We start from the raw sequence: 53,364 nt of genomic DNA on the forward strand, positions 1-53,364 counted from the left end.
GCAACGGCGTTCTCACGCCGTCCCATGACGATGCGCCACCCCTACCGGCTTGTCGAGCTGCATCCGCCCTCGGTGGGGCGCAGCAGGTGCAGGATGACGGCTGCGGTTCCGCCGAGCAGTTCGATGATGCCGAACACGGGCAGGCCGGCGACGGTGAGGACGGTCGCGAGGATCATGATGATGACGACGATGAGGATTTCTCCGCCGGTGAGCGGGCGGCTGCCGGGTTGCGGGTATCCAGCCGGGGGGATGTTGCGCATGAGGACTTCCCTTGGTTGTCGATCAGCACCAGTCGCGCCTCTGCGGAGGGATGCGCGACTGATGGGCTGCACCAAACAGGTCCGGCAGGGCTTCCAGACCCTGACCTCCAGACCGGTCGGATCTTCTCACCAGTAATCCCGCGATCACAATCCGTTCCCCTTCTGCGGGGAGAGTTGATTCGTGATCGAACTGGCGAGGAGACCCCCAGGGGGGCGAACTCATGGCCGGACGAAACGGAAGCGGAACCAAACACGCTGCTCAGGCTCTGTAAAGCCGAAGTGTTGATTCAATTTCGGCCAGGTCGGCGTTGCATAGGCGGTAGTCGCGATGCCACCCTCTGAGGGCGCCGGTTCCGGACACACTCCGGGGCCTCCCTGGCGTTGTGGCTGCACCACGAAACAGGGACCGGGCATCCCGCGTCTTCCAGCGCGGAGCCCACCACGAGGGTGGCGCATCCCCCACGGGATGCGGCCACCCTCCGCCACGCGATGCCCGGTTGCGGCGAAATGCCTGCCCGGCTTGAGATCCGGCCCTGGGAAGGACACCGCGAAGGGCGAATGCGCGACGGCCACCGACCACACCCCGGGGAATGACGTTCTGTCACGAGACGGCAGTAGCGGGCACAGCACGAGGGCGTCGACCTGGTCCTCGCCGACGACGGCGACGACATGGTCCCCGGACAGCTTGCCGTCCCGATAGAGGACTGACCCGCCCCGGAGGTGAGGAGCAGCACCTCGCCGGCGCGCGTGCTGCCGGTCACCTGCGCCGTGTCCGCTCCGCCCGCATGCCGTCGGTGCGGCCGGGCCTACCCGCTTCCCGGCCGCCAACGCCACCCTCGGGTGGAGCCGCTCAGATGTTGGCGTCGATGAACTCCGTCATCTGGTCCTTGGAGAGGCTGCCGACCTTGGTCTCCTCGACCATCCCGTTCTTCTCGGCGCGGAGAGCCCGCTGTCGATATTGACCTGGCTCTACACCCGCAAAGGGCAACCAGGCTCACCCGAGGACCTGATGCGGCAGCTCGGCCGAGGGCAGATCGAGCTGACACACGAGGCGTTCCACGCCCTGGAGCCCTGGCGGGCCGCCTCCCACCTGCGCGAACTGCTTATGTCCTGCGGGGTCCTGCCTGCAATCGACAAGCAGATCTGCCTCTTCGAGCGGTGGCTCGTGGGCCACCTCGCCGCGATCAGCGACCCCGAGCATGCCCAGATCGTGCGCCGCTTCACCACCTGGGAGGTCCTGCCCAAGCTCCGCAGGAACGCGGACTCCGGCCCGCTCACCACCTCCAGCCGCAAGTACGCAGGCGACCAGGTCAAGCACGCCACATCCTTCCTCCAGTGGCTCACCGAGCATGGCCTGGACCTGGGCACCTGCCGCCAGAGCGACATCGACCTCTGGCACGTCGAGCACACCAGCCACAACCGGAACACCATCCGGCCCTTCCTGCTGTGGTGCGCGACCACCAAGCTCACCCGGCGCTTCGCGCCCCCCGCGGCCAAGATCAGCCAAGCCGCGCCGATCTCCCAGGACCAGCGCCTGGAACTGCTCGGTCGCCTCCTCACCGGCCACGACCTGCCGCTACGAACCCGAGTGGCCGCGGGCATCGTCCTGCTCTACGCCCAGCCGCTCACCCGAGTCGTGCGACTCACCATCGACGACGTCATCCACGGCGACCACGTGCTCCTCCAACTCGGCGACCCACCCTCCCCGGTCCCCGGGCCCTTCGCGGACCTGCTGCTGGAATGGGTCAGCAGCCGCGACAACATGAACACAGCCACGAACCGCGGCTCCCGCTGGCTCTTCCCCGGCCGCCGGGCCGCACAGCCGATGAACCCCTACTCGCTCGCCGCCTCGATCAACGATCTCGGCATCCCGACAACCGCCGGCCGTGCAGCGGCCATCCGCCAGCACGTCTTGGAGATGCCCGCACCTGTCGTTGCCGACGCCCTCGGCTACCACCAGGTCACCACCGCCAAGCTCGCCTCGCAGACCGGTGCCACCTGGAGCCGGTGCGCCGCCGGTGACCACCTACGGTCACCATCCGGCTGGACACCACAGCGAACTGACGACCGTTGAATGCGCGAGCTCACCAGTAGAAGGCCATGCTCTAGCGGAGGCGGGCCAGCAAGTGGGCGTCGAGGAAGCCCCGCTCAGAGGCCGGGTCGTGGAGCAGCCGGGCGAACGTGACGAGCCCGGCCCGGGCCAGCAACTCGGCGAACCGGTCCGCCGGCCAGCTATAGGCAGGCGTCACCTTGTGGTCGAAGCGGACCGGCTCGGGCCCGTCGGTCGCGAAGAACGAGGCCAGGAGCAGGCCCCCTGGTGCCAAGACACGCGCCTGCTCGGCGAGCAGCGCGGGTAGTTCCCCAGGAGGGGTGTGGATCATCGAGTAGTGGGCCAGCACGCCGCCGAGCGCGCCGTCCTCGACTGGCAGGGCCTCCATCCGCGCCTCGTCGAACTGCAGCGCCGGATGGGCCCGTCGGGCGTGGTCGACCATGGCTGGGGAGAGGTCGAGCCCGAAGGCGTCCAGCCCCAGGTCATGCAGCATGGCCGTCAGATGTCCGGGCCCGCAGCCGACATCGGCTGCCCGCAGGTTCCCCGTCCCGCGCACCAGCTCGGCAAAGGTGCCGATCATGTTCCGCGAGAACGGCTGCGTCTCCAGCCGATCAGCGAACATCGACGCATACAGCTCGACGACCCCGTCGTAGGCCGCCCTGGTCTCGTCCTGGTGCTCCACCACGGGAAGGAAGCTAACACCCGCCGTTCGCAGCTGTTCTCCCGCCCCGTGCCGAATCCCGCGCCCATCGCCGCGGACGCTCTCGGCTACCACTACATGGCCGCCACCCAGCTCCGCAACGAGGCCGGTGGGAACTTGAGCCGATTCGCAGCTGGCGACCACAGGCGGTCACCAGCTGGCTGGGTTCCTCGGGGAACCGGCGACAGTTGATTAGGCGATCACACCAGTACCGAGGCCGTTACTGCAGACCCCCACCCCGGGGTGAACCTGATCGACGGGGAACGTCGGGGCGACCGAGGACGTCACGGAATTGGACACGCTTTAAAGGGCACTGAGCGTGTACCGGTCGGGCGAGCTCGTCTGAAATCTTCCGCATCGGGCGTCGTGACGGGCCCTCAGCGCGGGGCAGCGACCGAGTCGGTCCCGGGCCTGCGGCTCGTATCTCTTCTGGTTGGGCCGGATATAGCGCCCTGTTTCCGGATAGCCTGCCGCTTGTCTCAAAAGCCCTCACTGGTCGCATGAACCGATCCCTACAGTGAGTAATGGATCAACCACGCAATGTAGGGAGTTACATGCTCAAGCACTGCCGTGTCCTGGGTGCGTTGGCTATTCCGGCAGCCCTCACCCTGGCGATGACGTCTCCGGCCGCGCACGCGGATGCGAAGGCGGAGACGACCACGACGGTCACCTTCGACACTGCCGGGAAGCAGGAATGGACGGTTCCTGAGGGGGTCACCAGCGTCACCCTGGAGATGTGGGGCGGTGGTGGTGCGGCGTCGGGCGGCACCGGCGGCGCGGGCGGCGGGGGCGGTGGCGGCGCGTCCGGCCCGAAGGGGCTCGTGGGTGCGGGCGGCATGGGCGGTGGCGGGGCCGGCGGCAACGGCGGCGGTGGCGGCTCCACCGGCTGGCACTCGGTGTGCACGGTGCCGGTCTATCCCGGCTATCCGCTCAAGGTGAAGGTCGGCGCCGGCGGGCGCGGCGCCCAGGGCACCGCGGGATCGGCGGCGGTCGGCAAGCGAGGCGCGTACGGCGCCATCAAGGCGAGCGGGGGCACCAACGCGCCCGCCGCCGCCCAGAGCGAGGCATCGCGCGGGAACAACATGGGCGACGACACCACCATCGAACAGTTCGACCGGGCGCTCGCGACCAGCTTCGGATCCGGCGCCATGATCAAGAAGGGCCCGGTGGGAGCTCCCGGCGGCGGCGGTGGCGGCTGGGGCGCCGCCAGCGCCGTCCCCGGCATCCAGGGCTACGGCGGTACCGCCAACGGAACCGGTGGCGCCGGTGCCTCCATGAGCGTCCCTAGCAACTACTGCAGCAGTAATCAGCGGGTGGACATCGACGGCAAGGAAGCCTTCCAGTTTGCGGCGCCGGGCCAGGAAGGAATGGTTGGCGCGAACGGCGGCCGCGGCAACAGCGACGGCGACCTGAACGGCGGCGCCGGAGGCGCGGGCGGCAAGGGCGGCAGCATCGACCCCCGCGGCTACGGTGACGGGGGCACCGGCGGCAAGGGCGGCGACGGCGGCACCGGCGGCCTGGGCGGCGAAACCGCGGGCGCGGACGGCGCGGACGGCAGCGTGGGCCAGGACGGCGCGAGGGGCGGCGACGGCCACTCCGGCGCCGCGATCATCACCTACCGCACCACCTCCTGACCCACACACCACACAACGGTGCCCTCCCCGACAGCAAGCACGAGGAGGGCACCACCGACCTCCGGCCCGGGTGAGCCTCAAATCCGCCGCCGACGCCGAGAAAGCCCACTTCCGGCGAGATGCCAGACACCTTCTGACTGCCATTCGTACCGCACGGTCAGCACCGCCGCGTTCAACGACCCAGCGCCTCCAGCTCGACCGTCGCCAGCGGGCCGCGCTCATCGAACCGTGGAAAACTCATCGCCACTCCCCACCCCAGGTCTGGATCAGTCCCCGGCGCGTCACCCGCCGCAGCGGCGGGTGACGACTGCAAGCGGAGACGCGTTGCCACCCGACTGGCTACTGGTGGATACGGTCGTGGCTACGATGCGCAAACGCCCCGCGCACTCACAGTGCGCCAAGGGCGAGGGTCCAGGGGCCAGAACCTCGTTCTCGTGAACAAAGCCACCCCGCCCACGCCCGTGTTCCAGTGCCTGAACGAGGAGCGCTGGTAGCCGGCCCGGCCGCCCGGCCCGAACCCACTCATGTCGGTGATGAGCAGCGCCCCGTCCGCGCGCTCTTGCGTGCTCCGGCTCGTGACGTCGAGCAACTGTCCGTCCAGGGGTCCGCCGACGAGTTCGACGTAGACGTGCCCGGTCCGGGGCGGGGTCGCCGCCGTGCACCCGCGGATCGTCACTGGCTCTCCCGGTGGGCGCGTACCGCGTCGGTGTACAGCCCCCGGGTCAGGTCCGCCTGATCGATGCCGAGGTCGGTGAGGACCTGGCGGACGTCCGCGAGGGCGTCGCCCAGGTGCGTCTCCTCGACCAGGGTCTCCACCTCGATGAAGGTGCCGTCGATCTCGGGGACCTGGACCACGGTGGCGAGTATCCGGCGACCCCGTTGTGAGAGCAGGCCCAACGCCACCGACTGTGCCGACGCACGCCCACAGCTACCAGCACACCCGTTCACACGGGTGGGGCTTCGCCCGAACGGCCCGCACACCGGGCCCAGACCTTCAGTTTCGGCCCGGGCCGCTCCGGGTCCGCTGCGCTCTCCCGCCCTGAACACGCCTCACAACATCCAGGGGTTCAGCCCGTCGAGCAGGCCCCTCCCCCGCCGGCCGGGAAGGCCGTGGCTATCGCGCGGGCTGATTCGCCTTCCAGACAGCCAACTCCCTGTCGTACCTGGCCTTGTCCTCCTGGGCCTTGGCCTCGTACGGAGCCTTCTCCTCATCCGTCATCTTCAGCCACGCATCGGACACAGTCCTCGCCTCGTGGATGATGTCAGGGTGCGGATTCCCTTCCAACATCCGCAGCCGCTCCTTCTGCCCGAACAAGATGTACGCGGACGCCGGCGTCTTGGGGGCCGTCGGGTCCTTCTTCCTCTTCTTCGCCGTCAACCGTGCCTTACTCATTCCCGGCTCCCTCCAGCACATCCCACACAGGACGACACTCGCCCCCAAGAAGATCATTCCCAACCCCCGCCCCCACCGCAGCCCCATCATGGGCACCGGTCGGGGTCAGGTGGTGATGCGCTGGTAGGTGGTGGTGGCGGTGATGCCGTCCGTGCTGACGGTTTCGGTGAGGTCGTCGCCGTCGAACTTCCAGATGGCCGTGATCTCGCGGACGCCCCTCATCTGCTGGATCAGCCGGGCACCGTCCTGGCGGGCCATACCGATGCCCTGCGCGCCGTCGGGCATCTGGAACCGGAACTGCCGGCCGAGCTCGAACTCCTGGGTGTAGGTGCGGCTGGGGTAGACCTTGGCGAGAGTGACGGCCGGGTCCTGGAAGGTCACATCGAGGCGGAAATCACCGAGTTCCTCTTCCGCCTGGTCGAAGCCCACACCGATTGCCTTGAGGTAGACGTCCCAGTCCTTGCGGGACACGGCCTGGTAACTGCCACTGCTCAACGTCATGAATCCTGCTCCCGTTGTGTCGTATCCGGCCGGAGACGGTCACCGTGAGCGTAGGCATGGGCGCGGGCCGGCCGAGTGGGATCCGGACAGTCCCCGAGGTCCTCCGGAGCCGGCTCCAGGCCACCACGGTTCGGAGCCCGGCCCACGACGGACAACGCCCCGGAGGGGGCGTGTACTGCCCGGTCGAACACTCTCCCCGGTTCGGATCGATTCTTCGCCCACCGCACCCTGACCAGCACCCCTCGGGAGGCACGTTCACGCGTCAGAGGAGGGAGCGGTCACCACCGGGATACGCGCGGACCGGGAGATTGGCCGGAAGTGGATCTTCGCCACACCCGTCCGGACGCCGCGGGTACACAGTCATACCCCGGGTGCACAGACCCCCGCGATCTCCTCGAATTCCTGCGGCGTGCCGGCCTCGACCCCGATGACGTCGACATCGACGGGGTGGGGCTGATCGAGTGGCACGGCGGTGGCCCGGCGGCCAAGGAAAGGCGCACCGGCGCCCGGTAGGGTCGCCGTACCCGCGCCGACAGGGAGTGCGCAGGGCAGGGCCGTGCATGGACAGGCTCACCCCTCGAAGATGCGGTACAGCGGCCCGAAACGGCCCATGCAGTCCCTCACGGACCGCCGGGGCTTTCCGCCGCCCGCCCGTGCGCGGGAGCAGATGCCCGAAACGCGCCGCTCGCCGTCAGGTCGTCCCTACCCTGACCCCATGGACGACCTGACGGACACCGACGTGCGCGAGATCCTGCGGCCCCACCGGGACGGCGGCCCCATCAGCCGGCTGTACGCGACCGGAGAGATCACGGACGACACCGTTCCCGCCCTCGGAATGCTTTCGGTCGAGCTGGACGAGCAGGAACTGCACGAGAGCGGGGAACGGGTCGGGGACGTGATCGCCTACGCGCGCGGTGCGGGCGAGCGCCCACCCGTGAACGGCTGGACGAGCAAAATCTGACCCTGCCGGCCGCAATTCGAACGACTATCGGTAAAAGATCGAACCACTACGCAAGGTGTGATCCCATGACTTTCTGAGCCGCCTGAACAAATCCGCGGTGATATTCACCCCACCTGTTGACCGCATCGCTCTCGTCGCGAAGTTGAGAAACTAACTGCGAATATTCTTCGCTCGGCTCTCCACCCCCACCCGATTCCATTCGGCGGAGCATGTGAAGCTGTGCTATTCGAACACCGAGGGCTGTGGCTATTTTGAACCGCACGGAACGAAACTTCCAGCGGTCCGAGGATATCAATGCGGGAACTGCAGCGCGCCAAGTCTCGGATCAGATCTGGCGTCGAGGAAATGTCTCCCTCTATTCGATGGACAAGTCGAGAGAGTTGAGAGTACGTGTCATCGAACCTTTCATACGCTTCCAACCGTTGTTGACGAAGCCAGTGTGCATGTTCGGCAGCAGCCTGATCTTTCACCTGTTGCTTGACGGCTTGGGCCGACCTCTCGGCTCCGGTCCTTGCGCCCCACACAGCCGCAGCTCCGCCAACCACTGTTCCCAACACCCCGAAGCCTGCCGCGATCAGCGCGGCCACACCCTGGTCCATGGGTGGCATTCTGCCGGACACCCTCCTTCGGGGAGGGGAAGTTGAAAGATTCTTTGGATCTTTCCCCGCACCCGCCGCCTTCCGTGCGTGTGAGTGCGCGGGGGTTCGCCTGAGTTCGTGGGTACCGCTTCCTGACGGTGCGTAGCGGATATCGCTAATGCGTGATGAAACCCGGTCACCAACAGGTCTATTACCTATGCAGGAACCCTCCGGGGAACCTGCTGCACACTCCCGCACGCCGTGAAGGCGTTCGGGGCCGAGGGATGGTCACCTTCATGCGGTGCCGGGGCGAGTCTGGCGCGGCCACTCCAGCCGGGGGCCGCGCCTTTCTCATACCAGACTGTGAGGCGTGACCTTTCCTTCCGAAAGGAATCACTTACTATCGAATTGACCTGCTGGCGATGCGCTGAAGTCTTCACCCGTGGCCTCGGGGTCCCTCGGGATCGACCGGGGCTGTTCCGCTGCCCGCAGCACCCGTACCGGGTCGCTACGCGGCGTCGATCGCCGGTCGGCGTCAGAGGGCTTAGTAGTCATCTCATTTGGCCCTCGCGGGTAGGCTGTCGGTCATGGTGGGGATCGTTGAGCGGCTGGTGCCGGATGAGTTGTGGGAGTTGTTTCAGCGGGTGGTTCCGGAGGCGCCGTCGCGGCCTCAAGGTGGAGGGCGGCGCAGACACGGTGACCGGGAGGTGCTTGCCGCGATCGTGTTCGTGGCCACGTCGGGTTGTACCTGGCAGCAGCTGCCAGCGGCCTCCTTCGGACCGTCCGGGGCGACAGCCCACCGCCGCTTCTCGGAGTGGAGCAAGGCCCGGGTGTGGGCGAAGCTTCACCGCCTGGTCCTCGACGAACTCGGCGTCCGCGGCGAGCTGGACTGGTCCCGCTGCGCGATCGACTCGGTGAACATGAGGGCCTTGAAAAGGGGGGCCTGACAGGTCCGAATCCTGTCGACAGGGGCAAGTTCGGGTCGAAGATCCATTTGCTCACTGAGCGGACCGGTCTGCCCCTTTCCGTCGGAATCTCGGGCGCGAATCTGCACGACAGTCAGGCCCTCGAACCCCTCGTCCGCGGCCTACCGCCCATCCGATCCCGCCGCGGCCGCCGACGGCGCAAGCCCGCCGAGCTCCACCGCGGACAAGGGCTACGACTACGCCCACCTGCGGAAATGGTTACGCGAACGCGGCATCAAGCACCGCATCGCCCGCCGAGGCTTCGAGTCCTCACAGCGGCTCGGTCGCCACAGATGGGTCGTCGAAAGGACCATGTCCTGGCTCGCCGGCTGCCGCCGCCTCCACCGCCGCTACGAACGCAAGGCCGAACACTTCCTCGCCTTCACCAGCATCGCCTGCACCCTCATCTGCTACCGCAGACTCGCCAAATGAGATGACTTCTTAGGGGCTGTCCGATGGGTCGTGTGACGCTCCTGCCGGGAACCCGTTCCGTGGGACATGGGGCGAGGAGATCTTTCGGATGAGGAGTGGGCTCGGCTGGAGCCGCACTCACCGACGAATCATGGGCGGGGTGGACGCTGGAAGTGCCACCGTCGTGTGATCAACGGGATTCTGTTCCGGCAGCGGACTGGCCTTCCCTGGCGGGACCTGCCTCCCTGCTTCGGTAGTTGGAAGACGGTTCACGACCGTCATCGCAGGTGGTCGGCGGACGGCACGTGGGAGAGGATCCTGCGGGCCGTCCAGGCCGACGCCGATGCCGAGGGCCGGATCGACTGGAGCATGGTCAGCGTCGATTCCACGACCTGCCGCGCTCATCAGCACGCGGCCGGCGCCTCCACCCGTGCCCCGAAGATCCCGGGTCGGCGCAGGAGCCCGGCACGTCACCGTCCCGATGAGGCCCTGAGACGCTCGCGAGGCGGGCTCACAAGCAAGATCCACCTTGCCGGGGAAGGCGGGTGCCGCCCGCTTGGGTTTGTCATCACGCCCGGTCAGTGGGGTGACGCACCGCAGATGATTCCCGTCCTGGAAAGAGATCCGCGTGCCCCGGCGGACTGGTGGACGACCGCGCACCCGGCCCGACCATGTCGGTGGCGATAAGGCGTACTCGTCACGCCGCAACCGGCGTCACCTGCGCAGACGCCAGATCAAGCACACGATCCCCGAGCCGAGAGACCAGCGGGCCAACCGCCAGCGCCGCGGCAGCCAAGGAGGCCGACCTACGGGGTTCGACAAGGCGATCTACCGCCGCCGCCGCAACGAAGTCGAGCGGACCATCAACCGGCTCAAGAACTTCCGCGCCGTCGCCACGCGCTTCGACAAACGGGCGTACGTCTTCCACGGAACGGTCACTGTGGCGGCGATCCGCCTATGGCTCCGTCCAGAGTGAAGTGCCCCGACTCAGAGGGCCTTGGCACCCGGGTAGTGGTGGCGAAGTTCGCTGAGTACGCGCTCGTCGACAGCCTTGACGTCCCACACGGAGCTGTCGAATTCGGTCAGGACGAGCACCAGCTCGTCCCCGGCGAACCCACGTGCTTTGGCATCGATCAGTTGGAGGAAGGGGGTCGTCAGCGACAACAGTGTCAATGTGTCCATGCCGGCGGCGGCGGACCGTCGCTCCATCTCGACACAGCGAGGATCGACGATCTCGTCGAACTCGACGCGCCACGTCAGGTCCAGGCCGAAGCTGCCGAGGCGAACCAGTAGCTCAGCCAGGGTCACGTAGTGCTTTCCGTGCCAGGCAGGAAACGTGATCCCCTTCATCCCCGCCTCTGCTTCGGCTGTATCGCGCGCCATGCGCCCCCCTTCGTTCCAGCGAACAGTAGGCCACGTCCCTGATCAGCTCATACGACCCATCGGACAGGCCCTAGCGCCATGAGGGCGAAATCAGCCGCCTGTCACACGAGAACTCCCCAACCGAAACGGGGGAAGTGGCCCGTTCCGGTTGGGGAGTCCGTAAGACGCTCAATCCGTAATTGAGACGTCAGACATCTCGATCAACAGCCCGGGGGCCTCGTTCGTTTCGCTTCACGGACCGTCACCCGATCGGTGGCCACATCGTAGAAGCTCAGTGCACCGAGAGCAGCACCAACCCGTTCATCCAGACTGCACAGCCCCAGGTCAGGGCCTGACGACTGCTCAGATTCGCTGACCAGCGACAGGGCCCTCTGGCGTACTGGCGGCTCCGACACCAGGCTCAAGAATGCAGAATCTCTTGAGCCCAGATGACGGACGGGTAGGTGGCCGCGAATGCGAAGACGAAACTATTGAGCCCCATCAAGAAGGCCACGCACACATGAAACGACATCGCTACACCCAGAAAGGCCATCGTAGATCCCGAGGGCAGAACGAAGATCAGCGGAAAGGTCACCTCGAACAGCAGGGTGCCATAAGTGGCAAGGATGAACGGTGCCGGTCGCCTCCGTGCGATCCGCGCGATCCATTGTGCACCGTAGGTTCGGGTGGAAATGATCTCGGCGACAGCGATCCCAGAGCGCCATGACGGGCCGAAGAGTTTGGCCACGCCAGCAGCGAAGTACGCCAACGTCAGCTGGCCGGCGATGAAGAACAGGCAAGCATGCTGCGCCAGCGAACCTGAGGGAGACAGGCGTGCCAGGAGCAGGGCGGCCGCGGCGATGAGTGTGATCTGGTCTGAGCCATCGTTCCCCTGCGGGGTCGCATGGTGGGAGAGAAGGATCAGCCCGACCAGTGCTCCGCAAACGAGCGCCGAGGTCGAAGGCCTGACTGTAAGCATCAAAGCGCAGCCGAGCAAGGCCCTGGACAGGAACGTGATCCAGACCCTGTGTCCGCCGAAGAAGAGTCCAAGGACGCGCCCCGATACTCCGGTCGCAGTATCGACTCGGCGGAGCCTCGAGATATTCCAGGAAAGCAGGCCCTGTTGCGGCAGCAGAGATCGGGCAGCAGCAGCCTCCACGGCTGTGATGCAGGCGGTAAAACCGATGAGACGCTGCGTCAGATCAAGGGCGAGCTCGGCCGTCACCGCACGTCACCTTCTTCGTTGACCGTACGTGCAGATTCGACAAAAGTGTGACAGTGGAAGGGACATCGGAATTATATCCGCCCACACCGACCACCATGAACTGCAGATGCGTGGAATCGACTTGGCTGTCGATCGAAGATACCAACGACAACAGTTGCAGGTATGAGTTGTGCAGAACGCACTGAACATCCGACTTCGGCGGCGCCGTCAACAGGTTGTTGATAATGTCGGAGAAGGCTTTGCCTTGGCGCTTGGCAGGGTTCCAGACGCAGTGGAACCATCGCCATGGCGAGTCCACCTGAATCTCACGCCACGGCCCTAGATCACCGTCACTCCACGTTCGGACAAGGAGGTAGTAGTCACGAGAAGCCGGGCGAGGAGCGAAGAACGTGAAGACAGGAAGGAGCGGGCTGGCCCAAGATTTATCCCACCACGACAGCAGCACGTTCCGTGCCTTCTTGTGCTGAGCGGCGGCGGAAGCCGCCAACCAGATCGCCAAGACGGCGCACACGGTGCATTCCCAGATCTCCGCCACGTCCAACGCCTTCCCCGCCGCAGCCCCGCCCCGGTGGGGCTCTTACTGAAGGAGGTCTACTTCTCATCCGGAGAGGGATTCGCCGAGTGAGCGGAAATAATCTTCTGCTTGATCTCGGCGAGAGTCTCGGCGCTCGCACCGCGACCCACCTCGTCGACCAGATGCGCCAGTGCCACCAGGTCGGGCGCATCGGATTCAGCTGGGACGGTCTTTCCCACTCCGAAGATGTCTCCGACGAAGTCAGCGACGTCGTTCGCCGCTTCAGTAAGGAAGTCACCGAATGCGGCGAGGTCAGCGGCGGAATCCGCGCTCGCCTCTCCTGGGCCTGCGGCGGGGTAGGCGAAAAGGCCTGCTGAACCTCCCAGACGCAGGTTTTCACCCATCGGCTGCAGATCACCGATGATCCTGTCCAGCTCGGTGCTCACGAGCCCGGCCCTGCGCCCTTGCATGCGCCCGAGAGTATCCGCCATCTGAATGCGCGCTGCCGCCAGTGTGATGATCCGAGCGTAACTATTAGCATTAGGGCGGCTGGGGTTCTTGTCAGGCAAGGATTCTCCCTAGGAGTACGGAGGCTGCGCCGTCACAAATATATAGAGACCGGCAACTCAAATCAATTACCGCGCCGCGTTTGAACCCTGGAATAGTGCCGCAGTGCCCGAGGGCCACCACGCAAGACGCAGTCGTCAATGCCGGGCGCCTCGGCACGCGTGAACGTCAGCTTCGCCGGGAAACTGGGTCCACGAGAGCTTTCCAACGGATCCCGGCACTGAGGGCCCCAGCGACGCCGAGTGGCGGGTACCAGGAAGCCTGCCACAGCGCTACTCCTCGACGGCCTCCTGGCGACGGACCACGGCCGTGCCAAGCGCCAGGTGGGTGCTGAAAGCACCAGGGCCACCCACGAAGGTGCCCACAGGCGTATCCGTCGCAGTAAACCAATGAACGCTCGTAGCGACGACTCCGAACGCGCTGAGGAATCGAAGCTTCTGGCCGACAAGGGTCTCAATGGGGGCATCGAGCTCGACCATTCCCGAGCTGTTGAACAACGGTTCAAGGTCACCAACCCGCACCAAGCAATCCCCCCGGATCTCAAAGGCCACCCCTTCGTGCTCAATTCTCGTGTCAATGACAGTGACCGCCAGGGTCAACGGGTCACCTTCGACCGTGAACGATGTCACTGCCGAATAGGAATGGGTCCCGGCCACACTCGGCAAAACGAACGCGCGCCCCGCCACCCGCCTCTTCTTCTGTCGCTCGAGATCCCACCGAGCCAGGTGGGCGTACACATCAGATGGTTCCATCTCCGTCCTCTCTCTCCAGCGACGCCCATGCCTACCCAGAACACGACGCGTCGTGGCTCCGCCGATCGGTTACTTCAGATGCCCTTTCAGTGCGTCCGCGCCCGCAGCCTCATTCGGGGTGGAGGTGAACGACCTGATCGCGGGACGCAGGGGCGTTTCAAAGTCCTGGTGATCACGTGAGTCCGCAGGCCAGGGGCGCTTGACGGGGGCCGTCACTCACGCAACGAAGCTCCGGTTGAACGGGGTGACCTTCCCAAGTCGCCCTGAACCACCGGAGCTGCGATGTGCCGTGCCGAGAACGGCGACGAACTCCAGACGAACAAGTCAAACCGTCACGCACTGGGTTCGCTACGGTGTCAAGCCGTGCGGCAGCGCCGGGAGGTACCTCGCCGAAGCACTGTCGCGACGCCTGGGACGCACCGTCACCCTGGGGGAGATCGGCCTCATCGAGCCCACCCGTGATCTGCTGGACTGGCGCACGGATACTCTGAGCGCCCTGGCCGATCTCGGGAGGATCGACACCGTGGACATGGACCGCAGACGGGCCCTGGGGACTGCGGCTTACTCGCTCGCTGGCCTGGCCCTGCCAGGCAGCTCCTGGTGGGACCGCATGGCCGAACAGGGCAACCGACGGCGCGCCGGCCGCGCCGTCGTAGGCCGCGGCGACCTCGACGCCGTCCGCGACATGGCAGCCCTGTTTTCCACGATGGACCAGCGCCACGGTGGCGGCCACGCCCGCACCGCCGTCGTGCAGTACCTCGTTGGCGAAGTCTCCACCTACCTCAACGGCACCTTCACCGACGACCAGGTACGGCGGGGTATGTACTCCACCGCCAGCGAACTCGCCTACCTCTCCGGGTGGATGGCCTTCGACAACGGAGACCACCCGGCCGCACAAAAGCAGTTCACTGTGGCGGTGAAGCTCGCCGCCGAGGCCGACGACGCCGCGATGGCCGCGCACGTCATCCGCGCCATGGCCCACCAGGCAAACGACCTCGGGCATTCCCGGCCCGCCCTGGCCCTCGCCGCCGCCTCGGTCGACGGCAAGCAGTACAGGCCAGCCCCCGCGAACGCGCCCTCCTCGGGGTCGTCCACGCCCGCACCCTCGCCGCGACCGGGCAGCCGAAGGCCGCCACCCACGCCCTCCTCCACGCCGAAAACGACCTCGCCGCTCTGCCCGCGAAGGGGACGAAGAACCGAGCCGCGTGTCCTTCTTCCAGGAAGCCCTCGCCCACGAGACCGCCCTCGCCCTGCGCGACATAGGCGACCTCCCCGGTGCCGAGCAGCAGCTCCAGCGCAGCGTCCGCACCCGCAAGGCGACGTCCTTCAAAACGGACCCACGCTGTGACCCTCGGCTATCTCGGCGGCATCCAGGCCCGCCAGCACCGCATCGAAGAAGCCTGCGCAACGTGGGCCGCCGCCCTCAACGCCATGGACGGAGTCCGCTCTGGCCGCACCCGTCAGGCCGCCACCGACATGCGCACCGCCCTGTCCCCGCTCCGGCAGCGCGGCATCCCCCAGATTGCCGACATCGACCGCCGGGCCGCCGCGTACCTCGCCGCAACCGCCTGACCCTGACCCTGACCCGCAGGAAGGAACCCCTGTGCCAGACCGCGAAGCATTCGAAGTGGAAGTCCTCGGTCACGTTATCGGAGGCCGGATAGAGCCCACCGATGACTACTGGGGCGGCGCCCAGGCCATCATCCGCCTCGACGGCAGCCGCTTCACCCCGGACGCGACTCAGGGCATGGAGGAGTTCTCCCCACTTGGAGGTGGTCTTTCCGCTTCCACCTCAGCGATCCCAACGACATGCCCCTGCAGCCGCGCCGCCACCGCAACATGCGGCGACCGAACTGGCTCGGCATTTCCCGCTGTCGTCTGGTCAAGGTCGACGGCCTGGACCTTCACGTCGAAGACCTCGACGCCGTGGACGGAACCCCCGTCTTGGAAGTAAAGCCCTGGTTCGAGGAGATGGGCCCGCGCGGCAAGGTCCGTCAGGCGCAGTGGACCACCGACATGCTCGGCGAACTACTACGCCCCCACCAAGGACTGACCACCGGCTTCGGGGCCGCCCCCAGAGCGCGGAGACAGTAGATCGCCTCCACCGGGACAGGTTGCCGGTGGAGGCGCTGCCTTTCATCGAGCTTTACGCAATCGCCCCCGTGACGTCAGGCCGGCGCCGCCGGGGGTCACCGTGGCCGGGGTGAACGCCATCCTGGCGTTCCGAGAATGTCGAACGCATGACGGCCCACACCTACCCACGCGCATCCCGATCCTGACTCTCCGCCAGCCCTGGGCCTCTGCCAACGTCGAGGACGGGAAGGACTGGAAGGACGTGGCGAACCGATCCCAGCCGACCTCGTACCAGGGGCCTCTCTACATTCACGCGGGCGTCGGCTGGGACGGCAGGGAGTGGGAGCGTCGCCCGACCGGGGTGGCCCATCGGGGGATCCTCGGCCGCGTTACCGTGACCGGCTGCGCGCGCACCAGCAGCAGCACCCGGGCGGAGTCGGGAGCCTGGCACTGGGAGCTGTCCGATCCGGTCCGCTTCAAGACCCCGGTACCCGGCCCTCAGGGGGAAGCTCTTCGTTCTGGTACCCGGACCCTGATCTTTCCGCCCGGCTCACTGAGGCGGAATCAGCACACCGACCCTGACCTGGGAAAACAACCGTAAGTAGTTGACAGGTTGCGCCTTGAACTCGGCGGGGTAATGCTTCATCCCCACGGGGACTCCGTTCTCCTGGACACTCAAGATCCAAGTGTCTCCGGTGTCCAAAACCCGGGGTCAAGGCCCGCGCCCGCTTGGCCCCCGACCTATTCCCCCAGGTCGGGGCCCAGACACGTTTCACCGTCGAGTACGAAGCCCGTCCTCGAAGCCCACCGCCCCGACGCCCTCAACCAGAGCCACGGCTATGCCCGGAAGGCTGGCGGGCCATCCGGCACACGGTCACCACGGCCCCGGCCGACGCCCGTTCACAGACGGCAGGCCGAGAGCCGGGTCAGCGGCGGCGGCCCCAGGACTCGGCGTCGACGGTCCGGTTGCGGTCGTCGCGCAGGGTTGCGGTGTCGGAGCGGTCGTCCCAGACGTGGTCTTGACGCCCGCATACACCTGGTCCGGCTCCGCCACGCGGCCGGCGACCTGGAAGGGGCACTGCGCCATGCCCGCCACCTCGCCGACTCCGGCCACGCCACATCCCTCACAGAACACCCGATCTCGGTCAACGAACTGTGGCCGCACGGACTGGACCCCGACGGGACACCCACACCACCGTGGCAACCCTGCCAAGTGACCTTCGACGGATGACACGAGCACCGGCCCACGAGCTGCCACTCCGGTCGGACGGAACAGTTCAGGAGTCGGAGACCCGGAACGGCATCGCCGAACCCCGGCCCGACCAGGTCCCATCTCCAACAGCTTCAGAAGGCGACCACGGCGGTCGCGGGAGAATCCACCCACACCGTGGTGTCCTGCCCTGTGAGGGTGAGGCCGTAGCGGTCGATGCTCGGCCGGCCCAGCTGTTCCCACTGCTGGTGTGCCGTGGTGATCTCGTCCCACAGGTGACGGGGTCCTGTCTGGCTGACGGCGAACGCGGCCGAAGTGCGCCCGTCGTAGTCGACGGTCGCCCAGGAGCCGGTGGTGTCGGTGACCTGGAGGCGGGTAGCGGCGTGTTCACCGCTGGTGTCCCAGGCGAACGAAGCCCCGGGGACCGTGAGACCCACGTGGAACTCGGCGTCGAGATCACCGCCCGCGACCGTCCACGGCGACAACGTCGTCGACGACCGCACGACTCCGCCTTCATGCGTGGCCGAGGCAGGCGACGCGTCGTCCCGGCGAGCCTCGGGGCGTGCCATCGGCATGAAGGAGGCGAAGGAGTGGAACCTGCCCTCGCCGTGGCCGTGCTGTGGGACCGTCAAGGCGAGAGTGCCGTAGGTGCACCAGGCCGAGGTCCACGGGGTCACGATCCGGCCGCCGGGTCGGATCTGGGTGAGCCAGGCGGGCGGGACGTGGTCGACAGAGAACGTGGCGAGCACCACGTCCCAGGGGCCGCCGGGTGGTCGGGAGTCGGCGGCGTCCCCGACGACGACTGTTGGCGTGTACCCGGCCGCCTTCAGGTTCTCCTGGGCTTCGGCGGCGAGCACCGGGTCGAGTTCGACGGTGGTCACCCGCCGGTCCCCGACGAGCGCACACAGCAGACCCGCGTTGTAACCGGTCCCCGCACCCAGCTCCAACACGCGTGCGCCTGGATGCTCGTGGGCCGGGGAGGGTTCGCCGAGGCCGGTCAGGAGCAGGATGCGCGCGACCATCGAGGGCATCGACGCCGAGGAGGACGGCAGACCGTCGGTGAAGCGGGTGACGAGCGGTTGATCCGTGTAGGCCGCGGCCATCCACCGGTCGGGGTCGGTGGCGCGGTCGACGGGTGCGTAGCCGCCGGACCCGTTCCGCAGCCCAGATGCGCTCCGGTAGGAAGCGGTGCCGATCTACACAGCGAAACGCCTGTTCGAGGCTGGCGGGCAGGGCTTGGTCGAGCTGCTTTGTGATCGCGGTGAGCAGTGTGTCGATCGGCGTGTCGTGGGCAGCGGGATCCCGGCTCGGGAGGGTGGCCACGGGCCTACTTCTTCTTGTCGGGGTCCGGTGGGCGGCGGCGGTGGAGGGGGTGGTGGCAGCGGCCGGTTCGGCTGATGCCCGTCGTCACCGATCGGCGACCGGTGCTTGCCCTCCACGATCCTCGCCACAGCAACCTCCCCGTGAGTCCGAAACCCCAACGGTAGGACCGGTGGGGCGGATACGGCAGGGCGCACACAGGGCGCGTTGTCGACGCGATCAAGCCGAGACCCGTCGTGATCATCCACGCGCCCGACGGCCGCAGTAGCCGGTGCCGTTCAGGGAGTACCGCCCGCCGGGCCGGGCCCTCCGGTCCCTCGACATCAGCCGCGCCGGGAGCGTGGAACACCTGGCCGCCTTGAAGACCGGCGCTGGGCATGGGTGTGTGCCGGGCGGCTGGCGGACTGCCCGGCACACAACCATCACAGGTTCGGCTACCGCCCGTTCACGGGCGGCGGGCCATGGCCTGGGTTAGCGGCGGCGGGCCCCAGGTCTCGGTGTCGACGGTGCGGTTGCGGTCGTCGCGCAGGGTGGCGGTGTCGGCACGGTTGTCCCACACGTGATCGCGCTTGCCCTGGAAGAGGTCGGTGCGGGTGTCGCGGCCGGACCCGGTGTGGATGCGGATCGTGGCGCGGCCGCCGATGCGGGTGTCGTTGAAGCGGTAGCGGTTGCCGTCCGCGTCCCGCAGCGTCCAGCCGCGCAGGTTCACGGGCTGGCGGGTGGTGTTGCGGATCTCCACCCACTCGCCGTTCAGGGAACGGTTGGAGCGGTCGTCACGACCAGGAGCGTCGGCCTGGACCCGGGAGGTCTCCACCCGCGGGTGCCGGTCGTGACCCCGGTCCGCCGCGGTGGCGGGGAGCGCGGCGGCCGAGACGATGGCGCCGGCGGCGAGGACGGTCGCGGCGACACGACGGGCGGTCGACGAAGCAGACATGTGTTGGCCCCTCAAGAACTGTGCTGCACCCGCCGATACGAAGCACGTAGCGGTGCGGGTGCCCGGCCCGTGGTGGGCCGAGGACCCAAACTCTCGACCCGACACACGGCCGACCGCAGCCCCTGACGAGGCCGGTTACCCACCCGGACATTCCCGTCACACACGCTTGGGTACTACACGCGGTCCGGGTGAGCGTGGCCCTGACATTCACTGACCGCTACACCCACCCAAAGCACACACCGCCCGGTCGATCAACGCGCCCGGAGCGCACCACCAGGCGCACCCAACCGCCCGTCACCCAACCGGAGCAGCAAGTTCCGTAACAGCCGTTCCGCACGATTCTTCGCACGGACGCACGGAAACCGTGCCTCAGAACGAATCCGTCCGCCCGCCACGGTGACCGCCCCGCCGAATCGACGGCGAGCCGGCCCGGTACACGCCGGGGTGCACGGCTCGACCGGTGAGCGACCTCCGAAGCCGACAGGCCTGCGGAGCGACCGAGAGGGCGCCGGGGCGACATCGCGCCCGGGTGAGGGGCCACAGCGAGGACGTCGAGCAGCGCGAGCACCTGGCCGGCCTCGGCATCGACTGGGCGCGCCAATGGGAAATATCAGTCCCTAAAGTCCCTGACAAACCCGGGTAATTGATGACCAATCACCCGGATATTCGACGGTCAGGGGTAGAACGTCACCGCTGGTGTCCGGCGCCCAGGCGAGGACCGGGCGCGGCCAGGGGCGAGCACCGGCCCTGGATCAGGGGTTGTCACCGCCCCAGATCCACGGCCCGAACGGATCATCCTCGCTGGGGCCGTAGTCCGCCCGGCCACCCGGCCCGTACATCCCCAGTGGCGTGATCAACAGAGCGCCCGTGAAGAGCTCCTCGGGCATCCAGTCCGTGACGTCGAGCACCTGGCCGTCGAGGGGCCCGCCGAGCAACTCCCGATAGGTGCGTCCCGGGACGCGGGTAGGGGTGCGGGTCGTCGTGGTCCGTGCCGTACACCCGGCGCCCCGCCGTCTGAATCGTGGGTCATGACCCCAGACTCCCCCACCGGCGCGCGCCCGTAGGGTCGATCGCGCGCCGGCTACCGGGGAAGGACGTCACGGCGCCCGATAGGCTCGCCGCACCCGCGCCGACATGGGTGCGCCGGGCAGGGCCGTGCACGGACAGGCTCACCCCTCGAAGATGCGGTACAGCGGCCCGAACAGCCCCGGCAGCCCTCACGGTCCGCCGGGGCTCTCCGACGCCCACCCGTGCGCCGTCCGTACCCGGTCGCTACGCAGCGTCGATCACCGGCCGGCGCCGGACGGCCAGGAGCGGCGGGCCGGAGTCGGAGGGCTTAGAAACGGGCCGGCGGGCGACCCTCAGACCCGGCGCGGCCACGCGTACAACCCGCGACACGACCGACGTCGAGCCGTCCAGATCGATCGCCACCTGATAGACGGACCCAGGCGCCGAACAAGGAGCCCTGCGGGACGCGGTCCAGGTCGAGGCCGGGCCAGCGACCTAGTACGGCAACGGTGCTTGCCGTGACGGTTGGGCAGGTCGGTCGTTGTGCTGTTCATGGGTGGGAAACTTGCTGAGGCCCGGTCCTGGGCTGGTGAACTGAAAGCCTTGCATGAGCGGTTCGTGCATCGGTTCTCCAGGTCGGAGCCGCGGGAGTCGGCTCTTGCCTATACGCGGGGGCTGATAGCTCCTCTAGAGCGGAAGAACGGATGGACACTTGCCGAGGAGGCCGGGCATGCAGGTCCGGACCGGATCCATCGGCTGCTGAACCGGATCGACTGGGACGCCGATGAGGTTCTGGACGACGTCCGGGACTACGTGGTTGAGCATTCTCGGCGATCCGGATGCGGTGCTGATCGTGGACGACACCGGCTTCCTCAAGAAGGGTGTCCGCTCCGCCGGGGTCCAGCGCCAGTACTCCGGAACCGCCGGCCGAACGGAAAACTCCCAGATCGGCGTGTTCCTCGCTTATGCCGGCGGCCGGGGCCGCACGTTGATCGACCGCCGCCTGTATCTGCCCACCTCGTGGACGGAAGACCGGGAACGGTGCCAGGCCGCCGGCATTGAGGACACGATCCGGCTTCGAGACGAAGGTGGTGATGGCCAAGGCCATGGTCCGCCGGGCGATCACGGACCGTATCCCGTTCCGGTGGGTGACCGCGGACGCCGCTTACGGCTTCTCCAAGGGCTGGCGGTCCGAGCTCGAGCAGGCCGACGTCTTCCACGTCATGGCCACCACCCGGCACGACACCGTCGTCACCCGCTGGGCCATCGACCACCCCGTCCACGACCTGTTCCCCGGGCTGCCCCGGCAGAAGTGGAAGCGCCGTTCCTGCGGAAACGGCGCCCACGGGCCACGCGTCTACGACTGGGCGAGGGTCGAGGCCCGGCCTTGGCACCGCGAGGACCGCCGGCACTGGGTGATCGCCCGCCGAAGTGTCCCGCAGGCCCGACGAGATCTCCTACTACATCGCCTACTGCCCCGCCGAAACCACACTGGACGAGCTGATCCGCATCGCGGGAAGCCGGTGGGCGGTCGAGGAGTGCTTCCAGACCGCTAAACAGGAGTGCGGCCTGGACGACTACCAGGTCCGCCGTTACGACGGCTGGCACCGTCACATGACCCTGGCCATGGCCGCCCACGCCTGCCTCAACGTCCTGCGGGCCCGCGAAATCAACACCGGGAAAGCAGAAACGGATCCTCCCAGCTCATCCCCCTCACCCTCCCCGAACTCCGACGCCTGATCAGCGGGCTCATCCGGCCCCGCTCGAGCATCGACCACGTCCTGCACTGGTCCCACTGGCGCCGACGACGACAGTTCCAGGCACGGGTCAGCCACTACAACACGCCGTGGCCACACGCCACCAGAAGCTGCCCAACCATCACAGCAAGCACCGTTGCCAGTACTAGGAGTTGTCTTCAAATGTCACGCCCACATCAGGAGCGAGGCGAGGGTGACGGCTGCCTGGTAGGACTCGGCGGTCTTGTCGTAAGCGGGTCGCGATGCCGCGCCACTGCCTTGAGGCGGTTGAAGCACCGTTCTACGACGTTGCGCCGCTTGTAGAGCTGTTTGTTCGAAACGTCGGCGGGCGGCCCGCCCCGGCTTGCCGCGCCGGAGCCGGTTGCGGACCTGGTCGGCTCGCTCGGGAAATCGTGGTGGCCGATGCCGCGGCGCCGCAGCCAGGTGCGGATGGCCCGGGAGCTGTAGGCCTTGTCGCCCAGCACGTGGACGGGCCGCACTCGGGGGCGGCCCGGGCCGATGCGGGGCACCCGGATCGCCTCCATCACGGTGGTGAACTGGGTTGCAGTCGTTGATGTTGCCGCCCGTGACCACGGAGGCGAGCGGACGACCGTAGGCATCGCAGGCCAGGTGAATCTTGCTGGTCAGACCACCTCGGGAGCGTCCGAGGCCGGGACTGCGGAGCCCCCTTTTCGGGCCCCGGCGGCATGCTGGTGGGCTCGCACGACGGTCGAGTCGACCGACACCAGCCAGTCGATGTCGCCGGCCGCATCCGCCCGGGCCTGCGCGGCCCGGAGCATCCGCTCGAAGGTGCCCGTCCAGAGCCCCACCGGCGAAACCGGGTATGCAGCGTGGCCCACGGGCCATACCGCTCAGGCACATCCCGCCAGGCCGTGCCCGTCCGGAACTTCCACACGATCCCGTTCAGCACGGTCCGGTCGTCCAAACCGCTTCCGCCCGAGCAAGGGACTCAGGCAGCAGCGGCCGGACGAACTCCCACTCCTCATTCAGACAGTTCATGGCGACGTATCACCCAACCATGATCCACCACTCCAAGATCTTTTGAAGACACGACCTAGTGCCGGCTGACCGCTCCGGGCACGGGGCCGTTGGGGTACTGGGCCAAGGTGCGGGTGATCGAGCGGTTCCGGTCGGGGGCGGGTTGGTCTGCGGGTGTTGCCGGCCTGGCCGGCCCGGTTGCGGGGGCGGCGTCCCCGGAGTGGGCGCATGGCACTCAACAGGACTCGGACCAGCCGATGCGCACGGCTGTTAGGACATAGCCAGGACCTGCGGTGGATCGGCCGGGTGTCAGGCACCAGACGGCTTCGGTGCCGGTGGCGGCCCATCGCACTTCAGCTGTACCCGTCCGGTAACGCGGGCGTTGAACGACAGAGAAGTTGCGTTGGGGATGGTCCAGTGGCTGGTACCAGAAGGTAGGTTGCCCGTAAGTGCCCACCTTGGCTTGCGCCGTGTTCGGGTTGATTGCCGTTGTAGACGCACACGTAAGCCTGCGGGGGCATCGAGGAGGCGGCGTGGACTGGTGTACGGGCTGAGCAACGCCAGCATCGTTCCGGCGGCTGCGCATCCCCGAGACGGACATGCGTTTGGGTGACCATGTGCCCTCCATCGAGGGAGTGCCCGGTGCGGGGAAGAGAGCCACGCAACGGGCCGAACGGGTCTCCATAGCAGGCTAGGTAGAACAGCGTCGCCCTGCATTTCTGGCGAGCCACCTCGGATCAAGCTGGGATCGCGGTCGCCCGCAGGGCCAGGGACAGGGATGGCATCGGCACCTCCAGACGGGGCAGGGGGCGGACCATCGTGAGCAGGCCCGTCGCTGCGGTCCTCACTGGCGTTCGCTGCCGAGCGTCCACGTGCGGAGGGGCCCGCGGTGGCCGGTCGACCACGCCGCCGGCCCGGACGGGACGCGCGTTCTTTGGCACCGGTGACCACCCCCTGACGCCCAGACGTCGCTGCCGGCTGTCGTGGGGCCTGTCCGCGCGGGTCCGGGCTGTCGGCGCGACAAGGGGGCCGTTGACCTGGGCTGGGGAGGTTGGATCCCCGGGGTGCGGGGCGGCGGCGACCAGGCGTGCGGGCCCCCCGCGGCGGCCGCGGTCGGCCTCCGGGCAGTGCTGGAAACCTCGTTACTGGCTGTCGCAGAAGTAGGTGTCGCCGCCGCCTGCCGCGGCTTGGCCCAGGGCCTGACCTGCCCCCTCCGAAGGGTGTCCCTGGCCCTGGGGGGCCGCCCACCGCCGATCACACCTGCGGTGCACGCGCGGTGGCCCCCGCCTCAGCCCCTGTCCGTGCGACGCTGCGTGCAACCCGGTCCCTAGCCTGCTATGGAGACCCGTTCGGCCCGTTGCGTGGCTCTCTCCCCGCACCGGGCACTCCCTCGATGGAGGGCACATGGTCACCCAAACCGCATGTCCGTCTCGGGGATGCGCAGGCCGCCGGAACGATGCTGGCGTTGCTCAGCCCGTACACCAGTCCACGCCGCGTCCTCGATGCCCCCGCAGGCTACGTGTGCGTCTACAACGGCAATCAACCCCGAAACACGGGCGCAAGCCAAGGTGGGCACTGTACGGGCAACCTACCTTCTGGGTACCAGCCACTGGACCATCCCCAACGCAACTTCTCTGTCGTCAACGCCCCGCGTTACCGGACGGGTACAGCTGGAAGTTGCGATGGGCCGCCACCGGCACCGAAGCCGTCTTGGTGCCTGGACACCCGGCCGATCCACCGCAGGTCCTGGCTCATGTCCTAACAGCCGTGCGCATCGGCTGGTCCGAGTCCTGTTGAGTGCCATTGCGCCCACTCCGGGGACGCTGCCCCCGCAACCGGGCCGGCCAGGCCGGCAACACCCGCAGACCAACCCGCCCCCGACCGGAACCGCTCGATCACCCGCACCTTGGGCCCAGTACCCCAACGGCCCCGTCGCCCGGAGCGGTCAGCCGGCACTAGGTCCGTGTCCTTCAAAAAGATCTTGTGAGTGGTGGATCATGGTTGGGGTGATACGTCGCCATGAAACTGTCTGATGAGGAGTGGGAGTTCGTCCGGCCGCTGCTGCCTGAGTCCTTGCTCGGGCGGAAGCGGTTTGGACGACCGGACCGTGCTGAACGGGATCGTGTGGAAGTTCCGGACGGGCACGGCCTGGCGGGATGTGCCTGAGCGGTATGGCCCGTGGGCCACGCTGCATACCCGGTTTCGCCGGTGGGGCTCTGGACGGGCACCTTCGAGCGGATGCTCCGGGCCGCGCAGGCCCGGGCGGATGCGGCCGGCGACATCGACTGGCTGGTGTCGGTCGACTCGACCGTCGTGCGAGCCCACCAGCATGCCGCCGGGGCCCGAAAAGGGGGCTCCGCAGTCCCGGCCTCGGACGCTCCCGAGGTGGGTCTGACCAGCAAGATTCACCTGGCCTGCGATTGCCTACGGTCGTCCGCTCGCCTCCGTGGTCACGGGCGGCAACATCAACGACCTGCACCCAGTTCACCACCGTGATGGAGGCGATCCGGGTGCCCCGCATCGGCCCGGGCCGCCCCCGAGTGCGGCCCGTTCCACGTGCTGGGCGACAAGGCCTACAGCTCCCGGGCCATCCGCACCTGGCTGCGGCGCCGCGGCATCGGCACACGATTTCCCGAGCGAGCCGACCAGGTCCGCAACCGGCTCCGGCGCGGCAAGCCGGGGCGGGGCGCCCGCCGACGTTCGACAAACAGCTCTTACAAGCGGCGCAACGTCGTAGAACGGTGCTTCAACCGCCTCAAAGCAGTGGCGCGGCATCGCGACCCGCTTACGACCAAGACCGCCGAGTCCTACCAGGCAGCCGTCACCCTCGCCTCGCTCCTGATGTGGGCGTGAACATTTGAAGACCAACTCCTAGTACTGCAACGGTGCTTGCTTGTGATGGTTGGGCAGCTTCTGGTGGGCGTGTGGCCACGGCGTTTGTAGTGGCTGACCCGTGCCTGGAACTGTCGTCGTCGGCGCCAGTGGGGACCAGTGCAGGACGTGGTCGATGCTCGAGCGGGGCCGGATGAGCCCGCTGATCAGTGCGTCGGAGTTCGGGGAGGGTGAGGGGGATGAGCTGGGAGGATCCGTTTCTGCTTTCCCGGTGTTGATTTCGCGGGCCCGCAGGACGTTGAGGGCAGGCGTGGGCGGCCATGGCCAGGGTCATGTGGACGGTGCCAGCGCGTCCGTAAACGGCGGACCTGGTAGTCGTCCAGGCCGCACTCCTGTTTAGCGGTCTGGAAGCACTCCTCGACCAGCCCACCGGCTTCCCGCGCATGCGGATCAGCTCGTCCAGTGTGGTTTCGGCGGGGCAGTAGGCGATGTAGTAGGAGATCTCGTCGGGCCCTGCGGGACACTTCGGCGGGCGATCACCCAGTGCCGGCGGTCCTCGCGGTGCCAAGGCCGGGCCTCGACCCTCGCCCAGTCGTAGACGCGGTGGCCCGTGGGCGCCGTTTCCGCAGGAACGGCGCTTCCACTTCTGCCGGGGCAGCCCGGGGAACAGGTCGTGGACGGGGTGGTCGATGGCCCAGCGGGTGACGACGGTGTCGTGCCGGGTGGTGGCCATGACGTGGAAGACGTCGGCCTGCTCGAGCTCGGGACCGCCAGCCCTTGGAGAAGCCGTAAGCGGCGTCCGCGGTCACCCACCGGAACGGGATACGGTCCGTGATCGCCCGGCGGACCATGGCCTTGGCCATCACCACCTTCGTCTCGAAGCCGATCGTGTCCTCAATGCCGGCGGCCTGGCACCGTTCCCGGTCTTCCGTCCACGAGGTGGGCAGATACAGGCGGCGGTCGATCAACGTGCGGCCCCGGGCCGCCGGCATAAGCGAGGAACACGCCGATCTGGGAGTTTTCCGTTCGGCCGGCGGTTCCGGGTACTGGCGCTGGACCCCGGCGGAGCGGACACCCTTCTTGAGGAAGCCGGTGTCGTCCACGATCAGCACCGCATCCGGATCGCCGAGATGCTCAACCACGTAGTCCCGGACGCGTCGTCCAGAACCTCATCGGCGTCCCAGTCGATCCGGTTCAGCAGCCGATGGATCCGGTCCGGACCTGCATGCCCGGCCTCCTCGGCAAGTGTCCATCCGTTCTTTCCGCTCTAGAGGAGCTATCAGCCCCCGCGTATAGGCAAGAGCCGACTCCCGCGGCTCCGACCTGGAGAACCGATGCACGAACCGCTCATGCAAGGCTTTCAGTTCACCAGCCCAGGACCGGGCCTCAGCAAGTTTCCCACCCATGAACAGCACAACGACCGACCTGCCCAACCGTCACGGCAAGCACCGTTGCCGTACTAGGTCGCTGGCCCGGCCTCGACCTGGACCGCGTCCCGCAGGGCTCCTTGTTCGGCGCCTGGGTCCGTCTATCAGGTGGCGATCGATCTGGACGGCTCGACGTCGGTCGTGTCGCGGTTGTACGCGCTGGCCGCGCCGGGTCTGAGGGTCGCCCGCCGGCCCGTTTCTAAGCCCTCCGACTCCGGCCCGCCGCTCCTGGCCGTCCGGCGCCGGCCGGTGATCGACGCTGCGTAGCGACCGGGTACGGACGGCGCACGGGTGGGCGTCGGAGAGCCCCGGCGGACCGTGAGGGCTGCCGGGGCTGTTCGGGCCGCTGTACCGCATCTTCGAGGGGTGAGCCTGTCCGTGCACGGCCCTGCCCGGCGCACCCATGTCGGCGCGGGTGCGGCGAGCCTATCGGGCGCCGTGACGTCCTTCCCCGGTAGCCGGCGCGCGATCGACCCTACGGGCGCGCGCGCCGGTGGGGGAGTCTGGGGTCATGACCCACGATCAGACGGCGGGGCGCCGGTGTGTACGGCACGGACCACGACGACCCGCACCCCTACCCGCGTCCGGGACGCACCTATCGGGAGTTGCTCGGCGGGGCCCCTCGACGGCCAGGTGCTCGACGTCACGGACTGGATGCCCGAGGAGCTCTTCACGGGCGCCTCTGTTGATCACGCCACTGGGGATGTACGGGCCGGGTGGCCGGGCGGGACTACGGCCCCAGCGAGGATGATCCGTTCGGGCCGTGGATCTGGGGGCGGTGACAACCCCTGATCCAGGGCCGGTGCTCGCCCCTGGCCGCGCCCGGTCCTCGCCTGGGCGCCGGACACCAGCGGTGACGTTCTACCCCTGACCGGTCGAATATCCGGGTGATTGGTCATCAATTACCCGGGTTTGTCAGGGACTTTAGGGACTGATATTTCCCATTGGCGCGCCCAGTCGATGCCGAGGCCGGCCAGGTGCTCGCGCTGCTCGACGTCCTCGCTGTGGCCCCTCACCCGGGCGCGATGTCGCCCCGGCGCCCTCTCGGTCGCTCCGCAGGCCTGTCGGGCTTCGGAGGTCGCTCACCGGTCGAGCCGTGCACCCCGGCGTGTACCGGGCCGGCTCGCCGTCGATTCGGCGGGGCGGTCACCGTGGCGGGCGGACGGATTCGTTCTGAGGCACGGTTTCCGTGGCGTCCGTGCGAAGAATCGTGCGGAACGGCTGTTACGGAACTTGCTGCTCCGGTTGGGTGACGGGCGGTTGGGTGCGCCTGGTGGTGCGCTCCGGGCGCGTTGATCGACCGGGCGGTGTGTGCTTTGGGTGGGTGTTAGCGGTCAGTGAATGTCAGGGCCACGCTCACCCGGACCGCGGTGTAGTACCCAAGCGTGTGGTGACGGGAATGTCCGGGTGGGTAACCGGCCTCGTCAGGGGCTGCGGTCGGCCGTGTGTCGGGTCGAGAGTTTGGGTCCTCGGCCCACCACGGGCCGGGCACCCGCACCGCTACGTGCTTCGTATCGGCGGGTGCAGCACAGTTCTTGAGGGGCCAACACATGTCTGCTTCGTCGACCGCCCGTCGTGTCGCCGCGACCGTCCTCGGCCGCCGGCGCCATCGTCTCGGCCGCCGCGCTCCCCGCCACCGCGGCGGACCGGGGTCACGACCGGCACCCGCGGGTGGAGACCTCCCGGGTCCAGGCCGACGCCTCCTGGTCGTGACGACCGCTCCAACCGTTCCCTGAACGGCGAGTGGGTGGAGATCCGCAACACCACCCGCCAGCCCGTGAACCTGCGCGGCTGGACGCTGCGGGACGCGGACGGCAACCGCTACCGCTTCAACGACACCCGCATCGGCGGCCGCGCCACGATCCGCATCCACACCGGGTCCGGCCGCGACACCCGCACCGACCTCTTCCAGGGCAAGCGCGATCACGTGTGGGACAACCGTGCCGACACCGCCACCCTGCGCGACGACCGCAACCGCACCGTCGACACCGAGACCTGGGGCCCGCCGCCGCTAACCCAGGCCATGGCCCGCCGCCCGTGAACGGGCGGTAGCCGAACCTGTGGATGGTTGTGTGCCGGGCAGTCCGCCAGCCGCCGGCACACACCCATGCCCAGCGCCGGTCTTCAAGGCGGCCAGGTGTTCCACGCTCCCGGCGCGGCTGATGTCGAGGGACCGGAGGGCCCGGCCCGGCGGGCGGTACTCCCTGAACGGCACCGGCTACTGCGGCCGTCGGGCGCGTGGATGATCACGACGGGTCTCGGCTTGATCGCGTCGACAACGCGCCCTGTGTGCGCCCTGCCGTATCCGCCCCACCGGTCCCTACCGTTGGGGTTTCGGACTCACGGGGAGGTTGCTGTGGCGAGGATCGTGGAGGGCAAGCACCGGTCGCCGATCGGTGACGACGGGCATCAGCCGAACCGGCCGCTGCCACCACCCCCTCCACCGCCGCCGCCCACCGACCCCGACAAGAAGAAGTAGGCCCGTGGCCACCCTCCCGAGCCGGGATCCCGCTGCCCACGACACGCCGATCGACACACTGCTCACCGCGATCACAAAGCAGCTCGACCAAGCCCTGCCCGCCAGCCTCGAACAGGCGTTTCGCTGTTGTAGATCGGCACCGCTTCCTACCGGAGCGCATCTGGCTGCGGAACGGGTCCGGCCGGCTACGCACCCGTCGACCGCGCCACCGACCCCGACCGGTGGAGTGGCCGCGGCCTACACGGATTCAACCGCTCGTCACCCGCTTCACCGACGGTCTGCCGTCCTCCTCGGCGTCGATGCCCTCGATGGTCGCGCGCATCCTGCTCCTGACCGGCCTCGGCGAACCCTCCCCGGCCCACGAGCATCCAGGCGCACGCGTGTTGGGAGCTGGGTGCGGGGACCGGTTACAACGCGGGTCTTGCTGTGTGCGCTCGTCGGGGACCGGCGGGTGACCACCGTCGAACTCGACCGGTGCTCGCCGCCGAAGCCCAGGAGAACCTGAAGGCGGCCGGGTACACCGCCAACAGTCGTCGTCGGGGACGCCGCCGACTCCCGACCACCCGGCGGCCCCTGGGACGTGAGTGCTCGCCACGTTCTCTGTCGACCACGTTCCCGCCCGCCTGGCTCACCCAGATCCGACCCGGGCGGGCCGGATCGTGACCCCGTGGACCTCGGCCTGGTGCACCTACGGCACTCTCGCCTTGACGGTCCCACAGCACGGCCACGGCGAGGGGCAGGTTCCACTCCTTCGCCTCCTTCATTGCCGATGGCACGCCCCGAGGCTCGCCGGGACGACGCGTCGCCTGCCTCGGCCACGCATTGAAGGCGGAGTCGTGCGGTCGTCGACGACGTTGTCGCCGTGGACGGTCGCGGGCGGTGATCTCGACGCCGAGTTCCACGTGGGTCTCACGGTCCCCGGGGCTTCGTTCGCCTGGGGACACCAGCGGTGAACACGCCGCTTACCCGCCTCCAGGTCACCGACACCACCGGCTCCTGGGCGACCGTCGACTACGACGGGCGCACTTCGGCCGCGTTCGCCGTCAGCCAGACAGGACCCCGTCACCTGTGGGACGAGATCACCACGGCACACCAGCAGTGGGAACAGCTGGGCCGGCCGAGCATCGACCGCTACGGCCTCCACCCTCACAGGGCAGGACACCACGGTGTGGGTGGATTCTCCCGCGACCGCCGTGGTCGCCTTTCTGAAGCTGTTGGAGATGGGACCTGGTCGGGCCGGGGTTCGGCGATGCCGTTCCGGGTCTCCGACTTCCTGAACTGTTCCGTCCGACCGGAGTGGCAGCTCGTGGGCCGGTGCTCGTGTCATCCGTCCGAAGGTCACTTGGCAGGGTTGCCACGGTGGTGTGGGTGTCCCGTCGGGGTCCAGTCCGTGCGGGCCACAGTTCGTTGACCGAGATCGGGTGTTTCTGTGAGGGATGGTGGCGTGGCCGGAGTCGGCGAGGTGGCGGGCATGGCGCAGTGCCCCTTCCAGGTCGCCGGCCGCGTGGCGGAGCCGGACCAGGTGTATGCGGGCGTCAAGACCACGTTCTGGGACGACCGCTCCGACACCGCAACCCTGCGCGACGACCGCAACCGGACCGTCGACGCCGAGTCCCTGGGGCCGCCGCCGCTGACCCGGCTCTCGGCCTGCCGTCTGTGAACGGGCGTCGGCCGGGGCCGTGGTGACCGTGTGCCGGATGGGCCCGCCAGCCTTCCGGGCATAGCCGTGGCTCTGGTTGAGGGCGTCGGGGCGGTGGGCTTCGAGGACGGGCTTCCGTTAACTCGACGGTGAAACGTGTCTGGGCCCCGACCTGGGGGGAATAGGTCGGGGGCCAAGCGGGCGCGGGCCTTGACCCCGGGTTTTGGACACCGGAGACACTTGGATCTTGAGTGTCCAGGAGAACGGGAGTCCCCGTGGGGATGAAGCATTACCCCGCCGAGTTCAAGGCGCAACCTGTCCAACTACTTACGGTTGTTTTCCCAGGTCAGGGTCGGTGTGCTGATTCCGCCTCAGTGAGCCGGGCGGAAAGATCAGGGTCCGGGTACCAGAACGAAGAGCTTCCCCCTGAGGGCCGGGTACCGGGGTCTTGAAGCGGACCGGATCGGACAGCTCCCAGTGCCAGGCTCCCGACTCCGCCCGGGTGCTGCTGCTGGTGCGCGCGCAGCCGGTCACGGTAACGCGGCCGAGGATCCCCCGATGGGCCACCCCGGTCGGGCGACGCTCCCACTCCCTGGCCGTCCCAGCCGACGCCCGCGTGAATGTAGAGAGGCCCCTGGTACGAGGTCGGCTGGGATCGGTTCGCCACGTCCTTCCAGTCCTTCCCGTCCTCGACGTTGGCAGAGGCCCAGGGCTGGCGGAGAGTCAGGATCGGGATGCGCGTGGGTAGGTGTGGGCCGTCATGCGTTCGACATTCTCGGAACGCCAGGATGGCGTTCACCCCGGCCACGGTGACCCCCGGCGGCGCCGGCCTGACGTCACGGGGGCGATTGCGTAAAGCTCGATGAAAGGCAGCGCCTCCACCGGCAACCTGTCCCGGTGGAGGCGATCTACTGTCTCCGCGCTTCTGGGGGCGGCCCCGAAGCCGGTGGTCAGTCCTTGGTGGGGGCGTAGTAGTTCGCCGAGCATGTCGGTGGTCCCACTGCGCCTGACGGACCTTGCCGCGCGGGCCCATCTCCTCGAACCAGGGCTTTACTTCCAAGACGGGGGTTCCGTCCACGGCGTCGAGGTCTTCGACGTGAAGGTCCAGGCCGTCGACCTTGACCAGACGACAGCGGGAAATGGCCGAGCCAGTTCGGTCGCCGCATGTTGCGGTGGCGGCGCGGCTGCAGGGGCATGTCGTTGGGATCGCTGAGGTGGAAGCGGAAAGACCACCTCCAAGTGGGGAGAACTCCTCCATGCCCTGAGTCCGCGTCCGGGGTGAAGCGGCTGCCGTCGAGGCGGATGATGGCCTGGGCGCCGCCCCAGTAGTCATCGGTGGGCTCTATCCGGCCTCCGATAAACGTGACCGAGGACTTCCACTTCGAATGCTTCGCGGTCTGGCACAGGGGTTCCTTCCTGCGGGTCAGGGTCAGGGTCAGGCGGTTGCGGCGAGGTACGCGGCGGCCCGGCGGTCGATGTCGGCAATCTGGGGGATGCCGCGCTGCCGGAGCGGGGACAGGGCGGTGCGCATGTCGGTGGCGGCCTGACGGGTGCGGCCAGAGCGGACTCCGTCCATGGCGTTGAGGGCGGCGGCCCACGTTGCGCAGGCTTCTTCGATGCGGTGCTGGCGGGCCTGGATGCCGCCGAGATAGCCGAGGGTCACAGCGTGGGTCCGTTTGAAAGGACGTCGCCTTGCGGGTGCGGACGCTGCGCTGGAGCTGCTGCTCGGCACCGGGGAGGTCGCCTATGTCGCGCAGGGCGAGGGCGGTCTCGTGGGCGAGGGCTTCCTGGAAGAAGGACACGCGGCTCGGTTCTTCGTCCCCTTCGCGGGCAGAGCGGCGAGGTCGTTTTTCGGCGTGGAGGAGGGCGTGGGTGGCGGCCTTCGGCTGCCCGGTCGCGGCGAGGGTGCGGGCGTGGACGACCCCGAGGAGGGCGCGTTCGCGGGGGCTGGCCTGTACTGCTTGCCGTCGACCGAGGCGGCGGCGAGGGCCAGGGCGGGCCGGGAATGCCCGAGGTCGTTTGCCTGGTGGGCCATGGCGCGGATGACGTGCGCGGCCATCGCGGCGTCGTCGGCCTCGGCGGCGAGCTTCACCGCCACAGTGAACTGCTTTTTGTGCGGCCGGGTGGTCTCCGTTGTCGAAGGCCATCCACCCGGAGAGGTAGGCGAGTTCGCTGGCGGTGGAGTACATACCCCGCCGTACCTGGTCGTCGGTGAAGGTGCCGTTGAGGTAGGTGGAGACTTCGCCAACGAGGGTACTGCACGACGGCGGTGCGGGCGTGGCCGCCACCGTGGCGCTGGTCCATCGTGGAAAACAGGGCTGCCATGTCGCGGACGGCGTCGAGGTCGCCGCGGCCTACGACGGCGCGGCCGGCGCGCCGTCGGTTGCCCTGTTCGGCCATGCGGTCCCACCAGGAGCTGCCTGGCAGGGCCAGGCCAGCGAGCGAGTAAGCCGCAGTCCCCAGGGCCCGTCTGCGGTCCATGTCCACGGTGTCGATCCTCCCGAGATCGGCCAGGGCGCTCAGAGTATCCGTGCGCCAGTCCAGCAGATCACGGGTGGGCTCGATGAGGCCGATCTCCCCCAGGGTGACGGTGCGTCCCAGGCGTCGCGACAGTGCTTCGGCGAGGTACCTCCCGGCGCTGCCGCACGGCCTTGACACCGTAGCGAACCCAGTGCGTGACGGTTGACTTGTTCGTCTGGAGTTCGTTCGCCGTTCTCGGCACGGCACATCGCAGCTCCGGTGGTTCAGGGCGACTTGGGAAGGTCACCCCGTTCAACCGGAGCTTCGTTGCGTGAGTGACGGCCCCCGTCAAGCGCCCCTGGCCTGCGGACTCACGTGATCACCAGGACTTTGAAACGCCCCTGCGTCCCGCGATCAGGTCGTTCACGCTCCACCCCGAATGAGGCTGCGGGCGCGGACGCACTGAAAGGGCATCTGAAGTAACCGATCGGCGGAGCCACGACGCGTCGTGTTCTGGGTAGGCATGGGCGTCGCTGGAGAGAGAGGACGGAGATGGAACCATCTGATGTGTACGCCCACCTGGCTCGGTGGGATCTCGAGCGACAGAAGAAGAGGCGGGTGGCGGGGCGCGCGTTCGTTTTGCCGAGTGTGGCCGGGACCCATTCCTATTCGGCAGTGACATCGTTCACGGGTCGAAGGTGACCCGTTGACCCTGGCGGTCACTGTCATTGACACGAGAATTGAGCACGAAGGGGTGGCCTTTGAGATCCGGGGGGATTGCTTGGTGCGGGTTGGTGACCTTGAACCGTTGTTCAACAGCTCGGGAATGGTCGAGCTCGATGCCCCCATTGAGACCCTTGTCGGCCAGAAGCTTCGATTCCTCAGCGCGTTCGGAGTCGTCGCTACGAGCGTTCATTGGTTTACTGCGACGGATACGCCTGTGGGCACCTTCGTGGGTGGCCCTGGTGCTTTCAGCACCCACCTGGCGCTTGGCACGGCCCGTGGTCCCGTCGCCAGGAGGCCGTCGAGGAGTAGCGCTGTGGCAGGCTTCCCTGGTACCCGCCACTCGGCGTCGCTGGGGCCCTCAGTGCCGGGATCCGTTGGAAAGCTCTCGTGGACCCAGTTTCCCGGCGAAGCTGACGTTCACGCGTGCCGAGGCGCCCGGCATTGACGACTGCGTCTTGCGTGGTGGCCCTCGGGCACTGCGGCACTATTTCCAGGGTTCAAACGCGGCGCGGTAATTGATTTGAGTTGCCGGTCTCTATATATTTGTGACGGCGCAGCCTCCGTACTCCTAGGGAGAATCCTTGCCTGACAAGAAACCCCAAGCCGCCCTAATGCTAATAGTTACGCTCGGATCATCACACTGGCGGCAGCGCGCATTCAGATGGCGGATACTCTTCGGGCGCATGCAAGGGCGCAGGGCCGGGCTCGTGAGCACCGAGCTGGACAGGATCATCGGTGATCTGCAGCCGATGGGTGAAAACCTGCGTCTGGGAGGTTCAGCAGGCCTTTTCGCCTACCCCGCCGCAGGCCCAGGAGAGGCGAGCGCGGATTCCGCCGCTGACCTCGCCGCATTCGGTGACCTTCCTTACTGAAGCGGCGAACGAACGTCGCTGACTTCGTCGGAGACATCTTCGGAGTGGGAAAGACCGTCCCAGCTGAATCCGATGCGCCCGACCTGGTGGCACTGGCGCATCTGGTCGACGAGGTGGGTCGCGGTGCGAGCGCCGAGACTCTCGCCGAGATCAAGCAGAAGATTATTTCCGCTCACTCGGCGAATCCCTCTCCGGATGAGAAGTAGACCTCCTTCAGTAAGAGCCCCACCGGGGCGGGGCTGCGGCGGGGAAGGCGTTGGACGTGGCGGAGATCTGGGAATGCACCGTGTGCGCCGTCTTGGCGATCTGGTTGGCGGCTTCCGCCGCCGCTCAGCACAAGAAGGCACGGAACGTGCTGCTGTCGTGGTGGGATAAATCTTGGGCCAGCCCGCTCCTTCCTGTCTTCACGTTCTTCGCTCCTCGCCCGGCTTCTCGTGACTACTACCTCCTTGTCCGAACGTGGAGTGACGGTGATCTAGGGCCGTGGCGTGAGATTCAGGTGGACTCGCCATGGCGATGGTTCCACTGCGTCTGGAACCCCTGCCAAGCGCCAAGGCAAAGCCTTCTCCGACATTATCAACCAACCTGTTGACGGCGCCGCCGAAGTCGGATGTTCAGTGCGTTCTGCACAACTCATACCTGCAACTGTTGTCGTTGGTATCTTCGATCGACAGCCAAGTCGATTCCACGCATCTGCAGTTCATGGTGGTCGGTGTGGGCGGATATAATTCCGATGTCCCTTCCACTGTCACACTTTTTGTCGAATCTGCACGTACGGTCAACGAAGAAGGTGACGTGCGGTGACGGCCGAGCTCGCCCTTGATCTGACGCAGCGTCTCATCGGTTTTACCGCCTGCATCACAGCCGTGGAGGCTGCTGCTGCCCGATCTCTGCTGCCGCAACAGGGCCTGCTTTCCTGGAATATCTCGAGGCTCCGCCGAGTCGATACTGCGACCGGAGTATCGGGGCGCGTCCTTGGACTCTTCTTCGGCGGACACAGGGTCTGGATCACGTTCCTGTCCAGGGCCTTGCTCGGCTGCGCTTGATGCTTACAGTCAGGCCTTCGACCTCGGCGCTCGTTTGCGGAGCACTGGTCGGGCTGATCCTTCTCTCCCACCATGCGACCCCGCAGGGGAACGATGGCTCAGACCAGATCACACTCATCGCCGCGGCCGCCCTGCTCCTGGCACGCCTGTCTCCCTCAGGTTCGCTGGCGCAGCATGCTTGCCTGTTCTTCATCGCCGGCCAGCTGACGTTGGCGTACTTCGCTGCTGGCGTGGCCAAACTCTTCGGCCCGTCATGGCGCTCTGGGATCGCTGTCGCCGAGATCATTTCCACCCGAACCTACGGTGCACAATGGATCGCGCGGATCGCACGGAGGCGACCGGCACCGTTCATCCTTGCCACTTATGGCACCCTGCTGTTCGAGGTGACCTTTCCGCTGATCTTCGTTCTGCCCTCGGGATCTACGATGGCCTTTTCTGGGTGTAGCGATGTCGTTTCATGTGTGCGTGGCCTTCTTGATGGGGCTCAATAGTTTCGTCTTCGCATTCGCGGCCACCTACCCGTCCGTCATCTGGGCTCAAGAGATTCTGCATTCTTGAGCCTGGTGTCGGAGCCGCCAGTACGCCAGAGGGCCCTGTCGCTGGTCAGCGAATCTGAGCAGTCGTCAGGCCCTGACCTGGGGCTGTGCAGTCTGGATGAACGGGTTGGTGCTGCTCTCGGTGCACTGAGCTTCTACGATGTGGCCACCGATCGGGTGACGGTCCGTGAAGCGAAACGAAACGAGGCCCCCGGGCTGTTGATCGAGATGTCTGACGTCTCAATTACGGATTGAGCGTCTTACGGACTCCCCAACCGGAACGGGCCACTTCCCCCGTTTCGGTTGGGGAGTTCTCGTGTGACAGGCGGCTGATTTTCGCCCTCATGGCGCTAGGGCCTGTCCGATGGGTCGTATGAGCTGATCAGGGACGTGGCCTACTGTTCGCTGGAACGAAGGGGGGCGCATGGCGCGCGATACAGCCGAAGCAGAGGCGGGGATGAAGGGGATCACGTTTCCTGCCTGGCACGGAAAGCACTACGTGACCCTGGCTGAGCTACTGGTTCGCCTCGGCAGCTTCGGCCTGGACCTGACGTGGCGCGTCGAGTTCGACGAGATCGTCGATCCTCGCTGTGTCGAGATGGAGCGACGGTCCGCCGCCGCCGGCATGGACACATTGACACTGTTGTCGCTGACGACCCCCTTCCTCCAACTGATCGATGCCAAAGCACGTGGGTTCGCCGGGGACGAGCTGGTGCTCGTCCTGACCGAATTCGACAGCTCCGTGTGGGACGTCAAGGCTGTCGACGAGCGCGTACTCAGCGAACTTCGCCACCAACTACCCGGGTGCCAAGGCCCTCTGAGTCGGGGCACTTCACTCTGGACGGAGCCATAGGCGGATCGCCGCCACAGTGACCGTTCCGTGGAAGACGTACGCCCGTTTGTCGAAGCGCGTGGCGACGGCGCGGAAGTTCTTGAGCCGGTTGATGGTCCGCTCGACTTCGTTGCGGCGGCGGCGGTAGATCGCCTTGTCGAACCCCGTAGGTCGGCCTCCTTGGCTGCCGCGGCGCTGGCGGTTGGCCCGCTGGTCTCTCGGCTCGGGGATCGTGTGCTTGATCTGGCGTCTGCGCAGGTGACGCCGGTTGCGGCGTGACGAGTACGCCTTATCGCCACCGACATGGTCGGGCCGGGTGCGCGGTCGTCCACCAGTCCGCCGGGGCACGCGGATCTCTTTCCAGGACGGGAATCATCTGCGGTGCGTCACCCCACTGACCGGGCGTGATGACAAACCCAAGCGGGCGGCACCCCGCCTTCCCCGGCAAGGTGGATCTTGCTTGTGAGCCCGCCTCGCGAGCGTCTCAGGGCCTCATCGGGACGGTGACGTGCCGGGCTCCTGCGCCGACCCGGGATCTTCGGGGCACGGGTGGAGGCGCCGGCCGCGTGCTGATGAGCGCGGCAGGTCGTGGAATCGACGCTGACCATGCTCCAGTCGATCCGGCCCTCGGCATCGGCGTCGGCCTGGACGGCCCGCAGGATCCTCTCCCACGTGGCCGTCCGCCGACCACCTGCGATGACGGTCGTGAACCGTCTTCCAACTACCGAAGCAGGGAGGCAGGTCCCGCCAGGGAAGGCCAGTCCCGCTGCCGGAACAGAATCCCGTTGATCACACGACGGTGGCACTTCCAGCGTCCACCCCGCCCATGATTCGTCGGTGAGTGGCGGCTCCAGCCGAGCCCACTCCTCATCCGAAAGATCTCCTCGCCCCATGTCCCACGGAACGGGTTCCCGGCAGGAGCGTCACACGACCCATCGGACAGCCCCTAAGAAGTCATCTCATTTGGCGAGTCTGCGGTAGCAGATGAGGGTGCAGGCGATGCTGGTGAAGGCGAGGAAGTGTTCGGCCTTGCGTTCGTAGCGGCGGTGGAGGCGGCGGCAGCCGGCGAGCCAGGACATGGTCCTTTCGACGACCCATCTGTGGCGACCGAGCCGCTGTGAGGACTCGAAGCCTCGGCGGGCGATGCGGTGCTTGATGCCGCGTTCGCGTAACCATTTCCGCAGGTGGGCGTAGTCGTAGCCCTTGTCCGCGTGGAGCTCGGCGGGCTTGCGCCGTCGGCGGCCGCGGCGGGATCGGATGGGCGGTAGGCCGCGGACGAGGGGTTCGAGGGCCTGACTGTCGTGCAGATTCGCGCCCGAGATTCCGACGGAAAGGGGCAGACCGGTCCGCTCAGTGAGCAAATGGATCTTCGACCCGAACTTGCCCCTGTCGACAGGATTCGGACCTGTCAGGCCCCCCTTTTCAAGGCCCTCATGTTCACCGAGTCGATCGCGCAGCGGGACCAGTCCAGCTCGCCGCGGACGCCGAGTTCGTCGAGGACCAGGCGGTGAAGCTTCGCCCACACCCGGGCCTTGCTCCACTCCGAGAAGCGGCGGTGGGCTGTCGCCCCGGACGGTCCGAAGGAGGCCGCTGGCAGCTGCTGCCAGGTACAACCCGACGTGGCCACGAACACGATCGCGGCAAGCACCTCCCGGTCACCGTGTCTGCGCCGCCCTCCACCCTTGAGGCCGCGACGGCGCCTCCGGAACCACCCGCTGAAACAACTCCCACAACTCATCCGGCACCAGCCGCTCAAACGATCCCCACCATGACCGACAGCCTACCCGCGAGGGCCAAATGAGATGACTACTAAGCCCTCTGACGCCGACCGGCGATCGACGCCGCGTAGCGACCCGGTACGGGTGCTGCGGGCAGCGGAACAGCCCCGGTCGATCCCCGAGGGACCCCGAGGCCACGGGTGAAGACTTCAGCGCATCGCCAGCAGGTCAATTCGATAGTAAGTGGATTCCTTTCGGAAGGAAAGGTCACGCCTCACAGTCTGGTATGAGAAAAGGCGCGGCCCCCCGGCTGGAGTGGCCGCGCCAGACTCGCCCCGGCACCGCATGAAGGTGACCATCCCTCGGCCCCGAACGCCTTCACGGCGTGCGGGAGTGTGCAGCAGGTTCCCCGGAGGGTTCCTGCATAGGTAATAGACCTGTTTGGTGACCGGGTTTTCATCACGCATTAGCGATATCCGCTACGCACCGTCAGGAAGCGGTACCCACGAACTCAGGCGAACCCCCGCGCACTCACACGCACGGAAGGCGGCGGGTGCGGGGAAAGATCCAAAGAATCTTTCAACTTCCCCTCCCCGAAGGAGGGTGTCCGGCAGAATGCCACCCCATGGACCAGGGTGTGGCCGCGCTGATCGCGGCAGGCTTCGGGGTGTTGGGAACAGTGGTTGGCGGAGCTGCGGCTGTGTGGGGCGCAAGGACCGGAGCCGAGAGGTCGGCCCAAGCCGTCAAGCAACAGGTGAAAGATCAGGCTGCTGCCGAACATGCACACTGGCTTCGTCAACAACGGTTGGAAGCGTATGAAAGGTTCGATGACACGTACTCTCAACTCTCTCGACTTGTCCATCGAATAGAGGGAGACATTTCCTCGACGCCAGATCTGATCCGAGACTTGGCGCGCTGCAGTTCCCGCATTGATATCCTCGGACCGCTGGAAGTTTCGTTCCGTGCGGTTCAAAATAGCCACAGCCCTCGGTGTTCGAATAGCACAGCTTCACATGCTCCGCCGAATGGAATCGGGTGGGGGTGGAGAGCCGAGCGAAGAATATTCGCAGTTAGTTTCTCAACTTCGCGACGAGAGCGATGCGGTCAACAGGTGGGGTGAATATCACCGCGGATTTGTTCAGGCGGCTCAGAAAGTCATGGGATCACACCTTGCGTAGTGGTTCGATCTTTTACCGATAGTCCGTTCGAATTGCGGCCGGCAGGGTCAGATTTTGCTCGTCCAGCCGTTCACGGGTGGGCGCTCGCCGCCACCGCGCGCGTAGGCGATCACGTCCCCGACCCGTTCCCCGCTCTCGTGCAGTTCCTGCTCGTCCAGCTCGACCGAAAGCATTCCGAGGGCGGGAACGGTGTCGTCCGTGATCTCTCCGGTCGCGTACAGCCGGCTGATGGGGCCGCCGTCCCGGTGGGGCCGCAGGATCTCGCGCACGTCGGTGTCCGTCAGGTCGTCCATGGGGTCAGGGTAGGGACGACCTGACGGCGAGCGGCGCGTTTCGGGCATCTGCTCCCGCGCACGGGCGGGCGGCGGAAAGCCCCGGCGGTCCGTGAGGGACTGCATGGGCCGTTTCGGGCCGCTGTACCGCATCTTCGAGGGGTGAGCCTGTCCATGCACGGCCCTGCCCTGCGCACTCCCTGTCGGCGCGGGTACGGCGACCCTACCGGGCGCCGGTGCGCCTTTCCTTGGCCGCCGGGCCACCGCCGTGCCACTCGATCAGCCCCACCCCGTCGATGTCGACGTCATCGGGGTCGAGGCCGGCACGCCGCAGGAATTCGAGGAGATCGCGGGGGTCTGTGCACCCGGGGTATGACTGTGTAACCCGCGGCGTCCGGACGGGTGTGGCGAAGATCCACTTCCGGCCAATCTCCCGGTCCGCGCGTATCCCGGTGGTGACCGCTCCCTCCTCTGACGCGTGAACGTGCCTCCCGAGGGGTGCTGGTCAGGGTGCGGTGGGCGAAGAATCGATCCGAACCGGGGAGAGTGTTCGACCGGGCAGTACAACGCCCCCTCCGGGGCGTTGTCCGTCGTGGGCCGGGCTCCGAACCGTGGTGGCCTGGAGCCGGCTCCGGAGGACCTCGGGGACTGTCCGGATCCCACTCGGCCGGCCCGCGCCCATGCCTACGCTCACGGTGACCGTCTCCGGCCGGATACGACACAACGGGAGCAGGATTCATGACGTTGAGCAGTGGCAGTTACCAGGCCGTGTCCCGCAAGGACTGGGACGTCTACCTCAAGGCAATCGGTGTGGGCTTCGACCAGGCGGAAGAGGAACTCGGTGATTTCCGCCTCGATGTGACCTTCCAGGACCCGGCCGTCACTCTCGCCAAGGTCTACCCCAGCCGCACCTACACCCAGGAGTTCGAGCTCGGCCGGCAGTTCCGGTTCCAGATGCCCGACGGCGCGCAGGGCATCGGTATGGCCCGCCAGGACGGTGCCCGGCTGATCCAGCAGATGAGGGGCGTCCGCGAGATCACGGCCATCTGGAAGTTCGACGGCGACGACCTCACCGAAACCGTCAGCACGGACGGCATCACCGCCACCACCACCTACCAGCGCATCACCACCTGACCCCGACCGGTGCCCATGATGGGGCTGCGGTGGGGGCGGGGGTTGGGAATGATCTTCTTGGGGGCGAGTGTCGTCCTGTGTGGGATGTGCTGGAGGGAGCCGGGAATGAGTAAGGCACGGTTGACGGCGAAGAAGAGGAAGAAGGACCCGACGGCCCCCAAGACGCCGGCGTCCGCGTACATCTTGTTCGGGCAGAAGGAGCGGCTGCGGATGTTGGAAGGGAATCCGCACCCTGACATCATCCACGAGGCGAGGACTGTGTCCGATGCGTGGCTGAAGATGACGGATGAGGAGAAGGCTCCGTACGAGGCCAAGGCCCAGGAGGACAAGGCCAGGTACGACAGGGAGTTGGCTGTCTGGAAGGCGAATCAGCCCGCGCGATAGCCACGGCCTTCCCGGCCGGCGGGGGAGGGGCCTGCTCGACGGGCTGAACCCCTGGATGTTGTGAGGCGTGTTCAGGGCGGGAGAAGCGCAGCGGACCCGGAGCGGCCCGGGCCGAAACTGAAGGTCTGGGCCCGGTGTGCGGGCCGTTCGGGCGAAGCCCCACCCGTGTGAACGGGTGTGCTGGTAGCTGTGGGCGTGCGTCGGCACAGTCGGTGGCGTTGGGCCTGCTCTCACAACGGGGTCGCCGGATACTCGCCACCGTGGTCCAGGTCCCCGAGATCGACGGCACCTTCATCGAGGTGGAGACCCTGGTCGAGGAGACGCACCTGGGCGACGCCCTCGCGGACGTCCGCCAGGTCCTCACCGACCTCGGCATCGATCAGGCGGACCTGACCCGGGGGCTGTACACCGACGCGGTACGCGCCCACCGGGAGAGCCAGTGACGATCCGCGGGTGCACGGCGGCGACCCCGCCCCGGACCGGGCACGTCTACGTCGAACTCGTCGGCGGACCCCTGGACGGACAGTTGCTCGACGTCACGAGCCGGAGCACGCAAGAGCGCGCGGACGGGGCGCTGCTCATCACCGACATGAGTGGGTTCGGGCCGGGCGGCCGGGCCGGCTACCAGCGCTCCTCGTTCAGGGCACTGGAACACGGGCGTGGGCGGGGTGGCTTTGTTCACGAGAACGAGGTTCTGGCCCCTGGACCCTCGCCCTTGGCGCACTGTGAGTGCGCGGGGCGTTGCGCATCGTAGCCACGACCGTATCCACCAGTAGCCAGTCGGGTGGCAACGCGTCTCCGCTTGCAGTCGTCACCCGCCGCTGCGGCGGGTGACGCGCCGGGGACTGATCCAGAACCTGGGGTGGGGAGTGGCGATGAGTTTTCCACGGTTCGATGAGCGCGGCCCGCTGGCGACGGTCGAGCTGGAGGCGCTGGGTCGTTGAACGCGGCGGTGCTGACCGTGCGGTACGAATGGCAGTCAGAAGGTGTCTGGCATCTCGCCGGAAGTGGGCTTTCTCGGCGTCGGCGGCGGATTTGAGGCTCACCCGGGCCGGAGGTCGGTGGTGCCCTCCTCGTGCTTGCTGTCGGGGAGGGCACCGTTGTGTGGTGTGTGGGTCAGGAGGTGGTGCGGTAGGTGATGATCGCGGCGCCGGAGTGGCCGTCGCCGCCCCTCGCGCCGTCCTGGCCCACGCTGCCGTCCGCGCCGTCCGCGCCCGCGGTTTCGCCGCCCAGGCCGCCGGTGCCGCCGTCGCCGCCCTTGCCGCCGGTGCCCCCGTCACCGTAGCCGCGGGGTCGATGCTGCCGCCCTTGCCGCCCGCGCCTCCGGCGCCGCCGTTCAGGTCGCCGTCGCTGTTGCCGCGGCCCGCCGTTCGCGCCAACCATTCCTTCCTGGCCCGGCGCCGCAAACTGGAAAGGCTTCCTTGCCGTCGATGTCCACCCGCTGATTACTGCTGCAGTAGTTGCTAGGGACGCTCATGGAGGCACCGGCGCCACCGGTTCCGTTGGCGGTACCGCCGTAGCCCTGGATGCCGGGGACGGCGCTGGCGGCGCCCCAGCCGCCACCGCCGCCGCCGGGAGCTCCCACCGGGCCCTTCTTGATCATGGCGCCGGATCCGAAGCTGGTCGCGAGCGCCCGGTCGAACTGTTCGATGGTGGTGTCGTCGCCCATGTTGTTCCCGCGCGATGCCTCGCTCTGGGCGGCGGCGGGCGCGTTGGTGCCCCCGCTCGCCTTGATGGCGCCGTACGCGCCTCGCTTGCCGACCGCCGCCGATCCCGCGGTGCCCTGGGCGCCGCGCCCGCCGGCGCCGACCTTCACCTTGAGCGGATAGCCGGGATAGACCGGCACCGTGCACACCGAGTGCCAGCCGGTGGAGCCGCCACCGCCGCCGTTGCCGCCGGCCCCGCCACCGCCCATGCCGCCCGCACCCACGAGCCCCTTCGGGCCGGACGCGCCGCCACCGCCCCCGCCGCCCGCGCCGCCGGTGCCGCCCGACGCCGCACCACCACCGCCCCACATCTCCAGGGTGACGCTGGTGACCCCCTCAGGAACCGTCCATTCCTGCTTCCCGGCAGTGTCGAAGGTGACCGTCGTGGTCGTCTCCGCCTTCGCATCCGCGTGCGCGGCCGGAGACGTCATCGCCAGGGTGAGGGCTGCCGGAATAGCCAACGCACCCAGGACACGGCAGTGCTTGAGCATGTAACTCCCTACATTGCGTGGTTGATCCATTACTCCACTGTAGGGATCGGTTCATGCGACCAGTGAGGGCTTTTGAGACAAGCGGCAGGCTATCCGGAAACAGGGCGCTATATCCGGCCCAACCAGAAGAGATACGAGCCGCAGGCCCGGGACCGACTCGGTCGCTGCCCCGCGCTGAGGGCCCGTCACGACGCCCGATGCGGAAGATTTCAGACGAGCTCGCCCGACCGGTACACGCTCAGTGCCCTTTAAAGCGTGTCCAATTCCGTGACGTCCTCGGTCGCCCCGACGTTCCCGTCGATCAGGTTCACCCCGGGGTGGGGGTCTGCAGTAACGGCCTCGGTACTGGTGTGATCGCCTAATCAACTGTCGCCGGTTCCCCGAGGAACCCAGCCAGCTGGTGACCGCCTGTGGTCGCCAGCTGCGAATCGGCTCAAGTTCCCACCGGCCTCGTTGCGGAGCTGGGTGGCGGCCATGTAGTGGTAGCCGAGAGCGTCCGCGGCGATGGGCGCGGGATTCGGCACGGGGCGGGAGAACAGCTGCGAACGGCGGGTGTTAGCTTCCTTCCCGTGGTGGAGCACCAGGACGAGACCAGGGCGGCCTACGACGGGGTCGTCGAGCTGTATGCGTCGATGTTCGCTGATCGGCTGGAAGACGCAGCCGTTCTCGCGGAACATGATCGGCACCTTTGCCGAGCTGGTGCGCGGGACGGGGAACCTGCGGGCAGCCGATGTCGGCTGCGGGCCCGGACATCTGACGGCCATGCTGCATGACCTGGGGCTGGACGCCTTCGGGCTCGACCTCTCCCCAGCCATGGTCGACCACGCCCGACGGGCCCATCCGGCGCTGCAGTTCGACGAGGCGCGGATGGAGGCCCTGCCAGTCGAGGACGGCGCGCTCGGCGGCGTGCTGGCCCACTACTCGATGATCCACACCCCTCCTGGGGAACTACCCGCGCTGCTCGCCGAGCAGGCGCGTGTCTTGGCACCAGGGGCCTGCTCCTGGCCTCGTTCTTCGCGACCGACGGGCCCGAGCCGGTCCGCTTCGACCACAAGGTGACGCCTGCCTATAGCTGGCCGGCGGACCGGTTCGCCGAGTTGCTGGCCCGGGCCGGGCTCGTCACGTTCGCCCGGCTGCTCCACGACCCGGCCTCTGAGCGGGGCTTCCTCGACGCCCACTTGCTGGCCCGCCTCCGCTAGAGCATGGCCTTCTACTGGTGAGCTCGCGCATTCAACGGTCGTCAGTTCGCTGTGGTGTCCAGCCGGATGGTGACCGTAGGTGGTCACCGGCGGCGCACCGGCTCCAGGTGGCACCGGTCTGCGAGGCGAGCTTGGCGGTGGTGACCTGGTGGTAGCCGAGGGCGTCGGCAACGACAGGTGCGGGCATCTCCAAGACGTGCTGGCGGATGGCCGCTGCACGGCCGGCGGTTGTCGGGATGCCGAGATCGTTGATCGAGGCGGCGAGCGAGTAGGGGTTCATCGGCTGTGCGGCCCGGCGGCCGGGGAAGAGCCAGCGGGAGCCGCGGTTCGTGGCTGTGTTCATGTTGTCGCGGCTGCTGACCCATTCCAGCAGCAGGTCCGCGAAGGGCCCGGGGACCGGGGAGGGTGGGTCGCCGAGTTGGAGGAGCACGTGGTCGCCGTGGATGACGTCGTCGATGGTGAGTCGCACGACTCGGGTGAGCGGCTGGGCGTAGAGCAGGACGATGCCCGCGGCCACTCGGGTTCGTAGCGGCAGGTCGTGGCCGGTGAGGAGGCGACCGAGCAGTTCCAGGCGCTGGTCCTGGGAGATCGGCGCGGCTTTGGCTGATCTTGGCCGCGGGGGGCGCGAAGCGCCGGGTGAGCTTGGTGGTCGCGCACCACAGCAGGAAGGGCCGGATGGTGTTCCGGTTGTGGCTGGTGTGCTCGACGTGCCAGAGGTCGATGTCGCTCTGGCGGCAGGTGCCCAGGTCCAGGCCATGCTCGGTGAGCCACTGGAGGAAGGATGTGGCGTGCTTGACCTGGTCGCCTGCGTACTTGCGGCTGGAGGTGGTGAGCGGGCCGGAGTCCGCGTTCCTGCGGAGCTTGGGCAGGACCTCCCAGGTGGTGAAGCGGCGCACGATCTGGGCATGCTCGGGGTCGCTGATCGCGGCGAGGTGGCCCACGAGCCACCGCTCGAAGAGGCAGATCTGCTTGTCGATTGCAGGCAGGACCCCGCAGGACATAAGCAGTTCGCGCAGGTGGGAGGCGGCCCGCCAGGGCTCCAGGGCGTGGAACGCCTCGTGTGTCAGCTCGATCTGCCCTCGGCCGAGCTGCCGCATCAGGTCCTCGGGTGAGCCTGGTTGCCCTTTGCGGGTGTAGAGCCAGGTCAATATCGACAGCGGGCTCTCCGCGCCGAGAAGAACGGGATGGTCGAGGAGACCAAGGTCGGCAGCCTCTCCAAGGACCAGATGACGGAGTTCATCGACGCCAACATCTGAGCGGCTCCACCCGAGGGTGGCGTTGGCGGCCGGGAAGCGGGTAGGCCCGGCCGCACCGACGGCATGCGGGCGGAGCGGACACGGCGCAGGTGACCGGCAGCACGCGCGCCGGCGAGGTGCTGCTCCTCACCTCCGGGGCGGGTCAGTCCTCTATCGGGACGGCAAGCTGTCCGGGGACCATGTCGTCGCCGTCGTCGGCGAGGACCAGGTCGACGCCCTCGTGCTGTGCCCGCTACTGCCGTCTCGTGACAGAACGTCATTCCCCGGGGTGTGGTCGGTGGCCGTCGCGCATTCGCCCTTCGCGGTGTCCTTCCCAGGGCCGGATCTCAAGCCGGGCAGGCATTTCGCCGCAACCGGGCATCGCGTGGCGGAGGGTGGCCGCATCCCGTGGGGGATGCGCCACCCTCGTGGTGGGCTCCGCGCTGGAAGACGCGGGATGCCCGGTCCCTGTTTCGTGGTGCAGCCACAACGCCAGGGAGGCCCCGGAGTGTGTCCGGAACCGGCGCCCTCAGAGGGTGGCATCGCGACTACCGCCTATGCAACGCCGACCTGGCCGAAATTGAATCAACACTTCGGCTTTACAGAGCCTGAGCAGCGTGTTTGGTTCCGCTTCCGTTTCGTCCGGCCATGAGTTCGCCCCCCTGGGGGTCTCCTCGCCAGTTCGATCACGAATCAACTCTCCCCGCAGAAGGGGAACGGATTGTGATCGCGGGATTACTGGTGAGAAGATCCGACCGGTCTGGAGGTCAGGGTCTGGAAGCCCTGCCGGACCTGTTTGGTGCAGCCCATCAGTCGCGCATCCCTCCGCAGAGGCGCGACTGGTGCTGATCGACAACCAAGGGAAGTCCTCATGCGCAACATCCCCCCGGCTGGATACCCGCAACCCGGCAGCCGCCCGCTCACCGGCGGAGAAATCCTCATCGTCGTCATCATCATGATCCTCGCGACCGTCCTCACCGTCGCCGGCCTGCCCGTGTTCGGCATCATCGAACTGCTCGGCGGAACCGCAGCCGTCATCCTGCACCTGCTGCGCCCCACCGAGGGCGGATGCAGCTCGACAAGCCGGTAGGGGTGGCGCATCGTCATGGGACGGCGTGAGAACGCCGTTGCCGCCGACACCCGCCAGATGGAAGCGCTGGCGCTGTGGCTTCGTGCCCAGCGCCGGCGCGCGGCGCTCACCTACGCGGCAATGGCCCAGCACATCAACTACGACTTCACCGCCTCGATGCTCTCCCGCGCGGCCGGCGGAAAGACCGTGCCCACGTGGCAGGTTGTCGAGGCCTTCGCCCGCGCCTGCCAGGGGGATGCGGCCGAGGGGCGACGCCTGTGGAAGGCCGCCCGCGCCGCCGAACACACCCGCCGCAGGCGAGCGGGAGAGTTCGAGGACCTGGCCGACAAAGTCGTCCAGGTCTACTCCCACCCCAAGGTCATCGAGACCGTGGGAGAACTACGCCGCGCGATGGTCCACCTCAGGGCACGCGACGGCCAGCCCTCCCTCGCCCAACTGCAACAGCGAGCCGGCCAGAACCAGGACGGCAGACACCGGCTGCCCAAGAGCAGCCTCGGCGCCGTCCTGCGCGGCGACGCCGTTCCCACCCGCGGCCACGTCGTCGCCTTCGCACACGCCCTGGGGATGTCCCGCCGCAAGACAGAGGAGTGGGGCAAGGCCTGGGACCGCATCATCGGGGAGGCGGGGGCCGAAGCCCCCGCCTTGCCGCGACAACGCACCGACCGACACCTGGGCACGGGCTCGGACCTGCCAGGTGTCATCGGACCGACCCCCACCGGCCGCGGACACCCGCGCACACAGCACCAGGCCTTCACCGACTTCATCAACTTCTACGTCGTCGCCACGACGGAGAAGAGCGACATCGTGCCCGTCTACCACAGCACCCCCCACACCCCCTGAACCGCCTCCCCCGATTCATGCGCGGCCCCCTCCCACCCCTGCCACCCGCCGGCCGCACCGGGTCCGGACTTCCGATACGCGCCCCCGCCGCTACACCCCCCTCATCACCCCCGCCCGTCGAGGATTCCCCACCACCTGACAACGCGCCCTGACGCCTCGACAGGGGGCCTTTGTACGCGTCGAAGAGCAGCAGGGATTGGCCGGGTGCGCGGATTCGGACTGCTCTTCGGTTTTCTTGATTCTGTGCGAAGAATCGTGCAGAACGGCTGTTACGGACTGTGCTGCTCCGGTTAGGTGATGGGGTGATCAAGTGCGCCTGGTGGTGCGCCGGTGCGCGGTGATCGACTGTGCCGTGCGCGGGCCGGGTGGGTGTAGCGGTCAGTGAATGTCAGGGCCACGATCACATGGTGTACGTGTAGTGCGCAGGCGTGTGTGACGGAAATGTCCGGGGTGGGTAACCGGCCTCGTCGTGGGCTGTTGTCGGCCACGTGTCGGGTCGAGAGTTTGGGTCCTCGGCCCACCGACGGGCCGGGCACCCGCACCGGTACTGAACATTGGGGCCGCCGTAGTGCCTGATTGGACCTCCAGCGCCTCGGTTAAAAGCACGGCTACTTGCGCGTTGCCGAGACGAGTAGCCGCAGGTCAGGAACCTGTCCGTGCGACACGAGGTTTGCGGCGCACCAGTTGAGCGGAAGAGACGCATGTCTCACTTACCGGAAACGCCCATAAGCTGACACATCGACACCCGCCGGTGGGTGTCGCGGAGTCCCGCTTTGAGTGAAACGTCAATGCCGTGTACGGAACACCGCTGGCCGGAGCGCTGCGGCCCCCGGCAAGAGGTCGATCCCGTACGTCGCCCCGCCCACCTCGAAGACGCGGACGGGGCGACAGGCCGCGTTCCACGGCCGGGACTTGTGAGCTTGTGGAAATGGGTACTGCCCTGCCGGGTCGGGCGGTACGTCGTGAGGCGGACCGACCCAGCCCGGCGCCCCTTCAAGAAGCGGACAGGCCCAGTCCACCCCCAGCACGGCCAAGCGCTCGCGCTGCTCGGCACTCAGCCCGTCGCGCCGGCTGCGGGTATTGGACAGCCACCCCCCCAGTCGGACCGCCGTCCCGTCCGGCAGTACCTCGGTGTGGGCCCGGGGGACGACGACGCGTCCCTCTCGGGCGGCGTACTGGGCGGGGGCCTCGACGCCCCGGTCGAACGCGTTGCCCGTGGACCGGCGCGGTCGGGCCGGCTCGACGGGTCGGGGGGCGGCGGTGACGCCGAGGGCGGCCAGGCGCTCGCGCTGCTCGACGCTCAGCCGTTCCCAGTCCCGGCGTTGGGTGGCCAGCCATTGGCCGACGTCGTCACCGTGGACCGTCACGCCGGGCATCACGGCGTCCAGCGCCGTCCCGGCCTCCACGAGGCCGCGCAGGGCGGCGTGGCGGCGCTGCCAGTCGATCGGCCACGCCGGCCGCCAATCCGGGTCGATCGCGGCGAGCGCCTTGGCGCGGTCGGACTCCTTGTCGTAGCCGGCCTTTCGGGCGTTGGCGAGCCACTGACCGACGGGCTTCTCCAGCATGGTCGCGGTGACGGGAGCTGCGAGGGTGCCGGTCAGGGCGTGGTAGGCGCGGGCCGCGCCGAGGTTCTCTTCCCACGCGGCGTCGGCGGGGTCCCAGACGATCCCGAGGGCGTCGAGGTCGGCGGCCCGCTCGGCGAGCATCGAGCCGGCGCGCAGGGTGCGGCGCTGGTCGGACAGCCACCTGCCGAGCGGATACGGTTGACGGTCAAGGACGGTGGACTCGGCATGCTTGCCGGTATTCAGCTCTATACGAAGAGCCGGGATGTGGCCTTCTTCCAGGCCGATCCGGACGGGCCGCCCTCTCTGGTACTCAGGAGGGTGGCCGCGCCGTAGGTCCGTCCGCGCCGGGTCCGGTGCTTGGTGGCAGCACGCTTGACGACGACTGGCGGTGCCGTGGTGGCCGGGGTCAGCTTGTCTTGATGCTCTCGATGAGAACGCGGTGGTCGGAGTGGGGGGTTGTGGTGACGGTGCACCAGTTCTTGGGGAGGCTGGTGAAGATGTAGTCGATCTTCGCGCCGGATGCGTGGGTGGGGCGGGTCGTGCCGGTGGCGTTGTTCTGGTCGCATTCCTCGTATCCGGGGGCCCCGCGGCGTTCGGGTAGAGGCCGGCGGGCCATACCCAGGCGGTGGTGTTGTCGGGGTCGTGTGGGGGCAGCGCGTTGAAGTCGCCGCCGAAGACGACGCGGGGGTGGCCGTTGACGACGGCTTTGATCTCGGCGAGTTGGTCGTCGCGGTAGTCCCAGTCGGGATGGTCGGGGTTCACACCCCGCCTGGAGGCGTGGACGCTGCACAGGCGTGTGTTCGACGCCGTCGCCGTCGCGCATTGGAAGGGTGACTGGAGTCCGGTGGTCGGCTGGGTGAGGGGGTAGGTGTTGGCGTCACTGATCTGGCCCTTGACGACGATGGCCGTGCCGATGCGGTCGGCGCGTCCGGTGTCCTCTCCGCAGCGGCTGTTCGACTTCTTCCCCTCCTGTGACCACTGGTAGGGCGCGAACGTCTTGTTCCAGCCTGTACCGAGGCGGCTCATGAGGAGGGTGAGGTCGTCTTCGCAGACCTCTTGGAGAAGAGCGGCCTCCACGCGATTGACCGCGACCTGGCGGGTGATCACGCCGACCTTGTCCTCGGGCGTCCCGGTCCCCGAACAGTTCCACGTCGCCCTCTGGGGGCCGCACATGTTCCACGACAGGACTTGAAGGCTCGGGGGGAAGTCCTCGACCGCGTAGGGCATGGTGTTCTCACCGTCGGCCGTTTCTGCGGACTGGGTGGCGTAGGCGCTCGCGCCGACACCCATGAAGGCGAGCGCGGCGAGCGCGGCGAGCGCGGCGAGGGTTTTGCGGGCGCGGTGGATCACACGTACTCCTTGAAGCGGGCGACTGGTGAAGGGGGGAAAGGGATGCGACCCGGCCCGCCCTCTGTACTGGGGCGGGCCGGGTCGCATCATGCGGTGTCCTTCGCCTCCCCGTTGACTTTGATGCGTCGGCGCGGGGGAACGGGTGGGTTTCGATCGAGACTGCGGGTTACGCCAACCGTCCTTGACCTCGACCGATCCGGTTTGCGATCTGCGGACGTCGCAATCGCAGCTGCCGTGCTGCGTCCGTCGGCTGCCAGCTCCGCACGAAGGCCGTGCGGAGCTGGCAGCGTCTGGGTTGCTCAGGGGATGCGGGGGCCAGCCGCTGGGCCGGGGTGTTTGGTTGTGGCTGGATCAGCCGTTCCAGGTGGCGGTGATGGCGAGCTGGCTGGGGCCGCCGGGCAGGCCCTGGAGAGCGACGGTGACGGGGTTGTCCCAGGTGCGGTCGGTGTGGCGGATGGTGTGGAGGAGCTTGTTGTCGTTGGTGGTGACGGCCAGCTGTACCTCGCCGTTGACGTGGGTGGCCGCGACGGACTTGGCGGTCACGGTGCCCAGGACGGACTTGAGGTCACCGAAGGGTGCCCATTGGCCGTTGGCGCTGCGGATGGTGTGGTACTGGCGGGTGCCGTTGTCTGTGGCGATGACGAAGTGGGCGTCGTCGTTGCCGGTGGCGGCGCTGATGGAGGTGATGGGTCCCACGGGGCCAGCCTGACCGGTGACGTCGCCCCAGGTGCCCAGGTGTCGTTGGCCTTGCGGACACTGTGGAAGGGCTTGCCGTTGCTGACGATGACGGCTTCGAGTTCGCCGCGGACGCCGGTGATGGCGGCGGCGGTGATGTTGGTGCGGCCGCCTGAGACGTCACGGAAGGGCGTCCAGTTGCCGTCCTGCTTGCGGACGGTGTGCAGTGCCTTCCCGTCGGCGATGGCCATGACGTGGAGGTCCCAGCCGATGTTGGCGGTGGTGACACCGGTCAGGTTGCCGAGTTCACCGGCGACGGTGAACACGTCCCCGAAGGGGGTCCAGGTGCCGTCCTGCTTGCGGACGGTGTGGAACAGCCGTGCGTTGTTGCTCATCGCGACGACGTGGGTGTCACCGTTCATGCCCGTGGCCCCCGAGGCGCGAATCCCACCGAGGGAGGAGGCCTTGCCCTGCACGTCCTGGAAACCGGTCCAGGAGCCGTCGTTGAGGCGCGTGGCCTGGTAG

Annotated in this window: 48 protein-coding genes and 8 pseudogenes (1 of these 56 only partly in view); 28 read left to right on the forward strand and 28 right to left on the reverse strand. The window is 67.7% G+C overall.

Going from position 1 to position 53,364, the window contains the following annotated elements:
* The 3 genes from ACQEVM_RS37075 to ACQEVM_RS37085 all read right to left on the reverse strand — a co-directional run.
* On the reverse strand, nucleotides 1-26 hold the 5' end (the start) of the coding sequence (locus ACQEVM_RS37075; RefSeq protein ID WP_433086846.1) for a helix-turn-helix domain-containing protein. 952 nt of this gene lie to the left of the window's left edge; the window shows 26 of its 978 coding nt (coding positions 1-26); the start codon lies at nucleotides 24-26; the stop codon falls past the left edge of the window.
* A 15-nt stretch (nucleotides 27-41) separates the two neighbouring features.
* Entirely contained in the window at nucleotides 42-260 is a 219-nt protein-coding gene (locus ACQEVM_RS37080; RefSeq protein ID WP_433086848.1) for a hypothetical protein, read from the reverse strand.
* An 850-nt stretch (nucleotides 261-1,110) separates the two neighbouring features.
* Nucleotides 1,111-1,248 (reverse strand): hypothetical protein, encoded by a 138-nt coding sequence (locus ACQEVM_RS37085; protein ID WP_433086850.1) that lies wholly within the window; start codon nucleotides 1,246-1,248, stop codon nucleotides 1,111-1,113.
* Between the two features lie 21 nt (nucleotides 1,249-1,269).
* On the opposite strand from ACQEVM_RS37085, the gene ACQEVM_RS37090 reads away from it, so the two are divergent.
* Nucleotides 1,270-2,334: a hypothetical protein gene (locus ACQEVM_RS37090; protein WP_433086852.1), complete on the forward strand. Its 1,065-nt coding sequence runs from the start codon at nucleotides 1,270-1,272 to the stop codon at nucleotides 2,332-2,334.
* 31 nt (nucleotides 2,335-2,365) lie between these two features.
* Here ACQEVM_RS37090 and ACQEVM_RS37095 read toward each other — a convergent pair whose 3' ends face one another.
* Complete coding sequence (locus ACQEVM_RS37095) at nucleotides 2,366-2,995, reverse strand: class I SAM-dependent methyltransferase (RefSeq protein WP_433086854.1); 630 nt, start codon at nucleotides 2,993-2,995, stop codon at nucleotides 2,366-2,368.
* Between the two features lie 569 nt (nucleotides 2,996-3,564).
* Between ACQEVM_RS37095 and ACQEVM_RS37100 the strand changes: the two genes are divergently transcribed.
* Nucleotides 3,565-4,644, forward strand: coding sequence for a hypothetical protein (locus ACQEVM_RS37100; RefSeq protein ID WP_433086856.1), 1,080 nt, complete (start codon nucleotides 3,565-3,567; stop codon nucleotides 4,642-4,644).
* 672 nt (nucleotides 4,645-5,316) lie between these two features.
* Here ACQEVM_RS37100 and ACQEVM_RS37105 read toward each other — a convergent pair.
* From ACQEVM_RS37105 to ACQEVM_RS37115, 3 genes are all read right to left on the reverse strand, one after another.
* A complete protein-coding gene (locus tag ACQEVM_RS37105) occupies nucleotides 5,317-5,499 on the reverse strand; it encodes a hypothetical protein (protein WP_433086858.1) in 183 nt (60 codons plus the stop codon).
* Between the two features lie 259 nt (nucleotides 5,500-5,758).
* Nucleotides 5,759-6,037: a hypothetical protein gene (locus tag ACQEVM_RS37110; protein ID WP_433086860.1), complete on the reverse strand. Its 279-nt coding sequence runs from the start codon at nucleotides 6,035-6,037 to the stop codon at nucleotides 5,759-5,761.
* 105 nt (nucleotides 6,038-6,142) lie between these two features.
* Entirely contained in the window at nucleotides 6,143-6,538 is a 396-nt protein-coding gene (locus ACQEVM_RS37115; protein WP_433086862.1) for a lipocalin/fatty-acid binding family protein, read from the reverse strand.
* Between the two features lie 715 nt (nucleotides 6,539-7,253).
* Between ACQEVM_RS37115 and ACQEVM_RS37120 the strand changes: the two genes are divergently transcribed.
* The 3 genes and pseudogenes from ACQEVM_RS37120 (at nucleotide 7,254) to ACQEVM_RS37130 (ending at nucleotide 10,429) form a co-directional block, all read left to right on the forward strand.
* Nucleotides 7,254-7,499 (forward strand): hypothetical protein, encoded by a 246-nt coding sequence (locus ACQEVM_RS37120; protein WP_433086864.1) that lies wholly within the window; start codon nucleotides 7,254-7,256, stop codon nucleotides 7,497-7,499.
* Nucleotides 7,500-8,664: 1,165 nt separating this feature from the next.
* Nucleotides 8,665-9,474 (forward strand): annotated as a pseudogene (locus tag ACQEVM_RS37125) (IS5 family transposase).
* Between the two features lie 66 nt (nucleotides 9,475-9,540).
* A protein-coding gene (locus ACQEVM_RS37130) for an IS5 family transposase (protein WP_433086866.1) occupies nucleotides 9,541-10,429 on the forward strand; the annotation gives its coding sequence in 2 pieces (ribosomal slippage) (nucleotides 9,541-10,071 and nucleotides 10,073-10,429; 888 coding nt in all).
* Between the two features lie 11 nt (nucleotides 10,430-10,440).
* Here the strand turns inward: ACQEVM_RS37130 and ACQEVM_RS37135 are convergent.
* The 5 genes from ACQEVM_RS37135 to ACQEVM_RS37155 all read right to left on the reverse strand — a co-directional run bounded on the left by ACQEVM_RS37135 (nucleotide 10,441) and on the right by ACQEVM_RS37155 (nucleotide 13,750).
* Nucleotides 10,441-10,836, reverse strand: a complete 396-nt coding sequence (locus ACQEVM_RS37135) for a hypothetical protein (protein WP_433086868.1) — start codon at nucleotides 10,834-10,836, stop codon at nucleotides 10,441-10,443.
* 400 nt (nucleotides 10,837-11,236) lie between these two features.
* On the reverse strand, nucleotides 11,237-12,040 hold the full coding sequence (locus tag ACQEVM_RS37140; protein ID WP_433086870.1) for a hypothetical protein: 804 nt from the start codon (nucleotides 12,038-12,040) through the stop codon (nucleotides 11,237-11,239).
* On the reverse strand, nucleotides 12,018-12,575 hold the full coding sequence (locus ACQEVM_RS37145; RefSeq protein WP_433086872.1) for a hypothetical protein: 558 nt from the start codon (nucleotides 12,573-12,575) through the stop codon (nucleotides 12,018-12,020). Before ACQEVM_RS37145 ends, ACQEVM_RS37140 begins: the two co-directional genes overlap by 23 nt.
* A 56-nt stretch (nucleotides 12,576-12,631) precedes the next feature.
* Nucleotides 12,632-13,000 carry a hypothetical protein gene (locus ACQEVM_RS37150; protein WP_433086874.1) on the reverse strand — a complete coding sequence of 123 codons (369 nt, stop codon included), beginning with the start codon at nucleotides 12,998-13,000 and terminating at the stop codon, nucleotides 12,632-12,634.
* Nucleotides 13,001-13,393: 393 nt separating this feature from the next.
* Nucleotides 13,394-13,750, reverse strand: coding sequence for a hypothetical protein (locus ACQEVM_RS37155; protein ID WP_433086876.1), 357 nt, complete (start codon nucleotides 13,748-13,750; stop codon nucleotides 13,394-13,396).
* 412 nt (nucleotides 13,751-14,162) lie between these two features.
* Between ACQEVM_RS37155 and ACQEVM_RS37160 the strand changes: the two genes are divergently transcribed.
* The 3 genes from ACQEVM_RS37160 to ACQEVM_RS37170 all read left to right on the forward strand — a co-directional run bounded on the left by ACQEVM_RS37160 (nucleotide 14,163) and on the right by ACQEVM_RS37170 (nucleotide 15,967).
* Nucleotides 14,163-15,221: a hypothetical protein gene (locus tag ACQEVM_RS37160; RefSeq protein ID WP_433086878.1), complete on the forward strand. Its 1,059-nt coding sequence runs from the start codon at nucleotides 14,163-14,165 to the stop codon at nucleotides 15,219-15,221.
* Entirely contained in the window at nucleotides 15,218-15,445 is a 228-nt protein-coding gene (locus ACQEVM_RS37165) for a hypothetical protein (protein ID WP_433086880.1), read from the forward strand. Before ACQEVM_RS37160 ends, ACQEVM_RS37165 begins: the two co-directional genes overlap by 4 nt.
* A gap of 237 nt (nucleotides 15,446-15,682) precedes the next feature.
* Nucleotides 15,683-15,967, forward strand: a complete 285-nt coding sequence (locus tag ACQEVM_RS37170) for a TrmO family methyltransferase domain-containing protein (protein ID WP_433086882.1) — start codon at nucleotides 15,683-15,685, stop codon at nucleotides 15,965-15,967.
* 1,323 nt (nucleotides 15,968-17,290) lie between these two features.
* Here the strand turns inward: ACQEVM_RS37170 and ACQEVM_RS37175 are convergent.
* The 3 genes and pseudogenes from ACQEVM_RS37175 to ACQEVM_RS37185 all read right to left on the reverse strand — a co-directional run bounded on the left by ACQEVM_RS37175 (nucleotide 17,291) and on the right by ACQEVM_RS37185 (nucleotide 20,430).
* Nucleotides 17,291-18,259 (reverse strand): methyltransferase domain-containing protein, encoded by a 969-nt coding sequence (locus ACQEVM_RS37175; protein WP_433086884.1) that lies wholly within the window; start codon nucleotides 18,257-18,259, stop codon nucleotides 17,291-17,293.
* Nucleotides 18,260-18,921: 662 nt separating this feature from the next.
* On the reverse strand, nucleotides 18,922-19,410 hold the full coding sequence (locus tag ACQEVM_RS37180) for a lamin tail domain-containing protein (RefSeq protein WP_433086886.1): 489 nt from the start codon (nucleotides 19,408-19,410) through the stop codon (nucleotides 18,922-18,924).
* 752 nt (nucleotides 19,411-20,162) lie between these two features.
* Nucleotides 20,163-20,430: pseudogene (locus ACQEVM_RS37185) on the reverse strand (hypothetical protein).
* Between the two features lie 540 nt (nucleotides 20,431-20,970).
* On the opposite strand from ACQEVM_RS37185, the pseudogene ACQEVM_RS37190 reads away from it, so the two are divergent.
* Nucleotides 20,971-22,158: pseudogene (locus tag ACQEVM_RS37190) on the forward strand (IS701 family transposase).
* A 182-nt stretch (nucleotides 22,159-22,340) separates the two neighbouring features.
* Here the strand turns inward: ACQEVM_RS37190 and ACQEVM_RS37195 are convergent.
* Nucleotides 22,341-23,174 (reverse strand): annotated as a pseudogene (locus ACQEVM_RS37195) (IS5 family transposase).
* A gap of 1,973 nt (nucleotides 23,175-25,147) precedes the next feature.
* On the opposite strand from ACQEVM_RS37195, the pseudogene ACQEVM_RS37200 reads away from it, so the two are divergent.
* Nucleotides 25,148-26,006 (forward strand): annotated as a pseudogene (locus ACQEVM_RS37200) (IS5 family transposase).
* A gap of 515 nt (nucleotides 26,007-26,521) precedes the next feature.
* Here the strand turns inward: ACQEVM_RS37200 and ACQEVM_RS37205 are convergent.
* Nucleotides 26,522-27,127, reverse strand: coding sequence for a transposase (locus ACQEVM_RS37205; RefSeq protein WP_433086888.1), 606 nt, complete (start codon nucleotides 27,125-27,127; stop codon nucleotides 26,522-26,524).
* 1,860 nt (nucleotides 27,128-28,987) lie between these two features.
* On the opposite strand from ACQEVM_RS37205, the gene ACQEVM_RS37210 reads away from it, so the two are divergent.
* From ACQEVM_RS37210 to ACQEVM_RS37225, 4 genes are all read left to right on the forward strand, one after another.
* A complete protein-coding gene (locus tag ACQEVM_RS37210) occupies nucleotides 28,988-29,125 on the forward strand; it encodes a hypothetical protein (protein WP_433086890.1) in 138 nt (45 codons plus the stop codon).
* A gap of 34 nt (nucleotides 29,126-29,159) precedes the next feature.
* Nucleotides 29,160-29,453, forward strand: a complete 294-nt coding sequence (locus tag ACQEVM_RS37215; protein WP_433086892.1) for a lamin tail domain-containing protein — start codon at nucleotides 29,160-29,162, stop codon at nucleotides 29,451-29,453.
* Between the two features lie 315 nt (nucleotides 29,454-29,768).
* The gene (locus ACQEVM_RS37220; RefSeq protein WP_433086894.1) at nucleotides 29,769-29,891 is read left to right on the forward strand and encodes a hypothetical protein; all 123 of its coding nucleotides are present in this window, start codon (nucleotides 29,769-29,771) and stop codon (nucleotides 29,889-29,891) included.
* Between the two features lie 1,444 nt (nucleotides 29,892-31,335).
* Nucleotides 31,336-31,551, forward strand: coding sequence for a hypothetical protein (locus tag ACQEVM_RS37225; protein ID WP_433086896.1), 216 nt, complete (start codon nucleotides 31,336-31,338; stop codon nucleotides 31,549-31,551).
* Between the two features lie 325 nt (nucleotides 31,552-31,876).
* Here the strand turns inward: ACQEVM_RS37225 and ACQEVM_RS37230 are convergent, their stop codons facing one another.
* The 3 genes from ACQEVM_RS37230 to ACQEVM_RS37240 all read right to left on the reverse strand — a co-directional run bounded on the left by ACQEVM_RS37230 (nucleotide 31,877) and on the right by ACQEVM_RS37240 (nucleotide 34,906).
* Nucleotides 31,877-32,863, reverse strand: a complete 987-nt coding sequence (locus ACQEVM_RS37230) for a TrmO family methyltransferase domain-containing protein (protein ID WP_433086898.1) — start codon at nucleotides 32,861-32,863, stop codon at nucleotides 31,877-31,879.
* 102 nt (nucleotides 32,864-32,965) lie between these two features.
* Nucleotides 32,966-33,193: a hypothetical protein gene (locus ACQEVM_RS37235; RefSeq protein WP_433086880.1), complete on the reverse strand. Its 228-nt coding sequence runs from the start codon at nucleotides 33,191-33,193 to the stop codon at nucleotides 32,966-32,968.
* Nucleotides 33,194-34,675: 1,482 nt separating this feature from the next.
* Nucleotides 34,676-34,906: a hypothetical protein gene (locus tag ACQEVM_RS37240; protein WP_433086900.1), complete on the reverse strand. Its 231-nt coding sequence runs from the start codon at nucleotides 34,904-34,906 to the stop codon at nucleotides 34,676-34,678.
* Nucleotides 34,907-35,423: 517 nt separating this feature from the next.
* Between ACQEVM_RS37240 and ACQEVM_RS37245 the strand changes: the two genes are divergently transcribed.
* From ACQEVM_RS37245 to ACQEVM_RS37270, 6 genes are all read left to right on the forward strand, one after another.
* The gene (locus tag ACQEVM_RS37245) at nucleotides 35,424-35,588 is read left to right on the forward strand and encodes a hypothetical protein (RefSeq protein ID WP_433086902.1); all 165 of its coding nucleotides are present in this window, start codon (nucleotides 35,424-35,426) and stop codon (nucleotides 35,586-35,588) included.
* Nucleotides 35,589-35,632: 44 nt separating this feature from the next.
* On the forward strand, nucleotides 35,633-35,794 hold the full coding sequence (locus ACQEVM_RS37250) for a hypothetical protein (RefSeq protein ID WP_433086904.1): 162 nt from the start codon (nucleotides 35,633-35,635) through the stop codon (nucleotides 35,792-35,794).
* A gap of 304 nt (nucleotides 35,795-36,098) precedes the next feature.
* A complete protein-coding gene (locus ACQEVM_RS37255) occupies nucleotides 36,099-36,392 on the forward strand; it encodes a hypothetical protein (RefSeq protein WP_433086906.1) in 294 nt (97 codons plus the stop codon).
* A 241-nt stretch (nucleotides 36,393-36,633) separates the two neighbouring features.
* Nucleotides 36,634-37,125 (forward strand): hypothetical protein, encoded by a 492-nt coding sequence (locus ACQEVM_RS37260; RefSeq protein ID WP_433086908.1) that lies wholly within the window; start codon nucleotides 36,634-36,636, stop codon nucleotides 37,123-37,125.
* 63 nt (nucleotides 37,126-37,188) lie between these two features.
* A complete protein-coding gene (locus ACQEVM_RS37265) occupies nucleotides 37,189-37,425 on the forward strand; it encodes a hypothetical protein (RefSeq protein ID WP_433086910.1) in 237 nt (78 codons plus the stop codon).
* Nucleotides 37,426-37,594: 169 nt separating this feature from the next.
* On the forward strand, nucleotides 37,595-38,023 hold the full coding sequence (locus ACQEVM_RS37270) for a hypothetical protein (RefSeq protein WP_433086911.1): 429 nt from the start codon (nucleotides 37,595-37,597) through the stop codon (nucleotides 38,021-38,023).
* On the opposite strand, the pseudogene ACQEVM_RS37275 reads toward ACQEVM_RS37270, so the two are convergent.
* The 3 genes and pseudogenes from ACQEVM_RS37275 to ACQEVM_RS37285 all read right to left on the reverse strand — a co-directional run bounded on the left by ACQEVM_RS37275 (nucleotide 38,003) and on the right by ACQEVM_RS37285 (nucleotide 41,191).
* Nucleotides 38,003-38,895: pseudogene (locus ACQEVM_RS37275) on the reverse strand (IS5 family transposase). The gene ACQEVM_RS37270 and the pseudogene ACQEVM_RS37275 sit on opposite strands and share 21 nt — an antisense overlap.
* A gap of 66 nt (nucleotides 38,896-38,961) precedes the next feature.
* Nucleotides 38,962-39,801, reverse strand: a pseudogene (locus ACQEVM_RS37280) (IS5 family transposase).
* Between the two features lie 1,144 nt (nucleotides 39,802-40,945).
* A complete protein-coding gene (locus tag ACQEVM_RS37285) occupies nucleotides 40,946-41,191 on the reverse strand; it encodes a hypothetical protein (RefSeq protein WP_433086913.1) in 246 nt (81 codons plus the stop codon).
* A gap of 717 nt (nucleotides 41,192-41,908) precedes the next feature.
* On the opposite strand from ACQEVM_RS37285, the gene ACQEVM_RS37290 reads away from it, so the two are divergent.
* The 3 genes from ACQEVM_RS37290 (at nucleotide 41,909) to ACQEVM_RS37300 (ending at nucleotide 43,131) form a co-directional block, all read left to right on the forward strand.
* Nucleotides 41,909-42,304, forward strand: coding sequence for a lipocalin/fatty-acid binding family protein (locus tag ACQEVM_RS37290; protein WP_433086862.1), 396 nt, complete (start codon nucleotides 41,909-41,911; stop codon nucleotides 42,302-42,304).
* A gap of 105 nt (nucleotides 42,305-42,409) precedes the next feature.
* Complete coding sequence (locus ACQEVM_RS37295) at nucleotides 42,410-42,688, forward strand: hypothetical protein (protein WP_433086860.1); 279 nt, start codon at nucleotides 42,410-42,412, stop codon at nucleotides 42,686-42,688.
* 260 nt (nucleotides 42,689-42,948) lie between these two features.
* Complete coding sequence (locus tag ACQEVM_RS37300; protein ID WP_433086858.1) at nucleotides 42,949-43,131, forward strand: hypothetical protein; 183 nt, start codon at nucleotides 42,949-42,951, stop codon at nucleotides 43,129-43,131.
* Nucleotides 43,132-44,024: 893 nt separating this feature from the next.
* Here ACQEVM_RS37300 and ACQEVM_RS37305 read toward each other — a convergent pair.
* Nucleotides 44,025-44,885: a hypothetical protein gene (locus tag ACQEVM_RS37305; RefSeq protein WP_433086915.1), complete on the reverse strand. Its 861-nt coding sequence runs from the start codon at nucleotides 44,883-44,885 to the stop codon at nucleotides 44,025-44,027.
* Nucleotides 44,886-45,454: 569 nt separating this feature from the next.
* Here ACQEVM_RS37305 and ACQEVM_RS37310 point away from each other — a divergent pair.
* A pseudogene (locus ACQEVM_RS37310) lies at nucleotides 45,455-46,084 on the forward strand (class I SAM-dependent methyltransferase).
* Between the two features lie 31 nt (nucleotides 46,085-46,115).
* On the opposite strand, the gene ACQEVM_RS37315 reads toward ACQEVM_RS37310, so the two are convergent.
* Nucleotides 46,116-46,601 carry a hypothetical protein gene (locus tag ACQEVM_RS37315; protein ID WP_433086916.1) on the reverse strand — a complete coding sequence of 162 codons (486 nt, stop codon included), beginning with the start codon at nucleotides 46,599-46,601 and terminating at the stop codon, nucleotides 46,116-46,118.
* 172 nt (nucleotides 46,602-46,773) lie between these two features.
* On the opposite strand from ACQEVM_RS37315, the gene ACQEVM_RS37320 reads away from it, so the two are divergent.
* From ACQEVM_RS37320 to ACQEVM_RS37335, 4 genes are all read left to right on the forward strand, one after another.
* Nucleotides 46,774-47,196, forward strand: coding sequence for a hypothetical protein (locus ACQEVM_RS37320; RefSeq protein WP_433086918.1), 423 nt, complete (start codon nucleotides 46,774-46,776; stop codon nucleotides 47,194-47,196).
* Between the two features lie 6 nt (nucleotides 47,197-47,202).
* On the forward strand, nucleotides 47,203-47,340 hold the full coding sequence (locus ACQEVM_RS37325; RefSeq protein WP_433086850.1) for a hypothetical protein: 138 nt from the start codon (nucleotides 47,203-47,205) through the stop codon (nucleotides 47,338-47,340).
* Nucleotides 47,341-48,190: 850 nt separating this feature from the next.
* A complete protein-coding gene (locus ACQEVM_RS37330; protein ID WP_433086848.1) occupies nucleotides 48,191-48,409 on the forward strand; it encodes a hypothetical protein in 219 nt (72 codons plus the stop codon).
* Nucleotides 48,410-48,424: 15 nt separating this feature from the next.
* Complete coding sequence (locus tag ACQEVM_RS37335; RefSeq protein ID WP_433086920.1) at nucleotides 48,425-49,249, forward strand: helix-turn-helix domain-containing protein; 825 nt, start codon at nucleotides 48,425-48,427, stop codon at nucleotides 49,247-49,249.
* Nucleotides 49,250-50,034: 785 nt separating this feature from the next.
* On the opposite strand, the gene ACQEVM_RS37340 is transcribed toward ACQEVM_RS37335, so the two are convergent.
* The 3 genes from ACQEVM_RS37340 to ACQEVM_RS37350 form a co-directional block, all read right to left on the reverse strand.
* Nucleotides 50,035-52,164, reverse strand: a complete 2,130-nt coding sequence (locus ACQEVM_RS37340) for a Helicase associated domain protein (protein ID WP_433086922.1) — start codon at nucleotides 52,162-52,164, stop codon at nucleotides 50,035-50,037.
* A gap of 351 nt (nucleotides 52,165-52,515) precedes the next feature.
* On the reverse strand, nucleotides 52,516-52,707 hold the full coding sequence (locus ACQEVM_RS37345) for a hypothetical protein (RefSeq protein ID WP_433086924.1): 192 nt from the start codon (nucleotides 52,705-52,707) through the stop codon (nucleotides 52,516-52,518).
* Nucleotides 52,704-53,364: hypothetical protein (locus tag ACQEVM_RS37350; protein ID WP_433086926.1), on the reverse strand; the 661-nt coding region annotated here is incomplete at its 5' end. The genes ACQEVM_RS37350 and ACQEVM_RS37345, both read right to left, overlap by 4 nt.

Source organism: Streptomyces sp. CA-243310 (assembly GCF_050936775.1).
In the GTDB taxonomy this organism is placed as follows: Bacteria; Actinomycetota; Actinomycetes; order Streptomycetales; family Streptomycetaceae; genus Streptomyces.

Bases quoted from the DNA above. Each gene is read 5' to 3' on its own strand.
- ACQEVM_RS37080 (WP_433086848.1), bottom strand. From the start codon at position 260: ATGCGCAACATCCCCCCGGCTGGATACCCGCAACCCGGCAGCCGCCCG.
- ACQEVM_RS37090 (WP_433086852.1), top strand. From the start codon at position 1,270: ATGCGGCAGCTCGGCCGAGGGCAGATCGAGCTGACACACGAGGCGTTC.
- ACQEVM_RS37100 (WP_433086856.1), top strand. From the start codon at position 3,565: ATGCTCAAGCACTGCCGTGTCCTGGGTGCGTTGGCTATTCCGGCAGCC.
- ACQEVM_RS37110 (WP_433086860.1), bottom strand. From the start codon at position 6,037: ATGAGTAAGGCACGGTTGACGGCGAAGAAGAGGAAGAAGGACCCGACG.
- ACQEVM_RS37115 (WP_433086862.1), bottom strand. From the start codon at position 6,538: ATGACGTTGAGCAGTGGCAGTTACCAGGCCGTGTCCCGCAAGGACTGG.
- ACQEVM_RS37120 (WP_433086864.1), top strand. From the start codon at position 7,254: ATGGACGACCTGACGGACACCGACGTGCGCGAGATCCTGCGGCCCCAC.
- ACQEVM_RS37135 (WP_433086868.1), bottom strand. From the start codon at position 10,836: ATGGCGCGCGATACAGCCGAAGCAGAGGCGGGGATGAAGGGGATCACG.
- ACQEVM_RS37170 (WP_433086882.1), top strand. From the start codon at position 15,683: ATGCCCCTGCAGCCGCGCCGCCACCGCAACATGCGGCGACCGAACTGG.
- ACQEVM_RS37175 (WP_433086884.1), bottom strand. From the start codon at position 18,259: ATGGCCGCGGCCTACACGGATCAACCGCTCGTCACCCGCTTCACCGAC.
- ACQEVM_RS37180 (WP_433086886.1), bottom strand. From the start codon at position 19,410: ATGTCTGCTTCGTCGACCGCCCGTCGTGTCGCCGCGACCGTCCTCGCC.
- ACQEVM_RS37230 (WP_433086898.1), bottom strand. From the start codon at position 32,863: ATGACTACTGGGGCGGCGCCCAGGCCATCATCCGCCTCGACGGCAGCC.
- ACQEVM_RS37240 (WP_433086900.1), bottom strand. From the start codon at position 34,906: ATGAACGCTCGTAGCGACGACTCCGAACGCGCTGAGGAATCGAAGCTT.
- ACQEVM_RS37255 (WP_433086906.1), top strand. From the start codon at position 36,099: ATGGCGATGGTTCCACTGCGTCTGGAACCCCTGCCAAGCGCCAAGGCA.
- ACQEVM_RS37260 (WP_433086908.1), top strand. From the start codon at position 36,634: ATGCTTACAGTCAGGCCTTCGACCTCGGCGCTCGTTTGCGGAGCACTG.
- ACQEVM_RS37270 (WP_433086911.1), top strand. From the start codon at position 37,595: ATGGCGCGCGATACAGCCGAAGCAGAGGCGGGGATGAAGGGGATCACG.
- ACQEVM_RS37285 (WP_433086913.1), bottom strand. From the start codon at position 41,191: ATGGACGACCTGACGGACACCGACGTGCGCGAGATCCTGCGGCCCCAC.
- ACQEVM_RS37290 (WP_433086862.1), top strand. From the start codon at position 41,909: ATGACGTTGAGCAGTGGCAGTTACCAGGCCGTGTCCCGCAAGGACTGG.
- ACQEVM_RS37295 (WP_433086860.1), top strand. From the start codon at position 42,410: ATGAGTAAGGCACGGTTGACGGCGAAGAAGAGGAAGAAGGACCCGACG.
- ACQEVM_RS37305 (WP_433086915.1), bottom strand. From the start codon at position 44,885: ATGCTCAAGCACTGCCGTGTCCTGGGTGCGTTGGCTATTCCGGCAGCC.
- ACQEVM_RS37330 (WP_433086848.1), top strand. From the start codon at position 48,191: ATGCGCAACATCCCCCCGGCTGGATACCCGCAACCCGGCAGCCGCCCG.
- ACQEVM_RS37335 (WP_433086920.1), top strand. From the start codon at position 48,425: ATGGGACGGCGTGAGAACGCCGTTGCCGCCGACACCCGCCAGATGGAA.